Genomic DNA, 56,311 nt, shown 5'->3' with positions numbered 1-56,311 from the left:
TGACATGGACCGGCTGGGGGAGGCCGTCGAGCGGGCCTGCCGGCGGTTGGACCCGGCCTTTCGGCGGGTGAATCTGGAGATCCTCGGGAACACCGACGGATTTCTGCACGCGCACGTGTGGCCCCGGTACGAGTGGGAGCCCGCCGAGCTCGTGGGGTTGCCGGTCTGGCTCTATCCGCGGGAGCGGTGGAGCGATCCGGCGTATGCCTTCGGAGCGCGGCACACGGCCCTGCGGGAGGCGATCGGCGAGGAGTTGGACCGGCTGTGAGGCCCGGTCACAGCCGGAGGCCGGTCATGGCCGGGCTCCCGGTCACGGCCGGGAGCCCAATGACGACCAGGGACCCGACCACAGCCCGGAGCCCAATCACGGCCGGAGACCCAATCACGGCCGGGGACCCGATCCCGGCCGGAGACCCGACCACAGCCCGGAGCCCAATCACGACCAGAGACCCGACCACGCACGGAGACCCGACCACAGCCCGGAGCCCAATCACGACCGGAGACCCAATCACGACCGGGGGCCCGACCACAGCCGAGCGACCCGATCACGACCGGAGACCCAATCACGACCGGAGACCCGACCACAGCCGAGCGACCCGATCACGCCCAAGAACCCGGCTGAAAGTAAGGAATCCCCTCGTGGAAAGTGACCTGCAGGGCCATCCCGCCGTGCAGGTCCCCCTCAGTGCAGTGCAGTAGCTGCGTCATCAGGCGGGGCCCCTCCGCCAGGTCGACCACCGCGGCTGTGTAGGGCGTGCGGTCGTTGAACGGGGGGAGGTCGTTGCGGTGGACCACCGACCAGGTGTAGAGGGTTGCCCGGCCGGTGGCCTGTTCCCAGGTGACGTCCTCGCTCCAGCAGTGGGGGCAGAACTCCCGGGGGTAGTGGTGGGCCCGGGCACAGGCGGCGCAGCGGCGTATCAGCAGCCGTTCCTCCGCCGCCGCCTGCCAGTACGTTCCGGTGAAGGCGTCGGCCTCGGGGACGTCGTGGCGCGGGGCGGTCACTGGAACCATCCCAGTGCGTTGTCGAGGGACCAGGTCTGCCAGGACATGGCGAAGAGGGCGACGACCGAGATGAGCGCCATCATCGAGTTCTGCCCCTGCTCCGCCCAGTCGTGGATCATGAGCATGAAGTAGAGCAGGTTGAGGAGCAGGCCGCCCAGCAGGGCGATCGGGGTGAGGAAGCCGGCGATCAGGCCCACCCCCAGGGCCAGCTCCGCGTAGGCCACGACGTAGGCCATCAGCCGTGGCCGTGGGACCACCAGCGACTCGAACCCGGAACGTACCGCCTTCCAGCGGTGCTTGGCGGCCACGTCGACCGCCCATGCGATCCCGCTCCCCTGGAACCACGTCTTCTTGTCCTTGTGCCGCCAGCTCTCCAGCCACCACAGGCCGAGGCCTATGCGCAGCACCGCCAGCCATTCCGCCCCGCCGAGCCAGATCGTGTCCATGGACCACTTCCCCGGGTGCCTGTATCTGACGGTACGTCAGTTCAGCGGATGGCGGGCCGTTGCGCAAGACCGTTGTGCACGCACCGCGGAGCCACGCACGTCGACCACCTCCACCCCTCGCCCCAGCACCAGCCCCAGCACCCCCAGCCCTCTTCACCCCACCGCCCCCACCCCTCTTCGCCCCGGCGACACAACCAGACCGTCTACGCCACCGGTCCCCCGCACCCCTCCTACAGGCGTGATCAATCCGCAACCAATTCCGGTCTTGACCGAGACCCATCAACCTGCGATGTGATTACGCTCCCGCTCATGGCCAACTCCCGTATCCCCGCAGGACACCCCGCCGACCGCCCCGTCTACGTCATCGGCGGCGGCCCGGGCGGACTGGCCGTCGCGTACGCGCTGCGGGCTCGGGGCATACGGGCGGTCGTCCTGGAGAAGTCCGACGGGATCGGCGCCTCCTGGCGACGCCACTACGACCGGCTCCGCCTGCACACCACCCGCCGGCTGTCCGCCCTGCCGGGGCTGCCGATGCCGCGCCGGTTCGGGCGGTGGGTGGCCCGCGACGACGTGGTGCGCTACCTGGAGAAGTACGCCGAGCACCACGAACTGGAGATCGTCACCGGTGTCGAGGTGTCGCGCGTGGAGCGTACGGCCGACGGCACGGGCTGGCTGCTGCACGCCTCCGGCGGGCGCGAGCTGACCGGTGGCGCGGTCGTCGTCGCCACCGGCTTCAACCACACCCCTCGACTGCCCGACTGGCCGGGCCTGGACGGGTACGGCGGCGAGTTCCTGCACGCCGGCCGGTACCGGAACGCCGAGCCCTACGCCGGGCGGGACGTCCTCGTGGTCGGCGTCGGCAACACGGGCGCCGAGATCGCCGTGGACCTGGTGGAGGGGGGCGCGGCGCGGGTGCGGCTGAGCGTCCGTACGACTCCGCACATCGTGCGCCGGTCCACCGCGGGGTGGGCCTCGCAGTACTCCGCCGTGCTGATCCGGCGGCTGCCCGTGGGGCTCGTCGACCGGTTGTGCAGGGCGCAGGCCAGGATCAGTGTGCCGGACCTGTCGGCGCACGGGCTGCCGCGTCCGGACACCGGCCTGTACTCCCGCGCGAAGGCGGGGGCGGTCCCGGTCCTGGACGTCGGTCTGATCGACGCCGTGCGCAAGGGGCGGGTCGAGGTGGTCGCCGCCGTGGACTCCTTCGAGGACGGCAAGGTCGTCCTCGCCGACGGCACCCGCGTAGAACCGGACGCCGTCGTCGCGGCCACCGGCTACGTCCGCGGCCTGGAGGACCTCGTCGGCCACCTGGACGTGCTCGACGGCCGGGGCAGACCGGTCGTACACGGGGCGCGCAGCCCGCAGAACGCCCCCGGCCTGTACTTCACCGGCTTCACCAACCCCATCAGCGGCATGTTCCGCGAGCTGGCGATCGACGCGGAGAAGATCGCGAAGGCGCTGGCGAAGGGTGCCGGAGAGTCGCTGTCCCGGCTCCCGGTCTGACGTAAGAATCCTCAACTCGCCTACGTGCACATCTCGTTACTTCGGAGTCAGTTGTGGCGCGAGAGCTGTACGCCGCCCTCGTGCGGGGTCAGAATGTGAGCACCGCTCAACTTTCCGGCTCCACCCCCTCTCGCCCCGACGGAGGACGCACGTGGCACGCGAAAGACAGCTCCCCCGGTCCCCCCGGCTCTCCCGGCGCTCCCTGCTCGGCGGCGCGGCCGCCGCGGCCGGGGCCGCCGGCCTCTCCACCACCGCCGCCACCGCCGCCACCGCGGCGTCCGCGGCGTCCGCGGCGGCCACCCGCACCGCCGACGTCTGTGTCGTCGGGGGCGGGCTGGCCGGACTCACCGCGGCCCGTGACCTGGTGGCGGGCGGCCGGTCCGTGGTCGTCCTGGAGGCGCGGGACCGGGTCGGCGGGCGGGTGGTGAACCTGAAGCTCGCGAACGGCGGCGTCACCGAGGGCGGCGGCGAGTTCATCGGCCCCACCCAGGACCGCCTCAGGGCCCTCGCCGACTCGCTCGGCGTGGCGACCTTCCCGACGTACAACGCGGGCAAGAACCTGCTCTACAAGGACGGGAAGCGGACGCCGTACGCGACGGACGGCATCCTCGGTTCCGTGCCGCCCGTGGACGCGGCCGGGCTCGCGAACGCCGCGATCGTGCAGTCCCAGCTCGACGGCATGGCCAAGCAGGTGCCGGTCGACGCGCCCTGGACCGCCGCCAAGGCCGCCGAGTGGGACCGGCAGACCTTCGAGAGCTGGCTGAACGCCCACGCCGTCGTGCCTTCGGCCAAGTTCCTGCTCGACGTGGCCTGTACGTCGATCTTCTCGGCGCAGCCGCGCGAACTCTCCCTCCTGTACGTGCTGTACTACATCGCCGCTGCCGGCAACGAGTCCACGGCCGGCACCCTGGAGCGCCTCACCGACACCGCGAACGGCGCCCAGGACTCCCGCTTCGTCGGCGGCTCCCAGCAGGTGCCGATCAAGCTGGCGGCGACGCTCGGGGACCGGGTGGTGCTGGGCGCGCCGGTGCGGTCCGTCGCACGGTCGGGCGGCGCGTACCTGGTCACCGCGGACGGGATCACCGTGACGGCGAGCCGGGTGGTCGTCGCGGTGCCGCCGCCGCTGGCCGCGCGCATCTCCTACGACCCCCTGCTGCCCGCCACCCGCGACCAGCTGTGCCAGCGGTTGCCGATGGGGTCGGTCGGCAAGGCGATCGCCGTGTACGACGCCCCCTTCTGGCGGGCCGACGGCCTGAACGGGCAGGCGGTCAGCGACACCGGTGTCGTCCGGTCGACCTTCGACAACTCGCCGCCCGACGGGTCGTACGGCGCGCTGATGGGCTTCATCGAGGGCGACGAGATGCGGGCGTACGACGCGGCGAGCACGGACGACATCAGGGCCGCCGTGCTGAAGGACTACGCGAACTACTTCGGGGACCGGGCGAAGTCCCCCACCCACTTCGTCGTGCAGCGCTGGGACAACGAGGGCTTCTCGCGGGGCGGCCCGGTCGCGTACGCGCCGCCGGGTGTGCTGACCGGGTACGGGGCCGCGCTGCGCGAGCCGGTGGGCGGGATCCACTGGGCCGGTACGGAGACCTCCACGTACTGGAACGGGTACATGGACGGTGCGGTGCGCTCGGGCGAGCGGGTGGCGAAAGAGGTGCTCGCCGCGCTCTGATCCGGCCGCCCGCGCCACGGGCGTCCGGCCGCCCCCTTCGTGCCGGGTGCGAACTTTGCCCGCGCAGACCAGTTCCTGACATAGCGTCAGTTCAGTAATCTGACACTGTGTCAGTTAAATGAGCAGTCACACAGGAGCGGGCGGAAACGATGCTTGGATCAACCCACGGCACCCTCACCACCGACTCCCGCCGGGCCCGGGTCATCGCCTGCGGCGAGCAGCACCCCGGGCCCGCCGTCCACGGCCGGGCGGCCGACGTGGACGACCTGGACGTGAGCGGGCGGCCGCTCTACTCGGACGTCCCGGATCTGGAGCGCTTCTTCCGGCCCGAGTCCGTCGCCGTGATCGGCGCCTCGGACACGGAGGGCCGGCCGAACACCGGGATCACCCGGCAACTCCTCGACTGGGCCGCCCGGGTGGGGGCGCGGGTGCGCCCCGTGCATCCCACCCGGCCGTCCGTGTTCGGCATCCCCTGCTCCCGTTCGGTCGCCGAACTGCCCGAGCAGATCGACCTCGCCGTACTGCTGGTCGCCGACCCCCTCCCGGTGGTCGAGGAACTCGCCGAGGCCAAGGTGAGGTTCGCCGTCGCCTTCGCCTCCGGGTTCGCGGAGACGGGCGAGGAGGGGGCCGAGGCACAGGCGCGGCTCGCGGCCGCCGTCCGGCGGTCGGGGCTCCGGCTGCTCGGGCCGAACACCAACCTGAACGCCTTCGAGCGGTTCCGGGAGGACCTCCGGGGCCCGGCGATCGCGCTCATCACCCAGTCCGGGCACCAGGGGCGACCCGTGTTCGCCCTCCAGGAGCTCGGCATCCGGCTCTCCCACTGGGCCCCGACCGGCAACGAGGCCGACCTGGAGACCGCCGACTTCATCTCGTACTTCGCCGAGCGGCCCGAGGTCGGCGCCATCGCCTGCTACGTCGAGGGCCTCAAGGACGGCCGCTCCTTCCTGCTCGCCGCCGACCGCGCGGCCCGCCGCCAGGTGCCGGTCGTCGCCGTCAAGGTGGGCCGCACGGAGGTCGGCGCCCGGACCGCCGCCTCGCACACCGGCAAGCTGACCGGGGCCGACGACGTGGTGGACGCGGCGATGCGGCAGTTCGGCGTCGTCCGGGTCGACGGGCTCGACGAACTCCAGGACACCGCCGCCCTGTTGGCGCGGGCCCGGCCGCCGCGCGCCGAGGGCGTGGTCGTCTACTCGATCTCGGGCGGCACGGGCGCGCACGTCGCCGACCTGGCCACCGGGGCTGGCCTGCGGCTCCCGGTCCTGTCCGAGGCCCGGCAGGCCGAGCTGCACCAGTGGATACCCGAGTACCTGAGCGTGGCCAACCCCGTCGACAACGGGGGGCATCCGGTCGGGGACGAACGCGGGCGGAAGATCATCGACTCGATCCTCGACGACCCGGAGGTGGGGGTCCTGATCTGTCCGGTCACCGGCCCCTTCCCGCCGCTGAGCGACCGGCTCGTGCGGGACCTGGTCGACGCGGCGGAGCACACCGACAAGCTGGTGTGCGTGGTGTGGGGATCGCCGGTCGGCACCGAGCCGGCGTATCGCGAGGTGCTGCTCGGCTCCTCCCGCGTGGCCACCTTCCGCACGGTCGGCAACTGCCTCACCGCCGTCCGCGCCTACCTCGACCACCACCGCTTCGTCCGCTCCTACCGCTCCCCCTTCGACGAGGCGCCCCGCACCCCCTCCCCGTCGTTCCGCAAGGTCCGGGACCTGATGCGGCCGGGACAGCAGCTGAGCGAGCACGCGGCCAAGCAGCTGCTGCGCGCGTACGGCATCCGGGTGCCCCGCGAGCAGCTGGTCACCAGCGCGGCGGCGGCCGTCCGGGCGGCCGCGCAGGTCGGCTACCCCGTGGTGATGAAGGCGTCCGGCGCGCAGATCGCCCACAAGACCGAGCTTGGCCTGGTGAAGATCGGGCTGACCTCGGCCAGCCAGGTGCGGGACGCCTACCGCGAGCTGACCGACATCGCCCGCTACGAGGGCGTCTGTCTGGACGGCGTCCTGGTGTGCCAGATGGTCGAGCGGGGCGTGGAGATGGTCGTCGGCGCCACGCACGACGCGCTGTTCGGGCCGACCGTGACCGTCGGGCTGGGCGGGGTCCTCGTCGAGGTGCTGCGGGACGCCGCCGTCCGCGTGCCGCCGTTCGGCGAGGAGCAGGCCCGGGACATGCTCGCCGAACTGCGCGGGCGGGCGCTGCTGGACGGGGTGCGCGGGCGGCCGCCCGCCGACGTCGACGGGCTCGTGGAGGTCGTGCTGCGGGTGCAGCGCATGGCGCTGGAACTCGGGGACGACATCGCGGAGCTGGACATCAATCCGCTCATGGTGCTGCCGCGGGGGCAGGGCGCGGTGGCGCTGGACGCGCTGGTGGTGTGCCGGTGACCGCCCAGGTGGTACAGGTGCGGTTCGAGCGGGTCGCGCACCTCACCCTCAACCGCCCCGAAGCCCTCAACGCCCTCACGCCGGACCAGCGGGAGGAGGTCGTCCGGCTGCTGTCGGAGGCCTCCGCCGACCCGGACGTGGGAGCCGTGGTCCTCACGGGGACGGGACGCGGTTTCTGCGCGGGCGCGGATCTGCGGGGCGGCGGCGCCGGGGCCGGTGCCGGTGCCGGTGCCGGGGAGCGGATCCCCGGCGATGTGGCGCGCACGCTGCGACTGGGTGCCCAGCGGCTGATCGCGGCCGTGCTGGACTGCGAGAAACCGGTGATCGCGGCCGTCAACGGCACGGCTGCCGGGCTCGGCGCCCATCTCGCGTTCGCCTGCGATCTCGTACTGGCCGCCGAATCCGCCCGGTTCATCGAGGTGTTCGTACGACGCGGGCTCGTACCGGACGCCGGCGGCGCCTACCTCCTGCCCCGGCTGATCGGCCCACAGCGGGCCAAGGAGCTGATGTTCTTCGGGGACGCGCTGACCGCGCCGGACGCCGAGCGGCTGGGCCTCGTCAACCGGGTCGTGCCGGACGGGGAGTTGGACAAGACGGCCCGGGAGTGGGCGACCCGGCTGGCGGCAGGGCCGACCCGGGCGCTCGCCCTGACCAAGCAGCTCGTCAACGCGTCCCTCGACGGCGACCGGGCGTCCGCCTTCGCCGCCGAGGCCGCCGCGCAGGAGATCAACATGACGACCGAGGACGCCCGGGAAGGGCTGCGGGCGTTCGTGGAACGCAGGGAGGCTGAGTTCCGGGGGCGGTGAGCGAGGTGGCCGTGGACAGTACGGCTCAGCTCCGGGCCGGCCTGAGGATCGTGGGTTCGCCCCCGTCCAGCTCGCCGAAGATCACGAAGAGTTCGGGGGCGTCCACGCTGCCGCCGAAGGACCAGTGGGTCTCCTCACCGCAGTCCCCCTTCAGACGCAGGCCGATGCCCTCACGGCCGCCGTCGCTCTCGCCGTCCTCGCGCGCCCAGGTGCCGGTGCCGTCGCACCGGACGAACTCCTTTTCCGGCCAGTCGTCGCCGGAAGGCTCGGCCGGCAGCCCGGCAGCCTCGGCGTGCCCGTCCGGGCCCAGCCGCAGGACCGCCCCGTGCGGGCCGTGCCACTCCCCGACGAGCCGGGCGGTGCTGAGCTTCGGGGGCTCGTACTGCTTGATCAGGCCGCTCTCGGTGGCCAGCACCCCGCCGCCGAAGGCCAGGACGAACAGGCCGGCCGAGCCGAGCGCCGCGCGCCACCAGACACCCCACGGCCGCCAGGTGCGCCCGCGGACGTAGGCGACGCCGAGCGTGGGCAGGACGCCCAGCGCGGTCAGCACCCCGACCGTCGTGGTGAGCGGCCAGGAGAACAGCAGGGCGGTCACCGCGCCCCAGACGAGAGCCGGAGCCACCGGGGCCACCAGGTGCCAGAGCCAGGAGGGGCCGCCCAGGCGCCGGGCGGCGAGGCGGGCGAGCACCACCGAGGGCAGGGTCAGGACGAACGTCAGCGCCATGCCCAGCACGGGCAGCAGCAGCGGGACGCCGACCAGGAGGCAGAGCGCGCCGAGGGCACCGCCGTTCCCGGCGCCGTAGTCGTCGCGGCTGAAGCTCTCGATCCACACCAGCAGCACGGCCGCCGGAACCTGGGCCCCGCTCAGCGCGGCCGCCGCGCTCAGTTCGGCGGACGTCCACTTCAGCCCACTGTCACTGAGTCTTTCGCGTATGTTTCCCCACCCCATGGACGCACCCTACGAAGGTGCCCGCGCGGAGCCTGCCGCCACCCTTCCCATCTGACATACCGTCAGCTTCAATGGAGGGGTGATGGGACACGCAGGGGCGGCGGCCGCCGCCGTCCGGTACCTCAGGTCGGCCCCCGGGCCCGTGCAGACGCTGCCGCGCCCAACGTTGCGGTGCGTCGGCGAGGACGAGCGGGCGCCGGTCGCCGAGGGCGACTTCCGGCGCGTGCTCGGGAACTTCGCGACCGGGGTGACCGTGATCACCGCCCCGGCCGCCGAGGGCGAGGACTCCCCGGCCGGCTTCGCCTGCCAGTCCTTCGCCTCCCTCTCCCTCGACCCGCCCCTGGTCATCTTCATGGTGGGCCGTACGTCGACGACCTGGCCGCGCATCGCCCGCGCCGGCGTCTTCTGCGTCAACGTCCTGAACGCCGCCCAGGGCGAGCTGTGCCGCGCCTTCGCGGTGAGCGGCGCGGACAAGTTCGCCGGCGTCCCCTACGACGCCGCGCCGGTCTCCGGCTCCCCGCGCCTGACCGGGACCGCCGCCTGGATCGACTGCACGATCCAGGCCGTGCACACCGGCGGAGACCACCTCATCGTGGTCGGCCGGGTGGACGCCCTGGACACGGGCGAGACCCCCGACGGACCGCTGATGTTCCATCGGGGGAAGTTCAGGCGACTCGACGGGTGAACTCGGGCCTCAGGCCGGCACCACCGCCGCCGCGGCCGTCGGCCGGCGCCTGATCACCAGGGCCATCAGGGCCGCCGCCGCGCACAGGGCGCCGGAGGCGTACCAGACCATGTCGTAGGAGCCGAACGCGTCCCGTGCCACGCCGCCGAGGAAGGCGACGAGGGCCGCGCCCACCTGGTGGGAGGCGAGCACCCAGCCGAAGACGATGGCGCTGTCCTCGCCGTACTGCTCCCGGCACAGAGCCAGCGTGGGCGGGACGGTGGCGACCCAGTCGAGGCCGTAGAAGACGATGAAGAAGATCATCGGCGGGTGCACGCTCGGCGCCAGCAACATGGGCAGGAACAGCAGCGAGATGCCGCGCAGGGCGTAATAAACGGCGAGCAGGCGGCGCGGTTCGAAGCGGTCGGTGAACCAGCCGGAGGCGATCGTGCCGACCACGTCGAACACGCCGATGACCGCGAGCAGCGAGGCCGCCGCCGTGATGGGCATGCCGTGGTCGTGCGCCGCGGGCACGAAGTGGGTCTGGATCAGGCCGTTGGTGGAGGCGCCGCAGATCGCGAAGGTGCCGGCCAGCAGCCAGAAGGGGCCGGTGCGGACGGCGGAGGACAGAACCGTGAGGGCGCGGCGGGCGGCACCGGTGACCGGCTGCGGCTTCGGTACGAACGCGCTCGCGCCGTACGGCTTCACGCCCACGTCGGCCGGGTGGTCGCGCAGCAGCAGCCAGACGAACGGGACGACCGCGAGGGCCGCGAGGGCGACCGTCACGGCGGCCGGACGCCAGTCGTACGTCTCGACCATCCAGGACAGCAGCGGCAGGAAGATCAGCTGGCCGGAGGCGGAGCCGGCGGTGAGGATGCCGCTGACCAGGCCGCGCCGCTCGGTGAACCAGCGGTTGGTGACGGTCGCGGCGAAGGCGAGGGCCATCGAACCGGAGCCCAGTCCGACCAGCAGGCCCCAGCACAGCATCAGCTGCCAGGCCGCCGTCATCCAGACGGTCAGGCCCGAGCCGATCGAGATCACGGTCAGCGCGACCGCGACCACCCTGCGGATGCCGAAGCGGTCCATCAGCGCCGCCGCGAACGGCGCGGTGAGCCCGTACAGCGCGAGGTTGACGGAGACAGCGGCGCCGATGGTGCCGCGCGACCAGCCGAACTCCTGGTGCAGCGGGTCGATGAGCAGGCCGGGCAGCGAGCGGAAGGCCGCCGCGCCGACGATCGTGACGAAGGTGACGGCGGCGACGAACCACGCCCGGTGGATGCGGTTCCTCTTCCTGGCGGGCGGGGCCTGTACGGGGGCTGCGGCTTCGCTTGTCTGGGTCACGACATAAAGCTTCCGTTCCGCGTTCTCTTTCATCGAGTGGCCCGAAGGCCAGCATTGGTTAGGATCGGGCCATGGATCGGACCGCGTTCCACCCGCACCGCGTCGTCGTCCTCGCCCTCGACGGGCTGCTCCCCTTCGAGCTGGGCATCCCGCACCGCATCTTCGGCCGTCCGAAGGACGCCGAGGGACGCCACCTCTACGAGGTCCTCACCTGCTCGATCCGGCCGCCGGGCCCGGTCGAGACGGACGCCGACTTCCACATCCACGTGCCCCACGGCCCGGAGATCCTGGCCACCGCCGACACGGTCGTCGTACCGGCGTCGTACGAGCTCGGCCCGGTCTTCGACGAGGGCGTGCTGACCGACGAACTCGCCGCCGCGCTCGCCCACATCCGCCCCGGCACCCGGCTCGCCGCCATCTGCACCGGCGGCTACGTCCTGGCCGCCGCCGGCTACCTGGACGGCCGCCCGGCGGCCACGCACTGGGCCGACGCCGAACGCTTCCAGCAGGTGTTCCCGCGGATCAAGGTGGACGCGGACGTGCTGTTCGTGGACGACGGCGACGTGCTGACCTCGGCGGGCGTCGCCGCTGGGATCGACCTGTGCCTGCACATCGTGCGCCGCGACCACGGCACCGCGATCGCCAACGAGGTGGCCCGCCGCACGGTCGTGCCGCCGCACCGCGACGGCGGTCAGGCGCAGTACATCCACCGGCCCGTGCCGGACCCCCAGTTGGCCACCACGACCGCCGCCCGCGCCTGGGCGCTGGGCCGGCTGCACGAGCCGATCCAGCTGCGGGACATGGCCGAGCAGGAGTCCATGTCGGTGCGCACCTTCACCCGCCGTTTCCGCGAGGAGGTCGGCATCAGCCCCGGCCAGTGGCTCACCCAGCAGCGCGTCGAACGCGCCCGGCACCTGCTGGAGTCCACCGACCTCTCCGTCGACCAGGTGGCCCGGGACGCGGGCTTCGGCACGGCCCAGTCGATGCGCCAGCACCTACAGGCGGCGCTCGGGGTCACCCCCACCGCGTACCGGCGGACCTTCCGCTCCGGCGGCGCCGAGCGTTACTGCGGTGTCGGCGTCGCCCGCTGAACCGCCCGCGCGCGCCTCGGCACGCCTCTCGCCCCACCAGCCGATCGCCGTGAGCACCAGGGTCAGGGCCACGCCCGCCAGGATCGCCGTCGAGGGGGCGACGACGTCGAGCAGGGCTCCGGCCAGGGAACCGGTGGCGGCGTAACCCGCGCCGACGGCCGCGTACATGACCGAGTAGCCGGCGGCCAGGGCACCCGGCGGGAGGGCCTCGCGCAGGGACAGGTTGCGGGTGAGCATGGCGCCCGACTGGAGCAGGCCGGCCACGGCCAGCGCGGCGGCGACCCCGGGGGCGGCGGGTATCAGCGCGAGCAGGATCAGCGTCGCCGACATCCCGCACATCAGCACGAGGCTGCGCGTCCGCAGCCGTCCCGGCCAGGTCCGCAGCCCGTACAGGAACGCGCCGACGGCCGAGGTCACCGACATCACCGTGAGCAGCGGGCCGGACCAGCCGACGCCGATGCCGCGCTGCTCCAGCAGGGCGGGCAGGACGAGTTCGGCGAGGGCGAGCAGCGACAGGCTCGCCGCGCCCGTGACGTACACCGGCCAAGCGCGGGTCAGGACGCGCAGCCGGGAGCTGCCCTCCTCGTCCTCCCGCGCGTCCGACGCCCAGCCGGCGGGCAGCAGCCACAGGCCCGCCACCGAGGACGCCATCAGGGCGGCTTCGAGCAGCGGTGGGAGCCACGGGGCGACGCCGAGGGCGAGGCCGGTGACGGCGGCCGGGGACAGGGCCCACACCCCGAAGGTGAGCATCGACTCGAAGGACAGCGCCTGGGTCGCCGCGCGCCCCGGGACCAGCGAGGTGAGCAGGGTGCGCAGTCCGCCGGGGGCCGCGGAGGGGCCGGCGCCCGCGAGGAAGGCGAACGCCGCGAGTATGGCGGGGTGTGCGGCGGGCAGCAGGCCGAGGCCGGCGAAGCCGGCGGCTCCGGCGGCGAGGCCCGCGGCCAGGTGGGGGCGGGCGCGGTCGGGCTTCAGACGCATGCCGAGGACGGGGGCGCCGAGGATCTCCCCGATCACGTAGGCGGCGGCGAGGGCCGCGCCCAGGGAGTAGCCGCCGGGGCGTTCCCGGACCAGGAAGACCAGGGCCAGCGGGGCCATGGCCACCGGCATACGGGCACCAATGGCCACGCAGGCCCAGGTCAGGACCTGTTGGGAGGCGACGTCGCGGTAGCTCATGCGATGACGGTAGGGGTCGGCACCGACAGTGGCCGACCGAATTTCCCCCGCCTGTGGACAACTCGGGACGGCCGCCCTCCGCGGCGGCTCAGAACGTGAGCACCCCCCTGGCCACCCGGCCCGCCTCCGCGTCCGCCCGGGCCTTCTCGAAGTCCTCGACCGGGTAGGTTCCGGTCACCAACTCGTCCAGGAGCAGGCGGCCTTGGCGGTAGAGCTCGGCGTACAGGGCGATGTCGCGCTGGGGGCGGGAGGAGCCGTAGCGGCAGCCGAGGATGGACTTGTCCAGGTACATGGCGGAGACGAGGAAGGACGCCTCGGCCGTGGCGGGCGGCACCCCGAGCAGGACCGCCTGGCCGTGGCGGTCGAGGAGGTCGATCGCCTGCCGGATCAGCTCCACCCGGCCCACGCACTCGAAGGCGTGGTCCGCGCCGTTCGGCAGGATCTCCTTCACCCCCTCCGTCGAGGACAGGAAGTCCGTTGCGCCGAACTGCCGGGCCACCTCCTCCTTCGCCGGATTGGCGTCCACCGCCACGATCCGCAGCGCGCCCGCGATCCGCGCGCCCTGGATGACGTTCAGACCGATCCCGCCCGTGCCGATGACCAGCACGGTGTCCCCGCGGTCCACGCGGGCGCGGTTGAGCACGGCCCCCACCCCGGTCAGCACTCCGCAGCCCATCAGCGCGGCAGACGGCAGCGGGATGTCCTTCGGGATCCGCACGGCCTGCACGGCCTTGACGACCGTACGTTCCGCGAAGGCCGAGTTGGAGGCGAACTGGTGGACCGGCCGGCCCGCCCGGCTGAAGGGCCGGCCGGGGCGGCCGATGGCCTGCCGGCACATCGTCGGCCGGCCCCGGTCGCACTCCGCGCACGTTCCGCAGTTCGCGAGCGTGGACAGCGCCACATGGTCGCCGGGCGCGACATGGGTGACGCCCGCGCCGACCGCCGACACCACCCCGGCCCCCTCGTGCCCCAGCACCACGGGCACGGGGAAGGGGATGGTCCCGTCCACCACGGACAGGTCGCTGTGGCACAGCCCCGCCGCGGCGATCGCGACCAGCACCTCCCCGGGCCCCGGATCCCGTACCTCCAGATCGTCCACGACCTGGACCTGCTTGCCGTCGAACAGCACGCCGCGCATCACACGACCCCCTTCGGCTCCCTCGGCAGGCCGAGCACGCGCTCGGCGATGATCGTGCGCTGTACCTGGTCCGAGCCGCCGTAGATGGTGTCGGCCCGGGAGAAGAGGAACAGGTGCTGCGCGGTGTCGAGTCCGTACGGCGCGTCCGGCGACCAGTCGGCCGGCCCGACGCCCGCCGCCGCCCCGCGCACCAGCACCGCCAGCTCGCCGAGCCGCTGGTGCCAGCCCGCCCACAGCAACTTGGCCACACTGGGCGCACCCGGTCCGCCCGAACCGCCCAGGGTGCGCAGGGCGTTCCAGCGCATGGTGCGCAGCTCGGCCCACTGGCGCACGATCCGGTCCCGGACGACCGGGTCGCGGGCGGCACCGGTCGCCACGGCCGTCCGCACCACCGCCGCCAACTCCTCGGCGAAGCCGATCTGCTGGGCGAGCGTGGACACCCCCCGCTCGAAACCGAGCAGGCTCATCGCCACGCTCCAGCCCTGCCCCTCGCCGCCCACCACGTGCTCCACGTGCGCGCGTGCCCCGTCGAAGAAGACCTCGTTGAACTCGCTGGTCCCGGTCATCTGCCGAATCGGCCGGACCTCGACCCGCCCCGGCTGGTCCATGGGCACCAGCAGGAAGCTCAGACCGTGGTGCCGCCGCGATCCGGCGTCCGTCCGCGCCAGCACGAAGCACCAGTCGGCCTCGTGGGCGAGCGAGGTCCAGATCTTCTGCCCGGTGATCCGGAAGTACGGCTCCCCCGCCTCCCGCACGGCCACGGTCCGCACACCCGCCAGATCCGATCCCGCACCGGGTTCGCTGTACCCCTGACACCAGAGTTCGTCACCGGCGGCGATCGGCGGCAGGAACCGGGACTTCTGAGCGTCGGTGCCGTGGACGATCAGGGTGGGGGCGAGCAGGTTCTCCCCGATGTGCCCGGACCGCGGGGGCGCCGGCGAGCGGGCGTACTCCTCGGCCCAGGCGACCTGTTGGGTGAGGGACGCCGTGCGGTTCCCGTACCCGTCCTGGGCCCACCCGAGTCCGATCCAGCCCGCTTTCCCCAGCGCACGTTCCCAGGCACGCCGATCCCGCGCGCCCTGGGCATGCGCCGCCAGCCACGCCCGTACCTCGGCACGAAACGCGTCGTCCTCAGCGGTGAATCCAAAGTCCACGGACGTCTCCTCTCAGCGCCGGTGACATCAGCTACTGGGCGTTGGGCCGCGAGCCTTCCCGGGCCGCGCGTTCCATCGCCGCCAGCTGGGCCAGCATCGGCATCGGATCCACCCCCACCGTCCCCGGCAGGAAGTCCGCTATCCGTTCCGGCGTCCAGGACCCCTCGCAGTAGGCCGAGCGCAGCTCCCGCGGCTGGGCCCACACCGCGATCTTGGGCCCGGCGATCGTGTACACCTGCCCGGTGACCTCCGCCTCGCGGGCCCGCTCGGACAGCAGATAGACCACCAGCGCCGCCACGTCCTCCGGCTCGCCGATCTCCTTCAGCTCCATGGGCACGCCCGCCGACATCCGCGTACGCGCCACGGGGGCCACCGCGTTCGCGGTCACCCCGTACTTGTGCAGACCGAGCGCGGCGCTGCGCACGAGCGAGATGATCCCGCCCTTCGCGGCGCTGTAGTTGGCCTGCGACACCGAGCCCTGGTGGTTGCCGCTGGTGAAGCCGATGAGCGTGCCGGTGCGCTGCGTGCGCATGACCGCCGAGGCGGCCCGGAACACGGTGAAGGTGCCCTTGAGGTGGGTGGCGACGACGGGGTCCCACTCCTCCTCGCTCATGTTGAACAGCATCCGCTCCCGCAGGATCCCGGCCACGCAGACGACCCCGTCGAGGCGCCCGTACGACGACAGGGCGACGTCGACGACCCGCTGCCCGCCCGCCATCGTGGAGATGTCGTCGGCCACGGCGACCGCCTCGCCGCCCGCCGCCTCGATCTCCTTGACGACGGCCTCGGCGACCTCGCTGGTGGGTGAGGTGCCGTCGGTGGACACGCCGTAGTCGTTGACGACGACCCGTGCTCCCTCGGCGGCGGCCGCGAGCGCGACCGCCCGGCCGATGCCGCGACCGGCGCCCGTCACGGCGACGACCTTGCCTGCCAAGAAGTTCCCCACGCCCGGCCCCTTCCCGCGGTTTCTGACGGACCGTTAGATTTTATGGCGCGTCAGACTGCTCAGGACAAGCCCCGGGGAGGGTCCGATGTCACTGCCGGACGAGTTCCATGCCATCGCCAAGCGCGTGAACAACTGGGGCCGTTGGGGGGCGGACGACGAGATCGGCACCCTGAACCTGATCACCGACGAGGTGGTCCGCGAGGCCGTGGCCTGCGTCAGGACCGGCCGGCGCATGCCGCTCGCGCTGCCCCTGCGGCAGGACGGCGTGCAGACCGGGATGATCCCGGGACGGGTCAATCCGCTGCACACGATGGTGCAGATCAACCAGGAGCTCTTCGGTCCGGGGACGGTGGCGTGCAGCGACGACGCCGTGACCATGGGGCTGCAGGCGGCCACCCACTGGGACGCGCTGACCCACGTCTCGCACTCGGGCAGGCTCTACAACGGCCGCCCCGCGCACACCGTGACCGCGCACGGCGGCGCCGAGTTCAGCGGCATCGACAAGGCGCGGCACATCGTCTCGCGCGGGGTGCTGCTCGACGTGGCACGCGCGCGGGGCGTGGACCGGCTCGACGGCGGGCACGCGGTCACCCCGGAGGACCTGGAGGCGGCCGAGGAGCTCGCCGGTACGCGCGTGCGGGCCGGCGACATCGTGCTCGTACGGACCGGGCAGGTGCGGGTGTATCTGGCCGGGGACAAGGACGGGTACGGGTATCCGTCACCGGGTCTGTCGGTGCGTGCCCCGGAGTGGTTCCACGCGCGCGATGTCGCGGCCGTGGCGAACGACACGCTCACGTTTGAGATATTTCCGCCCGAGATCGAGAATCTGTGGCTGCCCGTGCACGCCCTCGACCTGGTGGAGATGGGGATGCTCCAGGGCCAGAACTGGAATCTCGAAGAGTTGTCCACAGCCTGTGGAGAAGTGGGACGGTACGCGTTCCTGCTGTCGGCGATGCCCGAACCGTTCGTGGGGGCGACGGGAACTCCGGTGGCACCGGTGGCCGTCCTCTGACTCCGTCGGGCGGCGGCTCCGGTTGGCGGCGCGGGCACGCTCCCGCGCGCCGCCACCGGTTCGACCCACGCTCGACAAGGACCCCGTCGCCCGGGCTCTCGTCGTCCCCTCGCGGCGAATCGCTGACCTCCAGCGTGATCAGACGGCCACGGGGCGTCAACACCGGTACGGCGATTTATGAATTACATCCCTTTTGCGGACGAAGCGCACGGGTGCACACCCGGCGCACCCCGCCGCATCGCCCTACACGGCTTCGAACGCCAGCCCGTCGAATGCGGAGATCCCGCCCCCGTACGCCGCCGCCGTGCTCTCGGCGCGCTGCGTACAACGGTCGAGCTCGCACCAGATGCGCTTGCCCCCGCCCTCGGGGCTCCAGCCCCAGCGGTCGGCGAGGCCGTCGACGAGGGCAAGTCCGCGGCCGCCGGTCGCGTTGCCGTCCACACAGCGCGGCACGGGGGCGCGGGTGCTGGTGTCGGTCACTTCGAGGCGCACGGTGGCCGCCTCGCCGTCCGACCCCGGCAGGCACAGCCGCAGCACGGCCGGGCGGCCGGTGTGCACCACGGCGTTGGTGACCAGTTCGGAGACGAGCAGGATCAGCGTCTCGGCCAGCGGCTCGTCGTCCGCTATCCCGGACCCGGCGAGACGCGAGCGGGCCCACCGCCTGGCCCGCCCCACCTCCGCGGGGTCGGGCCGGATCTCCAGCTGCACTTGAAGCACCTGCACCGCTCACACCATCCGAACCGGCGGACACATGACCCGACGCCGTGCGTACGTCACGACGGGAGTCGCGACGAGCAGCACGACGGGGGCCACGATCGTAGCCATTTTCTGCATGGCCAGAACAACGGCCAGAGCAAGGGTCACGGACCGTGATTCCCTTACGAGACAGCATGGTTGACGTACAGTCACCCCAACAAGCGCTTCGGGCATATTCCAGCGCGAAGGAGTACGCGTGCGGCATACTGTGCGACGCTCGTGTCGGGGAGTCGAACAGGTGGCGGCACAAGCCCTTACCGCCCTGCGAGCAGCGGCGCGCACCGCCGCACACGGGGCCGCCCCTGGGGCAACACCGGCATGGCTCGTGCTCGGAACCACTCGCATCTCACAGAAGGTACCGGAGCGAGTCGTCGACTCCAGGCCGTGACGAGTCACGCGTTGGACACAACCCGGTATCAACGCTCAGTGAATCCGGTATGCCACGATCCGCGACATCATGTACATCCGGACAAGAACTCCGCAGACCAGCGGGGGTTCGGGCGCGTCAGCCGACCAGATCGACGGCGAGCGACTCCTCACTCTCCGTGACACCCCCGCCACGTTGGGCGCGCACCCAGGCCCGTTTGAGGTGCAGATGCACCTCGACCTCCCAGGTGAAGCCCATGCCGCCGTGGACCTGGAGGCAGTCGCGGGCGCCGCGTACGGCGGCCTCGTCGGCGAGCAGCCGGGCCGCCGCGATGTCCGCCGGGTCGGCGGTGACGGCGGCCGCGTAGACCGCCGCACGGGCCGTCTCGGCCCGCACCAGCATGTCCGCGCACAGGTGTTTGACCGCCTGGAACGCCCCGATCGGCTGCCCGAACTGCTCACGCGTCCGCGCGTGTCCCACGGCGAGCTCGCACACGCGCGTGGCGGTACCGAGCTGTTCGGCGGCGGTCAGGAGTACGGCGACGGGATCGGGGGCCGCCACGGCGGCGCCGGGCGTGTCCGGGCCTACCCGGTGCAGCGGCGTCAGCGGATCCACCGATCGCAGGGGTACGGCCGCGGAGGCGTCCCCGCGCACGACGTCGGCCTGCGTCAGCCACTCCACCAGGGAGCCGTCCACGGCGGTGACGACCGCCTCTCCGGTGTCCGCTCCGGGGACGGTCCCGGCCGCGAGATGCGTGGCGATCAGGGGGCCCGGCAGCAGGGCCCGGCCGGTCTCCTCGAAGGCCAGCACCGCCTCGGGCAGTCCGAGCCCGACCCCGCCCTCCGCCTCCGGCAGCCGCAGCGCGAACAGGCCCGCCGCGCCGAGCTCGCGCCACAGCGCACGGTCCGGGCCCGGCGAGGCGACGGCGGCCCGCAGCGCGTCCGCGCCGAAGCGGCGCGCCAGCAGCTGCCGTACGCCGTCGCGCAACGCCCGCTGGTCCTCGGTCAGTTGGAAGCGCATGCGACAGGTCACCGGCCCTTCGGCAGTCCCAGGATCCGCTCGGCCACGATGTTGCGCTGGATCTGCGAGGTGCCGGCGGCGATGGTGTACGAGAGCGAGGAGAGCCGGTCGAGGACCCAGGTCCGGTCGAGGTCGAGCGAGTCCGCGCCCAGCACCTCGGCCGCCGTGTCGTACAACTCCTGGCGCGCGTGCGAGTACCTCAGCTTGAAGACCGAGCCCCCGACGCCCGGCACTCCGCCGCCCGCCTCCGCCTCGCTGACGTTCCACTGCGTCAGCCGCCACAGCGCGCGGAACTCGGCGTTCAGCCGCCCGAGCCGGCGGCGCAGCACCGGATCGTCCCAGCGGCCGTTCCTGCGGGCCTGACGGGCCAGTTCACCCAGGACGCGGCGGCAGGCGACGACCTCGCCGACGAAGGCCGTGCCACGCTCGAAGGACAGGGTCACCATGGTCACCCGCCAGCCGTCGTTCTCCGCGCCGACCCGGTTGGCCACGGGCACCCGCACCTCGTCCAGGAACACCTCGGCGAACTCCGCCGACCCGGCGAGGGTGCGCAGCGGCCGTACGGTGATGCCCGGCGCGTCCATGGGCATGGCCAGCCAGGTGATGCCCCGGTGTTTCGGCGCCGAGGGGTCGGTGCGCACCAGCAGTTCGCACCAGTCGGCGACCTCGGCGTGCGAGGTCCAGATCTTGGATCCGCTCACCACGTAGGCGTCGCCGTCGTGCCACGCGCGCGTGCGCAGCGAAGCGAGGTCGGATCCGGCGTCCGGTTCGCTGAAGCCCTGGCACCACACCTCGTCGCCGCGCAGGACGGGCGGCAGCCAGCGCGAGCGCTGCTGCGGCGTCCCCTCGGCGGCGATCGTCGGTCCGGCGTGCAGCAGCCCGACGAAGTTGGCCCCCACGTAGGGCGCGCCCGCCTTCTCGGTCTCCTCCAGGAAGATCAGGTGCTGGGTCGGGGTGGCCCCGCGGCCGCCCGCGTCGACGGGCCAGTGCAGGCCCGCGTACCCGGCGTCGTACAGCATCCGCTGCCAGCCGGCGTCGTAGGCGCGGCGGGCCGGCCAGTCGTCGGGGGAGGGTCTGGGCGGCAGGGTGGGCAGCGCCTTCGCCAGCCACTCCCGCAGCCGCGCCCGGAAGTCCTCCTCCTCGGGCGTGTACGACAGGTCCATGGCCGCCCCGCTGTCTGATGGAGTGTCAGATCTGCTTTCCGCCCAGCAGGCTAGCCCCGCACCTCTGGACCGACAAGGCGGCGGGCCCTACGCTCTGCGCACGATCTGACGAACCGTCAGCTGTAGGGGGCCCACGCAGATGAACGCCACCGCACACGAACTCGGCACCGCCCGCACCCTGTGGGAGCTGGTCGCCCGCCGCGCCGAACTCACCCCCCACCGCCCGGTGTTCCTCCAGGACGACCGCACCCTGAGCTTCGGCGAGCTGCACGACCGCGCCGAGCGCGTGGCGGCGGGCCTGTACGGCATGGGCGTACGCCCCGGCACGGTCGTCGCCTGGCAGCTGCCCACCCGCATCGAGACGGCCCTGCTGTCCTTCGCGCTGGCCCGCCTGGGCGCCGTACAGTCCCCGGTCATCCCCTTCTACCGGGACCGGGAGGTCGGCTTCGCGCTCAGTCAGTCGCAGGCCGCGTACTTCGCCGTACCGGGCACCTGGCGGGGCTTCGACCACACGCGGATGGCGCGGCGGCTGGGGGCCAAGGGGGTCTTCGAGGCGTACGACGACCTGCCCGACGGCGATCCGGGCGTGCTCCCCGACCCGCCCGCCGAGGGCACCTCCGTCCGCTGGATCTACTGGACCTCGGGGACCACCTCGGACCCCAAGGGCGTGCTGCACACCGACCGTTCGCTCATCGCGGGCGGCTCCTGCCTCGCGCACGCCCTGCACCTGTCGTCCGAGGACGTCGGCTCGATGGCCTTCCCGTACGCGCACATAGCGGGCCCCGACTACACGGTGATGCTCCTGCTGTACGGCTTCCCGGCGGTGCTGTTCGAGCAGTTCGCGATGCCGGACGCGCTGGAGGGGTACCGCCGGCACGGGGTGACCGTGGCGGGCGGCTCGACGGCGTTCTACTCGATGTTCCTCGCCGAGCAGCGCAAGCGGCCGGACCGGAAGGTGATCCCGACCCTGCGGCTGCTCGCGGGCGGCGGGGCGCCCAAGCCGCCGGAGGTCTATCACTCGGTCGTGCGCGACATGGGCGTGCAGCTCACCCACGGGTACGGCATGACGGAGGTGCCGATGATCACGATGGGATCGCCGGACGACTCGGCCGAGAACCTCGCGACGACCGAGGGGCGGCCGCCGAAGGGCATGGAGATCCGGATCGTGGACGGGGAGGTGCGGCTGCGCGGGGAGGCCGTCTGCCAGGGGTATCTCGATCCGGCGCAGACGAAGGAGGCCTTCGACGCGGAGGGCTTCCTGCGCACCGGGGACCTGGGGCGGCTGACCGCCGGCGGGCACCTGGTGCTCACCGGGCGGCTCAAGGACGTGATCATCCGCAAGGGCGAGAACGTCTCGGCGAAGGAGATCGAGGACCTGCTGCACCGGCACCCGGACGTCGGCGACGTGGCCGTGATCGGGCTGCCGGACGCCGAGCGCGGGGAGCGGGTGTGCGCGGTGGTGGAACAGCCGCCGGGGGCCGCCGTGCTGACCCTTGCGGCGGTGACCGCCCATCTGCGCGCGGAAGGGCTGTCGGTGCACAAGCTGCCGGAGCAGCTGGAGCTGGTCGACGCCCTCCCGCGCAACGAGACCCTGCGCAAGGTGCTGAAGTACAAGCTGCGCGAACGCTATTCGGGCACGGTGAAATAACGGGCGAAAGCGGGCACGATCTCCGCCTCCCCCACCTTGCCGTCACCGTCGGGGTCCAGTGTGGCGGCGACCGTCGCGGCGATGTCCTCGGGCACCCCGAGCGCCCTCAGCACGCGCTCGGTGTCCGTGACGGCGACCATGCCGTCCGGGCCCGCCATGAGGTCCAGGGTCGCGTGCAGGAAGGGGCGGGCGATCTCGCCGAACCGCTCGGGGTTGTCGCGCAGCCGCTTGACCGCGCCGGTGACGAACTCCTCGCGGGTGATGCGCTGGTCGCCGTCCCGGTCCGCTATGCCGGCCATGCCCTGCCAGAACGCCTCGGCGCCGGCGTACAGGGCCTGCCCCTTGGCGGACCGGGCCGCCGCGTTGAACTCGGCGAGCAGCGCCTTGGCCGCCGCGTTGAAGTCCTCCCGGTCGATCCAGCCGTTGCCGTCCTGGTCGAAGGTGGCGAACCGGGCGGCGATCCTGCGCTCGTACTCGGTGCTGACCATGTCTGTTCGGGCCGCCTTACCTCACGTGGGCGTACATCTGGCACGGAGCGTACGACGCCGAGGCCGGTCCGGGAGCGGGAAAACGACGCTTGTGCCAAGACCGGGGGAATTCCGGGACAACAGTGTCACGCGGAGAGCGGGTCGGGTTCGTCCGCCACCGCGCTGTCGATGTCGGGGTACACGTCGAACAGACGCCGTACGCCGAGCGCGCCGAGCACCCGGTTGACGTGCGAGCCCTCGCTGGCGCCGCGGGCCGGCAGGATCAGCCGCAGCCGGCCCTGGCAGGAGCGGATCAGCCGACGGGCCGCGATGAGCACGCCGACGCCGCTGGAGTCGCAGAAGAACACGTCGGACAGGTCGACGACCAGGTCGTGACTGCCCTCCGCGACCGCGTCGTGCACCCGCTGACGCAGTGCGGGCGAGGTCACGAGATCCAATTCCCCCGAGACCCGCAGCACGGCCCACTCGCCCTGTTCCACGCAGGTCACCTTGAATGCCACGGCCACGCCCTCCGCTCGCCACAATTGCGGAACCACCCGGAAACGGAGGCAGTTCCTACGCTTCTTTCCGCGCGGCTGCCCACCGGCCGTTCCCTGAAACACGAGACAAGAAACAAAAGCCGATCACCAAAGGTCTTGTTTCGGTCACTTCCGATCGTGTTCGATCGGGGGGAATCGGAGTGGGAGTGACCCGGATGGGTAGGCGCGGCGGCAGGCGAGACAGGGGTCACCGGCCTCTACCACCGGCCGACCGCCGGGGGGCGCACATTGCCACAAAGGGGCGTGCGTCATCGGAAGTGCCGACTACATTCGAGGAGACGGTGGATACACGCTGGACACGGGCACGGGGAGGGGGCCTCATGACGCAGAAGGACGCACCACCCCGCTGGGACCGCAAGATGCAGCAGCGGCTCGCCCGCGGCGAGGCGGCCGCCCTCGGCGAACTCTACGACCGGTTCGCCTCGCTCGTGCACGGCCTCGCCCATCGCGTCCTCGGCGACGAACGCGCCGCCGACGGCATCACCCGTGAGGTCTTCGCGCACGTGTGGGAACACCCGGACGCCTACGACCCCAAGCAGGGCCCCCTGCGCTCCTGGGTCGCCGCGCTCACCCACCGGCTCGCCGTGCAGCGGCTGCGCGCCACCGAGACCGCCGCGCTCTCCCTGGACGAGAGCGGCCCCGGCTCCGCCGAGGAACTGGAGCGCAAGGTGCGCCACGCCTCGGTCGCCGCCCGCGCCGACTACATCGTCCACTCCATGCCCACCCCGCTGCGCGCCGCCCTCGAACTGGCCTACTTCCAGCGCCGCGACTACCGCCAGACCGCCGCCGACCTCGGCGTCACCGAGGACGAGGCCCGCCGTCGGCTCCGCCTCGGCCTGCAACTCCTGTCCACCGCCCACGACACCGGGGCACCGCCCGGATACGGGGGTGCGGTGTGAACGGACCGGGAGGCTTCGAGGCGTACGACGGACACGCGGGGTTCGAGGGGCGGTACGTGAGCGGATTCGAGGGGCCGAAAGAGACCGCCGAATTCGACGGGCAGGACGGCACCGGCGGGTTCGGCGATTCCGGCGAGTTCGACGATTCCGAGGGCTTTGACAACTCCGGGGACTCCGGCGGCTTCGGGGACTCCGACGGGTTCGGCGACTCCGAGGGCTTTGACAACTCCCGTGACACCGGCGGCCATGGCGACTCCGGCCGGTTCGGCGACTCCGACGGCTTTGACAACTCCCGTGACACCGGCGGCCATGGCGACTCCGGCCGGTTCGGCGACTCCGATGACTTCGGCGAGTCCGCGGACTTCGGGGATTTCGGCGGGCCCGACGAGCCCGTGGCGGGGAACGGCCGTGGCGGGGACCGCGAGCGGCCGCCCCGCATACCGATGCCCCGGGCCTCCGTCGAGGACAGCGGGCTGCCGCTGCCCTCGCTCGACGACCTCCCGCCCGTCCCGCTGGTCCTGCCGCACGACGTCCTGAAGTCGCTCCTCGGGGCGTGGGCACTGGCCGCCTGCTCGGCCGCGGAGACGGCGGCCGTCGAGGAGCACCTCGGCACCTGCGGCGCCTGCGCAGAGGAGGCGCTGCGGCTGCGCGAGGCGGTCGGCCTGCTGCACCAGCCGGAGAGCCTCGACCTGGATCCGACGCTGCGCACCCGCGTCCTGGACGGCTGCCTTGACCGGCGGCCGCCACGCATCCCGGTGCCCGGGTGGGCTGCCCCGTACGACGCCGAGTCGGCGCGTCTGGACGCGCTGCTGCAGGACTTCGGGGACGCCGAGTGGCACGCCCCGGTGCGGCTGCGCTGGTTCGAGGGCAACGGCACGATGAGCCGCCGTACGACCGTCGCCGGGGTGATCGCGCACCTGCTGTCGGTCGACGGGCTGGTCGCGGTGGCGCTCGGCCTGGAGGACCCGCTCGGCGATCCGGAGGCCGAGGGCGCACGGGGACCGGCCGCGCGCACCGAGGCGTTCTGGCGGGCCTCGCGCTTCCCGCCGACGCGCTCCGTGCGGGTGCCGTGGCGGGAGCAGAGCCACCACCTCGTACGGACCGTGTCCTTCACCGGCGGCAGCACCGGCGCCCTGGCCGTCCCGTACGGCGACTTCACTCTGCCGCTGCACGACGCGATGCTGGACCGGGCCTTCGAGTGCTGGGTGCACGCGGAGGACATCGCGGAGGCGGTGGACTACCCGTACGAGCCGCCCGCGCCGCGCCATCTGAACCGCATGATCGACCTGGCCGCCCGGATGCTGCCGGCCGTGCTCGCGGCGCGGCGGCGCGCGGGACTCGCCGCGCCCGGTGCCGCCCGCCATCTCGTCCCGGCCGGCACTCCGGGCCGTACCCTGCGCCTGGAGATCGAGGGTTCGGGCGGCGGCGAGTGGCTCATCCCGCTCGACTCGCCCGGCGCGGCCGGCTCCGCCGACCACGAGGTCGCCCATGTGGCCCTGGACGGCGTGGAGTTCTGCCGCCTGGCCGCGGGCCACGTCTCCCCGCAGGAGGCCGCGGCCGGACAGGTGGGCGACCGGGAGGCGATCAGGGACGTCCTGTTCGCGGCGGCGTCACTGAGCCGGATGTAGTCACCCGAGCCGAAGAGCAGTCACCGCGGCGGACGCGGGGTCCGCCGCGCAGGACGGCTCTAGGCGAAGATCACCGTCCGGCGCCCGTTGAGCAGGATCCGGCGCTCCGCGTGCCACTTCACGGCCCGCGCCAGCGCCTGGCACTCCACGTCACGGCCGATGGCGACCAGTTGGTCCGGGGTCACGTCGTGGCCGACGCGCGCGACCTCCTGCTCGATGATCGGGCCCTCGTCGAGGTCGGCGGTCACGTAGTGGGCCGTGGCGCCGATCAGCTTCACACCACGGGCGTGCGCCTGGTGGTACGGCTTCGCGCCCTTGAAGCTCGGCAGGAACGAGTGGTGGATGTTGATGATCCGTCCGCTGAGCTCCTTGCACAGGTCGTCGGAGAGGACCTGCATGTAGCGGGCGAGGACGACCAACTCGACGCCCTCCGTGCGCACGATCTCCAAGAGCCGCGCCTCGGCCTCCGGCTTGTTGTCCCTCGTCACCGGAATGTGGTGGAAGGGGATGTTGTAGGAGCCCACCAGCTCGGCGAATTCGGTGTGGTTCGACACCACTGCCGCGATCTCGACCGGCAGCGCGCCGATACGGGCCCGGAACAGCAGGTCGTTCAGGCAGTGGCCGAACTTGCTGACCATCAGGACGATGCGCATCTTCTCGTCGGCCTCGTTGATCTGCCAGTCCATCTGGAAGGAGTCACCGATCGCCGCGAAGCTCGCCCGCAGCTTCTCCACCGTCACCGGCGCCTCCGCAGAGAAGTGGACGCGCATGAAGAACAGACCCGTGTCGTGATCGCCGAACTGCTGACTGTCCTCGATGTTGCAGCCGGTCATGAACAGATAGCTCGACACAGCGTGCACGATGCCCATCTTGTCCGGGCAGGACAGGGTGATGACGTACTGGTCGGCGAGGGTCGCCGTGGCTCGGCTGGGCTGCTCGTTCATGCAGCACAGGGTCCCACAAACGGGCCCTGTCCGGATTGTCGTCCCGTCACGCGGACCGGGTGAGTATCCGGAGCACCTCCAGCGTGCGCGGCGGCGCGTCCGGGTCCTCCCCGTCGGCCGCCGACAGCCGTACGTGCGCGTCCCGCGCCGCCCGCACCGCCTCCGGCCACGCGTGATGGTCGAGGTACGCCTGTACCGGCGCGTCGGGGCCGACCTGGTGCATGATCCGCAGCACCCGCAGCACGGCGGTGTCGACGAGCGCCGCTTCCTGCGAGTCGCGGAAGATCGTGCCGACGTACTTCTCGGCCGACCAGTTGTCCAGCCAGGTGTCCTCGACCAGGCGGTACACGGCGTCGGTGAAGTCGCCGTATCCCTCGACGCCGGCCAGCCAGACGTCTCTTTGGAACACCGGATCGGAGAGCATGTGCAGCGCGGAGCGCACATTGCTGCGCCAGCGCCACCACGGCATGTCGTTCAGTGGCATGCCGCCCATGGTGGACGAGCGACGGCCCCGACGGGAAGAGTTCTCCGAACCTTGCACGGTCACCGATCGTACGTTCTCCGCCCAGGGAGGAGCATCGGCCCCCGTAATTCACCTTGGAGTCACCATCCGTTGACCGAAGGTCACTCCAAGGTTGGCTGTGTGACGGAATCGTGCGTGTCCATGACTGGCAGGCGACGCTTCCCCAGCACCATCTTCTCCACCCTCACCCGTCCCGTCAGGCGAGCCACCGCGCTGTCCGCCGGGGCCCTGGTGGCATGTGCGTCGCTGACCACCGGATGCGGGGTCATCCCCGGTGCCACGGGGGGCTCCGGGGATGACCCGATCAAGGTCATGACCTGGGCGCCGGAGGACACCAGCGCCACCAACAAGCCGGGCATGCCCGCCATGGCCCTGGCCTACGCCCGCTGGATCAACGCCCACGGCGGCATCGCCGGACGCAAGCTCAAGGTCCTGACCTGCAACGACCACAACGACAGCGTGTACGCGGCGAAGTGCGCCCGGCGTGCGGTGGACGAGAACGTGGTCGCGGTCGTCGGCTCCTACAGCCAGTTCGGCGACTCCTACCTGGCCCCGCTGGAGAGCGAGGGCATCGCCTACATCGGCGGGTACGGCGTCACGAACTCCGAGTTCACCAGCATCGTGTCCTACCCGGTCAACGGCGGCCAGCCCTCGCTCCTGGCCGGCCTCGGCACGGCCCTCGCCGGCAGCTGCGGCCCCGTCTCGCTGATACGTCCCGACAGCATCGCCGGCGACGAGCTGGCCCCGCTGCTCGACTCGGGGCTGAAGGCGGGCGGCCACACGGTGGCCGACGACCAGCTCGCGGCCGAGGACGCCACCGAGTACACCACCCCGTCGGAGCAGGCCCTGTCGTCCGCCACCAAGGACCCGGCGCGCAAGGGCTGCGTGGTGCCCGCGCTCGGGGACCGCACGGACACGTTCATGGACTCCTTCCGGCGCGCCCGCGAGGGCTACCCCGCCGTGCGGACCGCGACCGTGCTGGGCAGCGTCGACCAGTCGGTGATCAACGCGACGGGCGGTGCGCACGGGCCGTACGAGGGCGCGTACATCACCGGCTGGTACCCGGTGAGCTCGGACCACCGCTGGGACCGGATGAAGAAGGTCATCAACGAGGAGGCCTTCGGCGACAACCGCATCGACCCCGCGGACGCCGGTGTGCAGACCACGTGGATCGCCTACACCGTCCTGAAGGCCGTCCTGGAGAAGATCGGCAGCGGTGAGGTGAGCGCGGCCAACGTGCGGCACACCCTCGACGACGGGCTCAAGGTCGGCACGGGCGGCCTCACGCCGACCCTCGAATGGCAGCCCTACCGGGGCAGGCTCTCCGCCGTCGGTTTCGCCCGGCTGGTCAACGCCGACGTGACCCTCCAGGTCGTACGGCAGGGCCAGCTGGTGGCGGCCAAGAACGGCGGCGTCATCAACGTGACCAAGACGCTGGCGAACGCCGACATCGGCTGACGACGGCCGAGGCCTGCCCGGCGTGATCCGCCGGACAGGCCTCGGGGTGCGTCTTCAGATCGCCTGGCTCACAGCTGGGTCGGCTGGCGCTGGGTCAGGCCGTACTTCTGCGCGATCACGTTCCACAGGCCGGCCGCCTTGGCCTTCTCGGCGCTGGCGACACCGCTCGCCCGGTTGCCGGCCTGGGTCTGGCCGGTGCCGCGGGCCTGGCCCTTGCGGCAACCGCGCTTGCCGCCGCCCACCTGGTCGGCCCAGGCCGCGTAGTGGTTGTCGGCCGACGCGGACGCCTGCCAGGCCTTGGTGAGCGCGGCGGTCAGCTCGGCGTTGCTCGGCAGTTTGTCGACCGACAGCTTCGACAGCTGGGTCACCAGGCCGCTGCGCTGCTTGGCCGCGTCCCGCAGGTTCGAGGCGGCGGTGTCCAGGTTGTCGCACGCCTTCACATCGGCCACGGCCTTGATCACCGACGCGCGGCTGCTGCCGCTGCTGGCGAGCAGCTTGTCCAGCGCGACGGCCTGCTCCTTGGCCGGGTCGGCCGCGGCGGAGGCGGAGCCCTCGGTCGCGGGGGCCGAGGCGGCGACGGTCTTGTTCTTGTCGCCGCCCTTGTCGCCGTCACCGCCGCCGAGCAGCGCGCCCGCGCACACACCGACGACGATGAGGCCGACGCCGATGGCCGCGATCACCGGGACGCGCGAGCCGGTGCGCCGGCCGCGACCGCTGCCGCCGCCGTCGTCGTACGAGTCGTGCGGGGAGTACGAGGGTCCGCCGTACGAGGGCGGCTGCTCCTGAACGCGGGGCAGCTGCTGGGTGGACCCGGCCGGGCCCTCGCCGGCGGCGCTGCGGAACAGGTTGTCGAACTCGGAGGGCGGCTGCCGGTCGCCGCCGTACGACGCCGCCACCGGGGCGATGTACTGCGTCGCGTCGGCATCGGAGTGGCCCCCGGGCTGCGGCTGCACGGGCTGCCCGAGGAACCGCGTCTCCTGGTCGGTGCCCTGGCCCGGGTACGCGCCGGGACCCACCGGGGGTATGTACTGCGTGGCGCCCTCGTCGACACCGCCGGGAGCGGGGCCGGCCGCGGGGACCGGCGGGATGTACTGGGTGGCGCCCTCGACGGCGGGAGCGGCCGGGATCGGGGCTATGTACTGGGTCGCGCCCTCGTCGGCAGGAGGCAGCGGAGCGCTCTGCACGCCCGGGCCGCCGTGCACCGCGGGCGGCAGGGGGGCGCTCACGGACCCATGACCGCTCTGCCCGTACTGCTGCTGGTGCGGGTCGGTGCCGTACTGCGGCTGCGGGGCGCCGGAGCCGTAGGCCGCGTTCTGCACGCCGTGGTCGGCCGAGCCGTAGGCCTGGCCGCCGTACGTGGCGGGCGCGCCCTCCGGGGGCAGCGGGCCGGGGCCGGACGCGGCGGGGGCGGACTGGGGGTTCCAGTCGCCGGGCTGCTGTTCCTGGGTGGCCCACTGCTGGGCCGCCGCCGGGGGCCAGCCCTGGTCGGGCTGGTGGGGCTGCGGCTGGTCGGGACCCCACGGCCGGCCCCAGGCCTGGCCACCGGTGGGGGCTGCCGCCGGGGTCTGGCCGGTCGGGGCGGCCGGCACCTGGGCGGGTCCGCCCGTCATGCCCGGCAGCACGGGCTCGCCGCCGTCGGAGGGCAGCACAATGCCTTCGCGCGGGGGCTCGCCCTGTCCACTCTGCGTCACCGGGACTCCTACGAATGGGGGACCTTCGGAATCGTCGGCTCACGCTACCGGGTCCCCCGAGCCGGGTGCCACGCAGCTCAGGGCGCGATCTTGGTGCCTGTGACCGCTGTAACACAACCGCCCCGCGGTGCGCTGTTAACGTCACCTCCCGCAGACCGACAGGCGGTTTGCCGCCCGTTCACGCATCCGCGGGGCATGTGTTCACGCGGCTTGCTGCAGGTCCAGCCGCGCCCCGAACTCCCTGACCACCGGCTCGTCGCGGAACGGCTCCAGCCGCTGCTGGAAGTCCTCCAGGTATTCGGCGCCCCGGTCGGACCGCAGCGTCTCCAGCAGCTCGACCGCCTTCATACCGGTGTGGCAGGCATGTTCGATCTCACGCTGCTGCACCTGGGCCGTGGCGAGCAGCACATAGCCGATCGCGCGCCGGCGCGCCCGCGTCTCGGGATGCCCGGCCAGGGACTGCTCCGCGCACCGCGCCGCCGCCTCCGCCTGCCCGAGGTCCCGGTGGCAGTGCGCCAGCTCGTCGGCGAGGTAGGCCTCGTCGAAGTGCGCGATCCAGGCCGGGTCGTCCCCGGAGGCCGCGTCGGCGGACTCCATGGCCGTGACCGCCCGGCCGGACGCCGCCTGGGCCGCCCGCGCGTCCCCCAGCAGCGCGTGGCCGCGGGCCTCCGCCGCGTGGAACATGGCCTCCGCGCGCGGGGTCACGCGCCCCCGCGCCCCCTCCTGCGCCGCACGGGCCAACTGCGCGATCTCCCGCGGGTTTCCGAGCTGTGCGGCGAGGTGGCTCATGGACGCGGCGAGCACATAGCCGCCGTACCCGCGATCGCCCGCCGCCTGCGCCAGGCGCAGGGACTGGATGTAGTAGCGCTGGGCGAGCCCCGGCTGGCCGGTGTCGACCGCCATGTACCCGGCCAGCTCGGTCAGCCGCGCCACCGCCGAGAACAGGTCCCGGCCGACCGCCTCCCGGTAGGAGCCGGCGAGCAGCCCGGAGACGACGCTGTTGAGGTAGTGCACGACGACCGGGCGCACATGCCCGCTGCCGTACTGGTGGTCGAGGTCGGTCAGCGCCTGCGTCATCGCGCGCACCGCCGCCACGTCGGACAGCCCCACACGCGGCCCTGCCTGGCGCGCCACCTGCTGGTCCGGCGCCGAGATCAGCCAGTCGCGGCTCGGTTCCACCAGCGCGGACGCGGCGACGGACGAGCCGGACAGGAAGTCCCGGCGGCCCACGTCGCTGCGCCACAGCTCGCAGACCTGCTCGATGGCCCCCAGTACAGTCGGCGAGAACTGGAGACCCACGCCCGAGGCGAGGTTCTTGCCGTTGGCCATCCCGATCTCGTCGATCGTGACCGTGCGGCCCAGCTTGCGGCCCAGTGCCTCGGCGATGATCGCCGGCGCCCGGCCCCGCGGCTGCTGGCCGCGCAGCCAGCGGGCCACGGACGTCTTGTCGTAGCGCAGGTCGAGACCGTGCTCGGCGCCGCACATGTTGACCCGGCGGGCGAGCCCGGCGTTCGAGCACCCCGCCTCCTGGATGAGCGCCTGCAGCCGTTCGTTCGGCTGCCGCGCCACGAGAGGCCTTGCGGCCATGGCATAACCCCCTGCGAACCCCTGGAGCGAAAAGTTCCGGCCGTGAAGATCACTGCCCCGCGGACGTACCGAAAATGCGAGGCATGCGAGGATTGCCGGGGTAAAGGCGGTTGCCAACCCCACTCCTGGCTACCCAGCACACGCCCCGGTTCCTCCTGCGCGCCCCCAGACGTGCACCCATGCGCCCCAGTTGAGGAACCGATGCTCCTCCCCCGCGCGCGTTACCCCCGTAACTCCAGGTGGGTGCGGGAGTTGTGTTGTGCGTGGAAGAGACGATCGTGGGTCCCGAGACCGCCCAGATTCCGAAGCAGCGCGGGGAATCGCTGCTGGAGACCGCCGTACGGTACGCCGAGGAACGCCACTGGGACGTGTTCCCGGGCACCTGGCTGGAAGCCCACGACGGGGTGCAGTACTGCTGCTGCGGTAACACCGGGTGCCCCGCGCCGGGCGCGCACCCCAGGCACGCGGACTGGGCGGCGCAGACCACCGGCAGTGCGACCGTCGCGCGCCGGTTGTGGCAGACGCAGCCCACGTCGTCGATCCTCCTGCCGACCGGACGCACCTTCGACAGCCTGTCGGTCCCGGAGAGCGCCGGGTTCCTCGCGCTGGCCCGGATGGAGCGCATGGAGCTGTCCCTGGGCCCGGTGACGCTCTCCCCGGACCGGCGCATGCACTTCTTCGTGCTGCCGGGCGGGTCGGTGAAGGTGCCCGACCTGGTGCGCAAGCTCGGCTGGGCGCTGGGGTCGCTGGATCTGCTCGCGCTCGGCGAGGGCAGCTACGTCGCCGCTCCCCCGACCCGCTTCGGCTCCAGCGGCGCCGTCCAGTGGGCCTGCCGCCCCACCCCGGCCAACCGATGGCTGCCCGACGCCGAGGAGTTGATCTCGTCGCTCGCCTACGCCTGCGGGCGGGACCGGTAGCGGACCGGCAGCCGTTCGCCTTCCTGTGCGCCCCCCGTGTCGCTGTGCGGCCGTGGGGCCGTCGCCGTTTGTCGAGGTTCCTCGCGCCCTTTCCGGTCGGCGGCGGCGCCGTAGGGTTTCACCATGACGGACGCAGCAGTGGTGGAAACGGCGGCAGCGGTTCGGGTGCGGGGGCTCTGGAAGCGGTTCGGGCAGCAGGTTGCCGTCGCCGGGATCGATCTGGACCTGCCGGCGGGGAAGTTCATCGGGCTGGTGGGACCCAACGGGGCCGGCAAGACCACCACCCTCTCCATGGTGACCGGGCTGCTCAGACCCGATCAGGGGTCCGTCGAGGTCGTGGGGCACGACGTGTGGCGGGACCCGGTGGCGGTCAAGGCGCGGATCGGTGTCCTGCCCGAGGGACTGCGGCTGTTCGAGCGGCTGTCGGGACGGGAACTGCTCGGCTACTGCGGCCGGTTGCGCGGGCTGCCCGGCGGCGAGGTGGACAAGCGGGCCACGCAACTGCTGGAGGTGCTGGATCTGGCCGGGGCCCAGCACAAGCTCGTCGTCGACTACTCGACCGGTATGCGCAAGAAGATCGGGCTCGCGGCCGCTCTCCTCCACAACCCCGAAGTCCTCTTCCTCGACGAGCCGTTCGAGGGCGTCGACCCGGTGTCCGCACAGACCATCCGGGGCGTCCTGGAGCGGTACACGGCCTCCGGCGCCACCGTGGTCTTCTCCTCCCACGTCATGGAACTCGTCGAGTCGCTGTGCGACTGGGTGGCCGTACTGGCCGCGGGACGCATCCGGGCGACCGGCACCCTGGCCGAGGTGCGCGGCGACCATCCCACCCTCCAGGGGGCGTTCCTGGAGCTCGTCGGCGCGCGGGGGCGCGACGCCGCGTCGAATCTGGACTGGCTGGGCGGCGGGGCCGCCCGATGACGGGCCTCACCTCCACCGTCGTACGGCTGAAGCTGTCGCTGCTGCGCAACGGGCTGCGGCAGTCGGGCGGCCGGCGGGCCGCGTTCGTGGCGTCGGCCGTCGTCGCGCTGCTGTTCGCCGCGCTGCAACTGCTCGGATTGCTGGCCCTGCGCGGACATGCGCACGCCGATGCCGTCGCCCTCCTCGGGACGACCGTGCTGGCGCTCGGCTGGGCGGTGATGCCGCTGTTCTTCCCGAGCGGTGACGAGACCCTCGACCCGACCCGCCTGGTGATGCTGCCGCTGCGGCCCCGGCCCCTGGTGGGGGCCCTGCTGGCGGCCTCGCTGGTCGGGATCGGGCCGCTGTTCACGCTGCTCCTGCTGGTGGGCTGCGTCCTGTCCGTGGCGCACGGGGCGGCGGCGTACGTCACCGGCGCCGTCGCCGTCGCCCTCGCGCTGCTGGTCTGCGTGGCCCTCGCGCGGGCCGTGGCCACCGCCAACGTGCGGCTGCTGACCAGCCGCAAGGGACGCGACCTGGCCGTGCTCAGCGGGCTGGTCATCGCGGTCGGGGCGCAGCTGGTCAACTTCGGCGCGCAGCGCCTGGGTTCGGCCGGGCTGGGTCAGCTCGCGCCGGTGGCGGACGTGCTGCGCTGGCTGCCGCCCGCGTCGGCGGTGGGCGCGGTGCGCTCGGTGAGCGAAGGGTCCTACGGCACGGCCACAGCCCAACTGCTTTTGTCCGTGGCCGCGTTGGCGCTGCTGGTCGGGGGGTGGGCGGGCAGCCTGACCCGGCTGATGACCTCGCCCGACGGTTCCACCTTGCAGGCGGCCGACCCCGGCGCCCGGGAACGCCCGTCGAGCGGGCTCGACCGGCTGCTGCCCACGGGTCGCACGGGTACGGTCATGGAGCGCAGCCTGCGCTACATCTGGCGCGATCCCAAGACCAAGGCCGCCTGGGTGACCTCGCTCGCCATCGGCCTGATCGTGCCGGTGTTCAACGCGCTGCAGGGCACCGGCTCGATCTACTTCGCGTGCTTCGCCGCCGGGATGCTCGGCATCCAGATGTACAACCAGTTCGGCCAGGACACCTCCGCCTTCTGGCTGGTGGCGACGTCGATCTCGTCGCCGCGGGACGCGTACGCCGAGTTGCGCGGCCGGGCGCTGGCCCTGCTGGTGATCACCCTGCCGTACGCCACGCTCGTGACCGTGCTGACCACGGCGATGCTGGGCGACTGGGCCCGGCTGCCCGAGGTCCTCGGGCTGTCCTTCGCGCTGCTCGGGGCGATGCTGGCGACCGGCGCGTGGACGTCGGCCCGCTTCCCGTACTCCATCCCGCAGGAGGGTCACAAGAACGTGGCGCCCGGCCAGGCGGGTCTCGCCTGGATCTCCATCTTCGGCGGCATGGTCGCGGCGGCCCTGGTCTGCGCCCCCGTCATAGCGCTGACCATCTGGCTGAACGTGAGCGCGGACGGGGACGCGTGGACGTGGCTGCTGCTGCCGGTGGGGGCGGTGTACGGGGCCGTGGTCACCGGGACCGGGCTACGACTGGCGGCTCCGCGCACGGCGCGGTACCTGCCGGAGATCCTGACGGCGGTGAGCAAGGGCTGACGGGCGGGGCCGACGCGCGGGGCCCGCAACGGCCTGAAGGGGCGCGGGGAACTGCGCGAACGCCCCCACACGACCCGCACCCGCCACTGAGCAGCACCCCCCGAGCTCATGGACGCCCGGCAATCACCCCGCCAGGACCCGATCGAGGAACGGCTCGATGGCCCCCCGCCAAGCCTCCGGCTGGTCGTAGTGCACCAGGTGGCCCGCGTCCGCGACCTCCGCGTACTCGCCGAGGGGCAGCACCCGGACCATCTCCTGGGCCTCGGCCCGCCCGAGCTCCCCGTCGAGGCCGCGCACGACCAGGGCGGGGCACCTCACCTGGGTGAGCTCCTCCCAGTGGGCGTCGTACACCCAGGTCTCGCGGGACTTGAGCATCTGCTCGGGTTCGAAGACGGGGCGCCAGCCGTCGGAGGACTCGTGCATGACCTCGGCGTAGAACTCGCCGCGGGCCGGGTTCGGGCGCTCCACCCAGGGGTCGTCCTCGCCGAACCACTTGCGCACGTCGGCGAGGGTGGCGAAGGGGACGGGCCAGGACTTGAACCAGTTGGCCCACTCGCGTTGCGAGGCCGCGCCGAGCGCGGAGGCCCGCATGTCGCAGATGATCAGACCGCACACCAGGTCCGGGCGCTTGGCGGCGAGCTGCCAGGCGGTCAGCGCGCCCATGGCGTGGCCGATGAGGACGGCCGGGGCGAGATTGAGCTGTTCGAGTGCCGCCTCGGCGTCCTCGACGTAGGCCTCGCGGGTGAACGCGGCCTGTGGGGGCTTCTCGCTCTGTCCGTGGCCCCGCTGGTCCAGTGCGACCGCGCGGTGGCGCTCGGAGAGCCGGCGGGCGGTGGACGCCCAGTGCGAGGCGCGGCCCATCAGGCCGTGCAGTAACAGCACGCCGGGCTCCCCCGGGCCCGGTCCGGCCTCCACCGGGTCCGTCTTGGGAGGGTCGGCGAATTCCCAGGCGGCGAGGCGTACGCCACCGGTTCCCCTCACGTCGATGCGCCGTGCCATGGGCCTGGCACCCCCCTAGCTCCGCTCGGACCGTACCGCTGCTGTGCCGTCGTACCGCTGCGTTGCCGTTGTTGGCGACCCCAGATTATCGAATACCCATTCGAAAAATCTGTCCGGGCCAACAACACCCCTCGTACGAGTGACCCTCCACGAGGCATGATCGCCGCCGCCGAGGGGAGTTCTTCAGCGGGAGGCGGACCGCTCGGGGAAATCGGTCCGAGGGGAATGACCCTGAGAGCTCGGGGCTCCGGGTCAGCACAGGGGAGGACTGGCCCCGGCGCTCATCGGCGCCGGGGCCATACCCATGCCTGCGGCACATCCTCCCCGCCCCCCTCAGGTCATATGCGCTCTCGCGACAGCCTTGCACGCGAAGCGTCGAAGCGCTGCGATTCGGTTCACTGAATCTTGGCATCGACGCGTTCGACAGCGCACCACAACTGCCCCTGCCGCAGCGGGAGTTGGCCCATTTTCCGGGGAGGGAGCTCCTTCCCCGAGGTGGCGTGCGCCGCGGCGGTCAGCGCTTGGCGACGAACACATGGGAGGCCACGTCCGCCTCCAGTTCGGCGGCCTCGCCGCCGCTGCCCACGAGCACACCGCCCGCCGACTCCGTCACGCTCACCACCGAACCGGGCTGCACACCCGCGCGGCGCAGCGTGTACATCAGCTGGGCGTCCGTCTGGATCGGCTCACCGATGCGGCGGACGACGACCGTCTTGCCGTCCGTGCCCGGGTCGAGGTCGGCCAGGGACACCATGCCCTCGTCGAGGAACGGGTCCGCCCCGTCCTTCTCGCCGAGCTCCTCCAGGCCGGGGATCGGGTTCCCGTACGGCGACTCGGTGGGGTGACGCAGGAGCTCCAGCACGCGCCGCTCCACGGCCTCGCTCATCACGTGCTCCCAGCGACACGCCTCGGCGTGCACCTGCTCCCACTCCAGGCCGATCACGTCGACGAGCAGGCACTCCGCGAGACGGTGCTTGCGCATCACCCGCGTGGCCAGCCGACGTCCCTCGTCGGTGAGCTCCAGATGCCGGTCGCTCGCCACGGACACCAACCCGTCGCGCTCCATCCGCGCCACCGTCTGGCTCACGGTCGGCCCGCTCTGGTCGAGCCGCTCCGCGATCCGGGCGCGCATCGGGACCACGCCTTCCTCTTCGAGTTCGAGGATGGTGCGGAGATACATCTCCGTGGTGTCGATCAGTCCGGACATACGTGCCCCTCGATTACCTCTGCCGGAAGCTCACCGCTAATCCGGCGCGTGCGCTGGCCCTGGCTTCAATTCTGACGCATACCACTGACAACCGTGCCGCGCCGCCGAAACCCCCGGTGACAAGCCGCCGAAACGCCCGGTGACAACTCGGTGCGGCAGCCCCGCGCCGGGCGCGGCCCCGGCCACGTACCGCCGTATTGACAGCACACTGGTCCAGACCGCACGGTGATCCGCGACACAGACGCTGCGAAGGGGCACCGCATGAGCGACGGCACGCTCGCCGACCAGTTCTTCGACGCCGCCATCGGCCTGCTGCGACGGGTCCGCGACGAGGAGTCGGAGGCGATCACGGCGGCCGGCACGCTCCTCGCCGACACCGTCGAGTCCGGCGGTCGCCTGTTCGCCTTCGGCGCCGGCCACTCCTCCCTCGCCGCGCAGGACGTCGTCTACCGGGCCGGCGGTCTCGCCCTGATGAACCTGCTCGTCGTCCCCGGAGCCCTGGGCGTCGACGTCGTCCCGGCCACCCTCGGCTCCGCCCTCGAACGCGTGGACGGGCTCGCGACGGCCGTCCTCGACACCTCGCCCCTCCGGGCCGGCGACGCCCTCGTGATCATCTCCCTCTCCGGCCGCAACGCCCTCCCCGTGGAGATGGCCATGACCGCCCGCGCCATGGGCGTCAAGGTCATCGGCGTCACGTCGGTGGCCTACGCCTCGCAGACGAAATCCCGGCACGGCTCGGGCACCTACCTGAAGGACCACTGCGACCTCGTCCTCGACTCGAAGATCGCGGTCGGCGACGCGGAACTCTCCCTGGACAGCATCCCGGCCCCCTTCGCCCCCGCCTCCACGGTCGTCACCAGCGCCCTGCTCCAGGCCGTCATGGCCACGGCCGCCGGCACCCTGGCCGACCGCGGCACCGAGCCCCCGCTCCTGCGCTCCGGCAATGTCGACGGCGGCCACGAGTGGAACCACCGGATCATGCGGGAGTACCGGGACCGGATCTTCTACCAGCGCTGAGGTGCGGTCGGCCGGGCGAGTCAGCCGAGGGGCGGTTCTTCGCCCACCTCGGAGGCCAGGTCCAGTGCCGACGCGATCCGGACCGCCACGTCCTCCGCGTACGTCGCGTCGGCCCGCTCGAACCGGTTGCGTCCGGCGCCGCGCAGGAACGTCACGACCCCCAGCGTCCGGCCCCGGCTGCGCAGCACCGCGCACAGGGCGTGCACGCAGTCGCCGGGCCACTGGCGGGCCAGCGCCCACTCGCGCGCCCGCTCGGCCGGCACGGAACCGGCGTCCGCCCGCACCGTCCCGGCCCGGTCGACGCACTGCAGGGCCGGATGCCCCTCCTCGTAGCGCAGGGGCAGCCCGGCGTGCCCGGTGAGCACGCTCGGCCCCGGCGCCCCGGCGGGCGTCGTGGCCACCCGCACCAGCCGCACCTCACCGGCGTCCCCGTCGGCCCGCGCCCCGCCCGCCACCCGGTCGATCAGCGCGTGGTCGGCGAAGCCGGCGAGCGCGAAGTCCAGGTGGACGGTCACCGCCTCCGTCGGGTCCTCGCACTCCGCCGCGGCCCGCGCCGCCCGGTGCAGCTGGTTGGCACGGAAGCGCAGCTGCGCCCCCTCCTGCTCGCCCTGCTTGGCCTCGGTCACGTCCTGGAACAGCCAGCCCACCCCGAGCGGCACCGGCTCCTCCGCGAGCGGCGAGGCCAGCCGCACGAACCCGCTGCGCCAGCACCGCCGCTTCTCCCCCTCCGGCGTCCGCACGCTCACCCACATCTCGGCCGGCGCGGGCGGCGCGCCCTCCGCCAGCACGTGCGTGAGCGCGGCCTCCAGCTCCTCGACGCCCTGCGCCAGCAGCTCGCCGAGCGGCCGCCCGAGCACGGACGTGCGCCCGGTGCCCAGCGCCCGGGCCGCGTGCGCGTTCACCACGGCGGGCCGCAGGTCCGCGTCGACCAGCACGACACCCCACGACGCGTCCTCGAACAGCGCCTCGCTCAGCGCGATGGACCGCTCCAGGTCGATCTGCGCGTGCACCTCGCTGAAGGCGCAGTACACGCCCGCGGGCTCGCCGTCCGGTCCGCGCACGGCGGCCGACTGCGTCCGGACGAGAACCCGTCCGCCGTCCTTGGTCAGCAGCGCGAACTCGTGCACCTGCCGGCCCGGGGCGTGCATGGCGGACAGCAGGCGCCCCTCGACCTCCTCGGCGTCCGCGCTGCGCACCGCCCAGCCGGCGAAGCCCTTGCGGCCCACGGCTTCGGCCGCGGTCCAGCCCAGGATGCGCTCCGCCTCGCGGTTCCAGTGCGTCACCACCCCGTCCGCGTCGAAGGCGCACAGGGCCGCGTCCATCCCGTCGAGCAGGGCGGCGAGCAGGTCGGATCCGCCCGGGTCACCCGGGTCACCCGGGCTGTCCGGACCGGCCGAGGCCGAGCCGCCGTCACGCTCGGGCTCGTCCGGCCCCAGCTCGTCGGTCGTCCCACTACGCCGGGAAGCACTCACCTGGACCCCCTGCAGGCTGCGTCCGCACGTACGGCGCGAAGGTTCGCTCACTCCCCTTCATTCAACTCGAACGTGACGCAGCACACACTTGGTTCCCACAAGATTGAGAAAATCGTTAAGCGCCGGGTCGCCGACGCCGACCGACTCCTAGGCCAGCCTGAGGTCCACCCATTGGTCGCTCTCGCCGTCGAGCACGTAGCGCTCAATCTCCACGAACCCCTGTCGCTCGGCGAAGCGCAGACCGTCCTCGTTGACCGCCAGGACGCACGTCTCGATCACCTTCGCGCCGAGCACGCGCGCGTGGGCGAGCGTGTGCGCGTACAGGGCCGCGCCGTACCCGCGCCGCCGGTACTCGGGCAGCACCCGGGCGATCACGGTCGCCACGCCGTCCTCCCCCGTCGGCGGGCGCACCGTGGAACTGCCGACGAGGACATCGCCGACGTACGCGTTCTCCAGCCGATTGCGCCCCGCCCGCTCCCGCACCTCGTCCAGGTCCATCGCGGCGGGCGGAACGATCGTGTTGTGGACGTGCCGCCACTGTTCGAGCATGGCCTCGCCGTCCACGATCTCTATTCGAAGATCGGTCACACCGGGAAGACTACGAGGACCTGGGCACGCTAGGCGGGCCGTCGCGCGTACACCTCGATCTCGATCTTCATCCGGGGGTCGGCGAGCCCGCACACCATCATCGTCGCCGCCGGCCACACCTCGCCGAACGCCCGCCGCAGCACCGGCCAGCACGGCTCGAAGTCCTCCCGCTCGGGCAGCAGATACCGCACCCGCACGACATCACCGAACCCGCAGCCCGACCGCTCCAGCGCGTCCCCGATGTTCCGCAGGCACTGCTCGGCCTGCTCCACGACGTCCTCGGAGATCGTCATCGTCGCGTAGTCGAAGCCCGTGGTCCCGGAGACGTGCACCCAGTCCCCGTCGACCACCGCCCGCGCGTATCCGATGCGCTCCTCGAACTCCGACCCGCTCAGCACAGCCCACCGCTCCACCATGCGCCGAACGCTAGGTGACCTGCGCGGATACGTCCATGGGGAAAAAGCTGTTGATCGGGGGCCGAAGGGTTCCTAGGGTATGGAGCACACGAGAAGGGAGGTGGTTCGGCAGATGTATGAATACCGGACGCGTGAGGTGACTGCGGGCTAGCGGCTCGCCACCACACTCAGTGCGGTGCCGGACCAGCACGTGAACGACGCGTGCAGCCGGCCCAATCCCAGAAGTCACCCGACCCGCGAGTTCGCCGGTACGTCCGGCCGGCTCTCCGCCGTCAGGCGGAGGACCCGAACTCGCGGGTCGTCTGCGTTCGGGCGGAGCGGCGGCCCGAGGGGCGGGTCAGGGACTGAGGCGCTCCACGCGCCAGGAGCCGTCCGTTTCGGAGACATAGCGCAGACGGTCGTGGAGCCGGTTCTCGCGGCCCTGCCAGAACTCGATCATCCGGGGTGCGACGCGGAAGCCGCCCCAGTGCGGGGGCACGGGGACCTGCTCGCCCTCGGGGTAGCGGTCGTGCAGTTCCTCGTACGAGGCTTCGAGCGCGGCGCGGGAGGCGACCACCGAGGACTGGGCACTGGCCCAGGCGCCGAGCTGCGAGCCGTGCGGGCGGGTGCGGAAGTACGCGGCCGTCTCGTCGCGGCCGGTACGGCGGGCGGTGCCGGCGACGACGACCTGGCGGGCGAGCGGGTGCCAGGGGAAGAGCAGCGAGACGTACGGGTTCACGGCGAGGTCGAGGGCCTTGCGGGACTCGTAGTTCGTGTAGAAGACGAAGCCCTGGGCGTCGTACTGCTTCAGCAGGACCGTGCGTGAGCTGGGGCGGCCCTCGGCGTCGGCCGTGGAGACGACCATGGCGTTGGGTTCGTAGATCGTGCCGTGTACGGCTGCCCGCGCCGCCTGTTCGAACCAGCGGGTGAACTGGTCCATGGGGTGTGCGGCCAGGTCGGTCTCGTCGAAGCCCTCGACGCGGTACTGCTTGCGCATGGCAGCCGGGTCGAGGATGGGGTCACGGTCGGTCACGCGGTCATCTTGCCGTATGCACGTACGACTTGCGTGGCACTGAGTGCCGTGCAGACTCCCCATTGATGGCACTCGGGGATATCGTGCAGATGCCGTTCCGGTTGGGGTGAGCACCGACCGCTCGGGGCATCACCGGGGTGACCGTGCCGGACCGCGAGTCCTCAGGGCGACCGCGGAGCCGTCTCGGCAGCCGCGGACGCCCGCTTTCCCGGCCATCCGCCGTACACATCGCGTACAGAGCACTAGGAGCCGCCTCATGTCCGATTTCGTACCCGGGCTCGAAGGAGTCATCGCGTTCGAGACGGAAATCGCCGAACCGGACAGGGAGGGCGGGGCCCTGCGGTACCGGGGCGTCGACATCGAGGAACTGGTCGGGCACGTCTCGTTCGGCAATGTGTGGGGGCTCCTGGTGGACGGCGCCTTCAATCCCGGCCTGCCGCCCGCCGAGCCGTTCCCGATCCCGGTCCACTCGGGTGACATCCGGGTGGACGTGCAGTCGGCGCTGGCGATGCTCGCCCCGGTGTGGGGCCTGAAACCGCTGCTCGACATCGGCGTGGAGCAGGCCCGTGAGGACCTCGCGCGGGCCGCGGTGATGGCCCTGTCGTACGTCGCCCAGTCCGCGCGCGGCCAGGGGCTGCCGATGGTGCCGCAGCGGGAGATCGACAAGGCGGGTTCGGTCGTCGAGCGGTTCATGATCCGCTGGCGGGGCGAGCCCGATCCGAAGCACGTCGCGGCCGTGGACGCCTACTGGACCTCCGCCGCCGAGCACGGCATGAACGCCTCCACCTTCACGGCGCGGGTCATCGCCTCCACGGGCGCCGATGTGGCCGCCGCCCTGTCCGGTGCCGTGGGCGCCATGTCCGGGCCGCTGCACGGCGGCGCTCCGTCCCGGGTGCTCGGCATGATCGAGGAGATCGAGCGGACGGGCGACGCGGAGGCGTACGTCAAGCGGGCGCTGGACAAGGGCGAGCGGCTGATGGGCTTCGGGCACCGGGTGTACCGGGCCGAGGACCCGCGCGCGCGGGTGCTGCGCCGTACCGCCCGTGAGCTGGGCGCGCCGCGGTTCGAGATCGCGGAGGCGCTGGAGAAGGCGGCCCTGGAGGAGCTGCACAACCGGCGTCCGGACCGGGTCCTGGCGACGAACGTGGAGTTCTGGGCGGCGATCATGCTGGACTTCGCGCAGGTCCCGGCGCACATGTTCACGTCGATGTTCACGTGCGCGCGGACGGCGGGCTGGTCGGCGCACATCCTGGAGCAGAAGCGGACCGGACGGCTGGTGCGGCCGTCCGCCCGGTACGTGGGACCGGGACCGCGCAGCCCGCGGGATGTCGAGGGGTTCTCCGACATCTCCCACTAGCTCACGGAGTCGCTTCGCGGAAGGGGCACGGGCGGGTGCGGCACCGCCCGCGCCTCTCGGGCGGCGCGATCAGGCCCGGCTGAGCAGGTCCGCGTGGTGGCGCTCCGCCACCAGCGGGTGGGCCCGCAGCTTGCCCTTGAGCTCGTTGTAGCCGTATTCGGCGTACAGCGGGTTGGCCGGGTCGTCCGTGACGCCGGGGGCGGTGGAGGCGTGCGGGAAGGGGAGCGGTTCCACGCGGGCGTCGAGGCGGGGGTTGTAGAAGAACGGCACGGAGAAGCGTTCGGTGGCACCGGGCGGGCTGACGACGCGGTGGTTGGTGGCGATCAGATAGCCGTTCGTCGCCACCTCCAGCAGCTCGCCGAGGTTGACCACGAAGGCGCCCTCCAGCGGCGGCACGTCGTGGAAGAGGCCGTCCTCGCGCTGCACCTGGAGTCCGCCGACGGTGTCCTGGAGCAGCAGGGTCAGGAAGCCGTAGTCCTTGTGCGCGCCGACGCCCTGGTCGGTGCCGTCGGTGGCGCTGCCGGGGTAGCGGACGAGCTTGAGGTGCGGGTGGGCGTGGTCGCCGAAGACCGGGTCGTAGAAGTCGGCGGGGGCGCCGATGGCGGCCAGCAGCTCGTGCAGCAGGCGGCCGGCGACGTCGCTGAGGGTGTCGATCCAGGCGAGGGCGGCCGTGCGCAGCTCGGGGAGGGCGGCGGGCCACTGGTTGGGGCCCTGCAGCCACCAGTACGGCGGCTCGTGCGGGCCGGGGACGTGGGCGGGCCGTTCGGCGCCTATGTCGAGCTGGTCGCGCCAGTCCCGGGCGCCCCGGGTGCGTTCGTCGCCGGTGCGGGTGTAGCCGCGGAAGTGGGGCGAGTGCACGTTGTCGAGGGCGAGGCGGTCGGCCTCGGGGAGGGCGAAGAAGGCGCGCATGGCCGTGAGCAGCGCGTCGGTCTCCGTCCGGGTGACGCCGTGTCCGACGAGCTGGAAGAAGCCCACGTCGTGGGCGGCGCTGTGCAGCTGGGCGTGGAGCTGGGCGCGAGCCTGGGAACCGCGGTCGGCGGCCGACAGGTCGATGATCGGGAGCTGGTCGTACGACGGGGTCGTCGCGGAGTGCGTCGTCATGGATGCGTCCACAGGGTGTGTGGGCCACGGGCAGGCCGCCGAGGGTAGGGCGGCGCCCAGGATGCCGTAAGAAAGAGGAGAATAAAGGGGCTGATTCAGGCCGAAAGGCGACAGCCCATGCTCGTGACGCGCACGTAGTCCACGTGGCGGCGTCGAACGAGCATCGGAAGCATGCGCCAAGAGTAACGCGCCCCTCGAACAAACCCCGGGGGCCCTCGACCCGGTCCCGTCACCGGCCCGGCGCGGCCCCGCGGCTGCCCGTCGTGCCTCTGTGCGCCTCTACGCGCCCCTCAAGCCCCGCCTGCAGTCCCCCGGGCCCCTCGACGCCCGATCAAGGCCCGCCCTCGACGCCCCGAACCCCGCCGGCGGCCACCGCGGCCGTGCGCCCGCCCCCCGGACCTCCCCGGGCTTCGCGCGGCCCCTCAGCCCAGCGTCTCCTCCATCAGCGCACCCCACTGAGCCACCACACGTTCGCGGCGGGCCGTGTCGTTGGTGAGGAGGTTGGCGAGGCCCAGGCCGCGGGCCATGTCCAGCAGGCCCTGGACCGTTTCCCGGACGCCGGGGCGGGATTCGTCGGCGCCGAGGAGTTCCACCGCGATGCGGTGGGTCTCACGGCCGACGCGGGCCTCCAGCTCGGTCACGCGCGGCCGCAGCTGGTCCTCGTCGGAGGCGGCGACCCACAGGTGCAGGGCGGCCCGGAAGAGCGGGCCGGTGTAGAGGTCGACGAGGGCGGCGACGACGACCCGGCGGTCGGCGGCACCCTCGGGGAACAGGGCGCGCAGCGCGGTGGAGCGTTCCTCGGCGACGTACTCGACGGCCGCCGTGAAGAGGTCCTCGCGGGTACGGAAGTGGTGCTGGGCGGCGCCACGGGACACGCCGGCGCGCTCGGCGACGACGGAGACCGTGGAGCCTGCCCAGCCGTGCTCGGCGAGGCAGGCCACGGCGGCTTCCAGGAGCCGCTGCCGGGTGGCCCTGCTGCGGTCCTGCTTGGGAAGGCGGTCGCCTTCGGCCGTGCTCACACTCATCTTGCGCTCACATCACCCATGAGGGATCCCGTCGTTCCAGGAAGGCCGTCATCCCCTCGCGGGCCTGCGCGGAGGAGAACAGCCGGGCCGAGAGCGCGGTGAGATCGGCCGCGTCCCGGTCGAAGACTTCCAGCACCCTAGCCGTGAGCAGCTGTTTCGTCTCGGCGAGGCCCTGGGGCGAGGAGCGGCGCAGGCCGTCGAGTACGGGTTCCAGGACGGCGTCGATGTCCTCGCCTGCGGCCCCGGCCACGGTCAGCAGGCCGATCCGGGCCGCCTCGGCGGCGTCGAACCGTTCGCCGGTGAGGTAGTACCGGGCCACGGCACGCGGGTCGGTGCGCGGGAGCACCGTCAGCGAGATGACCGCCGGCGCGACCCCGATGCGTACCTCGGTGAACGCGAAGCTGGACTCGGCGGAGGCGGCCGCGATGTCGCAGGCGCCGAGGAGTCCCAGGCCGCCCGCGCGGACGTGCCCCGTCACCCGGGCCACCACCGGCTTGCGCAGCTCGACGATCTGCCGCAGCAGCTGGACCAGGGCGTCGGGGTGATTGGGGCCTCCCCTGTTCGAGCGAGGCCGAGCACTTGGGGAAGGGTCGCGCAGGTCGGCTCCGGCGCAGAAGGTGTTGCCGGTGTGGGTGAGGACGACGGCCCGTACGTCGGTGTCCTTGGCGCAGTCGGTCAGCGCGTCGGCCAGTTCGCCGACGAGCGCGGCCGACAGCGCGTTGCGGGTGTCGACCGAGTCCAGGCTGAGGGTTTCGACGCCCCGCGCGCGCGTACGTCCGATCAACGTCATGACTTCTCCCTGAGTTCCCTGAGTTCCCGCAGTTCCCGGCGGAGGATCTTGCCGGAGGCGGCCCGGGGCACGCCGTCGACGAAGGTGACCTGCCGGACGCGTTTGTAGGGGGCGACGCGTTCGGCGACGTGCATCATGACCTCGGATTCGGTGAGGTCGGTGGCGGTGGGCTGACGGACCACATAGGCGTGCGGAACCTCGTTGTTGTCCTCGTTGTAGACGCCTATGACGGCCGCGTCGGCGATGCCCGGGTGGGTGAGCAGCAGGGCCTCCAGCTCGGCGGGTGCCACCTGGAAGCCCTTGTACTTGATGAGCTCCTTGACCCGGTCGACGACGAACAGCCAGCCGTCGGCGTCCACATGGCCTACGTCGCCGGTGTGCAGCCAGCCGTCCGTGTCGATCATGGCGGCGGTGGCCTCGGGGCGGCCCAGGTAGCCCTTCATGATCTGCGGTCCGCGGATGAGGATCTCGCCGGTCTCGCCGATGCCGAGATCCTTGCCGGGTTCGTCGAGGGAGACGATGCGCATCTCGGTGCCGGCGATGAGCCTGCCGACCGTGCCGGGGGGCGCCTGGTGCATGGCGTCGAGCGGCACGACGTGGGTGCCGGGCGAGAGTTCCGTCATGCCGTAGGCCTGGCCGACGGGGGGCAGGCCGAGGCGCCGGGCGCAGGCGGCGGCGAGCCGGGCGTCCAGGGGTGCGGCGGCGCTGATGACGTACTGCAGGGACGACAGGTCGTAGCGGGCGACGGCAGGGTGCTTGGCGAGGGCGAGGACGATCGGCGGGGCGACGTACAGGCCGGTGATGCGGTGGGTCTCGATGGCCGCGAGGAAGGTCTCCAGGTCGAAGCGGGGCAGGACGACGACCGTGGCGCCGTGCCTGAGCGGCGCGTTCATGAGCGCGGTGAGCCCGTAGATGTGGAAGAAGGGCAGGACGGCGAGGATGCGGTCGTCGGGTCCGGCGGTGACGGCGGGTTCGAGCTGGGCGAGGTTGGTGGCGATCTGCCGGTGGGTGAGCATCACGCCCTTGGGGATGCCGGTGGTGCCGGAGGAGTACGGCAGCGCGGCGACGTCCTCGGCCGGGTCGATGGCGACATCCGGTTCGGGCGCGGTGGAGCCGAGCAGGTCGATCAGGGAGCGGTGTCCGGGCGCGCTGTCGCAGACGAATATCTCCTGGACGCCGCCCGCGAGTTCGGCCGCCCGACGGGCCGACTCCAGCAGCGGTGAGACGGTGACGATCCAGCGGGCTGCCGAGTCCGTCAGCTGCTTGGCGAACTCCTCGGGCGTGGCGAGCGGGTGCACGGTGGTGACGGTGGCACCCGCGCGCGTGGCGGCGTAGAAGGCGGTCGGGAAGGCGACGGTGTTCGGGCTGTGCAGGGCGAGGACGTCGCCCTTGCGCACACCGGCGTCGGCGAGCGCGGCGGCGATCCGCCGGTGGAACCGGTCCACTTGTTCGTACGTGAGGGTGGTGCCGTCGGTGCCGTCGATCAGCGCGGGCCGGTCGCCGAATTCGGCGGCGTGGCCCAGGACGGCTTCGTGGATGGGCAGTTCGACGGCCGGAACGTCTGCGTACTCGCTGCGGAACACGGTTCCTCCTCGTACGGCGGTGGCTGCGACGGTGAGCGCTCAGTACGACTTGGGCAGTCCAAGGCTCTGATGGGAGACGTAGTTGAGAATCATCTCCCTGCTCACCGGAGCTATACGAGCCACACGCGCCGCCGTTATCAAGGTGGCGAGCCCGAATTCACGGGTGAGCCCGTTGCCGCCGAGGGTGTGCACGGCCTGGTCGACGGCCTTCACACAGGCCTCCCCGGCCGCGTACTTGGCCATGTTGGCGGCCTCACCGGCGCCGATGTCGTCCCCGGCGTCGTAGAGGTGGGCCGCCTTCTGCATCATCAGCCGGGCCAGCTCCAGGTCGATGTGCGCCTGCGCCAAGGGGTGCGCGATGGCTTGGTGGGCGCCGATCGGCGCCTTCCAGACGGTGCGGTCACGGGCGTACTCGATGGCCCGGGCGAGCGCGTAGCGGCCCATGCCGATCGCGAAGGCGGCCGTCATGATCCGCTCGGGGTTGAGGCCGGCGAACAGCTGCAGCAGGCCGGCGTCCTCGTCGCCGACGAGCGCGTCGGCGGGCAGCCGTACGTCGTCGAGGACCAGCTCGAACTGCTTCTCGGCGGCCTTGAGTTCCATGTCGATGGGCTGCTTCTGGAAGCCCTCGGCGTCCGTCGGGACGATGAACAGGCAGGGCTTGAGACGTCCGGTGCGGGCGTCCTCGGTGCGGCCGACGATCAGGACGGCGTCCGCCATGTCGACACCGGAGATGAAGACCTTGCGGCCGGTGAGCAGCCAGTCGGCGCCGTCCTTGCGGGCCGTGGTGGTGATGCGGTGGGAGTTGGAGCCGGCGTCGGGTTCGGTGATGCCGAAGGCCATCAGCCGCGATCCGTCGGCGAGTCCCGGCAGCCAGGCCCGCTTCTGCTCCTCGGTGCCGAAGCGGGAGATGACCGTGCCGCAGATGGCCGGCGACACGACGAGCATGAGCAGCGGGGAGCCCGCGGCGCCCAGTTCTTCGAGGACGATGGAGAGTTCGGCGATGCCGCCGCCTCCGCCGCCGTACTCCTCGGGAAGGTTGACGCCGAGGTAGCCGAGCTTGCCCGCCTCGGCCCAGAGTTCGGTGGGGTGGCGGCCCTCGGCGACGGTACGGGCGATGTACTCGCGACCGTAGCGCTTGCCGAGGGCGGCGACCGCGGCTCGCAGTGCCTGGTGCTCTTCGGGTTCGATGAGGGTGGTCATGCGATTCCTCCGCGTGCGGGTTGTGTGTGGTTGCTCGCGCTCGCGCGGCGGTGGCCGCCGATCGATCCAGCGGCCCCTCGCCTCTAGCCGGGTTCGACCACCGCCAGCAGCATGCCCGGCTCCACCTGCTGTCCCGGCTTGACGTGCAGGGCGCTGAGCGTGCCGGCGGCGGGCGCGGCGATCTGGTGCTGCATCTTCATCGCCTCCAGCCAGATCAGGGGCTGGCCGGCCGCCACGGAGACGCCCTCGGTCAGGTCCTCGGCGACGCGGACGACCGTGCCCGGCATCGGAGCGAGCAGGGAACCGGGGGCCAACTGGGCCGTCGGGTCGGGGAAGCGGGGCAGGGCGGTGAGGGCGGTGGCGTTGACGTGGATCCGGTCGCCGTAGCGCGCGATCTCGAAGCGCCGCTGTACGCCGTCCACTTCGAGTACGACCAGACGCGCGTCGGCGTGGACGACCCGGACGCCGTCGGCCGCGAGGCCCCGGCGGGTGTGCCGGTAGTGGACCTCGTGCTCCTCGCCGGCCATCTCGTACCGCTTGACCTGCGGCTGCGAGGTGAGGTTGCGCCAGCCGCCGAACCGGGAGCGGCCGTGCGCGTCGGCCAGGGCCGCGGCCAGGGGGGCGTGCGGGTCGGGCGCGCAGGCGGTCAGTTCGGTGAGGTGGCGGTCGTAGAAGCCGGTGTCCATGCGGCCGTCGGCGAACTCGGGGTGGCGCAGCGAGCGCACCAGCAGGTCGCGGTTGGTGACCGGGCCGTGCAGCGCCGCCCGCTCCAGGGCGCCCGCGAGCTTGCGGAGCGCCTCCGCGCGCGTGGGGGCGTGGGCGACGACCTTGGCGAGCATCGGGTCGTAGTGGACGCCGATCTCGTCGCCGTCGGTGTACCCCGTGTCGAGGCGGACGCCCGCGGGCACGGCGAGGCGGTGCAGGGTGCCGGTCTGCGGGGCCCAGTCGTGGGCCGGGTCCTCGGCGTAGAGGCGGGCCTCCACGGAGTGGCCCTCGGCGCGCGGCGGGTCGGCCGGCAGGGCGTGGCCCTCGGCGACGCGGATCTGCTCGGCGACCAAGTCGAGCCCGAAGACCGCCTCGGTGACGGGGTGTTCGACCTGGAGGCGGGTGTTCATCTCCAGGAAGTGGGCCCGGCCGTCGGCGACCAGGAACTCGACCGTGCCGGCGCCCACGTAGGACACGGAACGGGCCGCGCGTACGGCCAGCGTGTACAGCTCCTCGGTGAGTTTGGAGGTCAAACCCGGTGCGGGGGCCTCCTCGATCACCTTCTGGTGGCGGCGCTGGAGGGAGCAGTCGCGGGTGCCGAGCGGCCAGACGGTGCCGTGGCTGTCGGCGAGGATCTGCACCTCGACGTGGCGGCCCTGCTCGATGTACGGCTCGACGAAGACCTCGCCGTCCCCGAAGGCGCTCGCGGCCTCGGCGCGCGCCCCCTCCAGTGCGGCGCCCAGCTCCTCCAGGCGGCGCACGATGCGCATACCGCGCCCGCCGCCGCCCGCCGCCGCCTTCACCAGCACCGGCAGGTCGGCGTCGGTGACCTCGCCGAGCGGCGCGATCCCCATCAGCTCCTTGGCGCGCGTCTTGGACGCCATCGCCTCGATCGCCTCCGGCGGCGGGCCGATCCAGACCAGGCCGGCGTCCAGGACGGCACGGGCGAACTCCGGGTTCTCGGAGAGGAAGCCGTACCCGGGGTGCACGGCGTCCGCGCCGGCGGCCAGCGCCGCCTTCACGATCAGATCGCCGCGCAGATACGTGTCCGTGGGCGTCGCCCCCGGCAGCCGTACCGCCGTGTCGGCCACGCGCGCGTGGAGCGCGTTCTCGTCCACGTCCGAGTGCACCGCGACCGTCCGGATGCCCAGCTCACCGCAGGTGCGGAAGATCCGGCAGGCGATCTCGCCCCGGTTGGCGACCAGCAGAGTCGAAATCATGAGCCTCACATCCGGAAGACGCCGAAGCCACCGCGCGCGCCCTCGTAGGGAGCGGTGTGGATGGCGGACAGGCACAGGCCGAGGACGGTACGGGTGTCGCGCGGGTCGATGACGCCGTCGTCGTACAGCCGCCCGGACAGGAACTTCGGCAGCGACTCGGACTCGATCTGCTGCTCCACCATCGCGCGCAGGGCGGCGTCCGCGTCCTCGTCGTACGGCTGCCCCTTCGCCACCGCCGACTGCCGGGCGACGATCGACAGGACACCGGCCAGCTGCTGCGGGCCCATGACGGCCGACTTGGCGCTGGGCCAGGCGAACAGGAAGCGGGGGTCGTAGGCCCGCCCGCACATGCCGTAGTGCCCGGCGCCGTACGAGGCACCCATCAGCACCGACAGGTGCGGGACCCGACTGTTGCTGACCGCGTTGATCATCATCGCGCCGTGCTTGATGATCCCGCCCTGCTCGTACTCCTTGCCGACCATGTAGCCGGTGGTGTTGTGCAGGAACAGCAGCGGGATGTCGCGCTGGTTGGCGAGCTGGATGAACTGGGCGGCCTTCTGCGACTCCTCGCTGAACAGGACGCCCTGGGCGTTGGCCAGGATGCCGACGGGGTAGCCGTGCAGGCTCGCCCAGCCGGTGGCGAGGCTCGTGCCGTACAGCGGCTTGAACTCGTCGAAGTCGGAGGCGTCGACGATCCGGGCGATGACCTCGCGCGGGTCGAACGGGATCTTCAGGTCGCCCGGGACGATGCCGAGCAGCTCCTCCGGGTCGTACTTCGGCGGGGCCGCCGGGCGCGGATCCCGGTGCGCCTTGCGGTGGTTGAGGCGGGACACGACCCGCCGCGCCTGGCGCAGCGCGTCCTGCTCGTCCACGGCGAAGTAGTCGGCGAGGCCGGACACGCGCGCGTGCATCTCCGCGCCGCCCAGGGACTCGTCGTCGCTCTCCTCGCCGGTCGCCATCTTCACCAGCGGCGGCCCGCCGAGGAACACCTTCGCCCGCTCCTTGACCATGATCACGTGGTCGGACATGCCGGGGACGTAGGCGCCACCGGCGGTGGAGTTGCCGAAGACGACGGCGACGGTCGGGATGCCGGCGGCGGACAGCCGGGTCAGGTCCCGGAAGATGGCCCCACCGGGGATGAAGATCTCCTTCTGGGACGGCAGATCGGCGCCACCGGACTCCACCAGGCTGATGCAGGGCAGCCGGTTGGCGAGCGCGATGTCGTTGGCGCGCAGGGCCTTCTTCAGGCTCCACGGGTTGCTCGCGCCGCCGCGCACGGTCGGGTCGTTGGCGGTGATCAGGCACTCGACGCCCTCGACCACGCCGATCCCGGTCACCAGGGAGGCGCCGACGGCGTAGTCACTGCCCCAGGCGGCCAGCGGGGACAGCTCCAGGAACGGGGTGTCCGGGTCGAGGAGCAGCTCGATGCGCTCGCGGGCGAGCAGCTTGCCGCGCCCCCGGTGCCGCTGGACGTACTTCTCGCCGCCGCCCGCGAGGGCCTTGGCGTGCTCGGTCTCCAGGTCGTCGAGCCTTGCGAGCATGGCCTCACGATGGGCCTGGTAGTCGGCGCCCGTGGGGTCCAGGGAGGTGTTCAGAACGGTCACAGCAGGGCCTCCGGGATGTCCAGGTGGCGGGAGCGCAGCCACTCGCCGAGGGCCTTGGCCTGCGGATCGAAGCGGTGCTGGGCGGCGACGCCCTCGCCGAGGATTCCCTCGACGACGAAGTTCAGGGCGTGCAGATTCGGCAGCGGGTGCCGGACGACGGTCAGCTCGCGGCTCTCGGGCAGCAGCTGCCGGAACCGGTCCGCCGTCAGCTCGTGCGCGAGCCAGCGCCAGGCCTCGTCCGTGCGCGCCCAGACCCCCACGTTGGCGTTCCCACCCTTGTCACCGCTGCGGGCACCGGCGATCAGGCCCAGGGGCGCGCGACGCGTCGGGCCCGAGGGCAGGGGCTGCGGCAGGGACGGCTGGGGTACGTCCGTGAGGTCGGCGGTCTCCTGGGGCGCGGCCACATGGATGCGCCGCCCATCGTCTACGACCGCCACCTGGTCGACGGCACCATGGGGGACGTACACATCCTCGAAGACCCCATAGGGCGCCCCCTTCCCCGGTGGCGCCACCACATGGAAGCCGGGGTAGCTGGCCAGCGCCAGCTCGATGGCCGCCCCGCTCAGCGCGCGTCCGACGACGGCCTGGTCCTGGTCCCGTACGACGAGCCGCAGCAGCGCGCTCGCCGTCTCCTCGGTGTCCGCGTCGGCCCGGTCGGTACGGGCGAGCTCCCACCGCACGTCACCGGGCGGCGACTTGGCCAGGGCGTCGTCCATCTGCTCCCGTACGAGCGCGGCCTTGGCCTCGATGTCGAGCCCGGTCAGCACGAAGACGACCTCGTTGCGGAAGCCGCCGAGCCGGTTGAGCCCGACCTTGAGCGTGGGCGGCGGGGCCTCTCCCCGCACCCCCTCGATGCGCACCCGGTCGGGACCGTCCTGGGTGAGCCGCACGCTGTCGAGGCGGGCGGTCACATCGGGCCCGGCGTACCGGGCACCGCCGGTCTCGTACAGCAGCTGAGCGGTGACGGTGCCGACGTCCACGAACCCGCCGGTGCCGGGGTGCTTGGTGATGACGCAGCTGCCGTCCTCATGGAGCTCGGCGAGCGGGAAACCGGGCCGGCGCACGTCGCCCTCGCCGAAGAACGCGTAGTTCCCGCCGGTGGCCTGCGTCCCGCACTCCAGCACATGCCCGGCGACGACGGCGCCCGCGAGCCGGTCGTACTCCCCCGGCCGCCAGCCGAAGTGCGCGGCGGCCGGCCCGGTGACGAGGGCCGCGTCGGTCACCCGCCCGGTGACCACGATGTCGGCGCCCGCGCGCAGGCACTCCGCGATCCCGAAGCCGCCGAGGTAGGCATGGGCGGCGAGGCTGCCCGGGTGCGCCGCGGTGAGATCGTCGCCCTCGACATGGGCGACGCGCACCGGGATGCCGAGCCGGTCGGCCAATTGCCGTACGGCGTCGGCGAGTCCGGCGGGATTGAGGCCACCCGCATTGGTCACGATCTTGACCGACCGCTCGTGCGCCAGGCCGAGGCACTCCTCCAACTGCCGCAGGAAGGTGCGGGCGTAACCGGCGGCCGGGTCCTTCAGCCGGTCCCGGCCCAGAATCAGCATCGTGAGCTCGGCGAGGTAGTCGCCGGTCAGGACGTCCAGTTCGCCGCCGGTGAGCATGTCGCGCATGGCGTCGAAGCGGTCGCCGTAGAAGCCCGACGCGTTGCCGATGCGCAGGGTCACTCCGCGTCCCCCTTCGGGGAACGTCCACCGCCGGGCGGGCCCGCGAAGGCCTGCGCGATGTCGAGCCAGCGGTCGGCGTCGGGCCCCTCGGCACGTACGGCGAGGTCGGCGCGGTGGGCGCGCTGGGTGACCAGGAGACAGAAGTCGAGGGCGGGACCGGTGACGCGCTGCGGGGCGTCCTCGGGGCCGTAGGTCCAGGTGTCGCCGGAGGGGCCGAGGATCTCCACCCGGAACTCCTCCGCGGGAGCGGGCAGCCCATGCGCGCCGAAGGCGAAGTCCCGTGCCCGCACACCGATGCGGACCACATGCTTCAGCCGGTCGGTGGGGGCACGGACCACACCCAGGGTGTCGGCGACGTCCTGACCGTGGGCCCAGGTCTCCATGATCCGGCCGGTGGCCATGGAGGCGGCGGACATGGGCGGGCCGTACCAGGGGAAGCGGGCGCCGGGCTGCGACGCGCGCAGCGCCCGGTCGAGCTCGGCCCGCCCCTGCCGCCACCGCGCCAGCAGTTCGGCGGACGGGAGTCGGGCCCCGGCCTCGGCGCCCTCGTCCACGAACGTCTCCGCCGCGGCGAGGGCCTTCTCGACGAGGCCACGGAACGCGTCCGCGTCGGTGACGGCGAGCAGGGCCGAGTGGTCGGTCCAGGCGAGGTGGGCGATCTGGTGGGCGACGGTCCAGTTTGGCGCGGGGGTCGGGAGCGCCCACTGTCCCGGGCTCAACTCGGCCACGAGCCGGTCGAGTTCATCGCTTTCGTCACGCAGGTCGTCGAACACGGGGGTCGGATCGGACATGGGGCGAGCATGGCAGCGCCCCCGGAAACAATCAAGCACGCTTGCATGAATTTGTTTTTCCACAACCAGTCACCTGGTTGCGCACGCCTCACTACTCTCAGTGACCGGAGGTGGTCACCATGCGAAGCCGCGAACTCGACCCGAGCGCGTCGCCCTTGGACTACTACGGCTATGAGCTACGGCGGGCTCGGGAGGGGGCGGGGCTCACGCTGGCGCAGCTGGGGTCGGTCGTCTTCTGCACCGGATCGTTGATCGGACAGATCGAGACGGCGGCGAAGGTTCCACAGCGGGACTTTTCGGAGCGGTTGGATGCGGCGCTGGGGACGGACGGGTTGTTCTCGCGGCTGGTGGGGCTGGTTTTGCGGAGCCAGTTGCCTGGGTGGTTTCAGGCATTCGCCGAACTGGAGGCGAACGCGACGTACATCTCGGCATACCAGTGCCAGCTGGTGTACGACCTGCTCCAGACGGAGGCGTACGCGCGAGCGGTGCTCAGTGTCGAGCAGGCGGAGCGGCTCGACGAGATGGTCGCGGCACGACTGGAACGCCAGCGCGTCCTCAAGCGGGAGCAACCACCTGTGCTGTGGGTGGTGCTGGACGAGGCGGTGCTGTACCGGGAGATCGGCGGCCGTGAGGTGATGCGTGACCAACTCGCCAACCTGTTGGGGCTCTCCGAAAAGCCGTGGGTGGAACTCCAGGTGCTGCCGTTCTCGGCGGGCCAACACACGGGATTAATGGGCTCGTTCACTCTCCTGCGCTTCGACGATCATCCCGACCTGCACTACAGCGAGAGCTACGACGCGGGCCATATGACGGCCAATCCACAGCTGATCAGGGGGCGTTCTGTCGGTTACGCTCGCTTACAGGCCGAAGCCCTCTCCCCGAGGGAGTCGGCTGCCCTGATCGCTCGCGTGATGGAGGAACGCTATGGGGAGCAATCCGGACCTGACGCGCGCGCAGTGGCGTAAGTCGTCGTACAGCGGTAGCAACGGCGGCGAATGCCTCGAAGTCGCCTCCCTCACCCCCCACATAGCGGTCCGCGACTCCAAGAACCCCACTGCCTCCTACGTGACTTTCTCCGCCCCCGCCTGGGCCGACTTCCTCACGCACGCCGCGAAGTGACCGTGGGGGCCGCCCGCTTCTTGGC

51 protein-coding genes (1 of these 51 cut by a window edge) are annotated in these 56,311 nt (G+C 72.3%); 19 read left to right on the top strand and 32 right to left on the bottom strand.

Annotated elements, in window-relative coordinates:
* Positions 1-268, top strand: the 3' portion of a protein-coding gene (locus tag ACWGKT_RS41940; RefSeq protein ID WP_356151300.1) for a diadenosine tetraphosphate hydrolase. 200 nt of this gene lie to the left of the window's left edge; the window shows 268 of its 468 coding nt (coding positions 201-468); the start codon falls outside the window, past its left edge; the stop codon is at positions 266-268.
* A gap of 332 nt (positions 269-600) precedes the next feature.
* On the opposite strand, the gene ACWGKT_RS41935 is transcribed toward ACWGKT_RS41940, so the two are convergent.
* Together ACWGKT_RS41935 and ACWGKT_RS41930 are read right to left on the bottom strand one after the other, a co-directional pair.
* Positions 601-1,011 carry a Zn-ribbon domain-containing OB-fold protein gene (locus ACWGKT_RS41935; protein WP_453277821.1) on the bottom strand — a complete coding sequence of 137 codons (411 nt, stop codon included), beginning with the start codon at positions 1,009-1,011 and terminating at the stop codon, positions 601-603.
* Positions 999-1,448, bottom strand: a complete 450-nt coding sequence (locus ACWGKT_RS41930) for a DoxX family membrane protein (RefSeq protein ID WP_453277820.1) — start codon at positions 1,446-1,448, stop codon at positions 999-1,001. Before ACWGKT_RS41930 ends, ACWGKT_RS41935 begins: the two co-directional genes overlap by 13 nt.
* Positions 1,449-1,757: 309 nt before the next feature.
* Here ACWGKT_RS41930 and ACWGKT_RS41925 point away from each other — a divergent pair, with 309 nt between their 5' ends.
* From ACWGKT_RS41925 to ACWGKT_RS41910, 4 genes are all read left to right on the top strand, one after another.
* A complete protein-coding gene (locus ACWGKT_RS41925) occupies positions 1,758-2,948 on the top strand; it encodes a flavin-containing monooxygenase (RefSeq protein WP_453277819.1) in 1,191 nt (396 codons plus the stop codon).
* A 151-nt stretch (positions 2,949-3,099) separates the two neighbouring features.
* Positions 3,100-4,626 carry a flavin monoamine oxidase family protein gene (locus tag ACWGKT_RS41920; RefSeq protein WP_453277818.1) on the top strand — a complete coding sequence of 509 codons (1,527 nt, stop codon included), beginning with the start codon at positions 3,100-3,102 and terminating at the stop codon, positions 4,624-4,626.
* Between the two features lie 149 nt (positions 4,627-4,775).
* Entirely contained in the window at positions 4,776-7,004 is a 2,229-nt protein-coding gene (locus tag ACWGKT_RS41915) for an acetate--CoA ligase family protein (RefSeq protein ID WP_453277817.1), read from the top strand.
* Positions 7,001-7,810, top strand: coding sequence for an enoyl-CoA hydratase/isomerase family protein (locus ACWGKT_RS41910; protein ID WP_453277816.1), 810 nt, complete (start codon positions 7,001-7,003; stop codon positions 7,808-7,810). Before ACWGKT_RS41915 ends, ACWGKT_RS41910 begins: the two co-directional genes overlap by 4 nt.
* 25 nt (positions 7,811-7,835) lie before the next feature.
* On the opposite strand, the gene ACWGKT_RS41905 is transcribed toward ACWGKT_RS41910, so the two are convergent.
* Entirely contained in the window at positions 7,836-8,759 is a 924-nt protein-coding gene (locus ACWGKT_RS41905) for a hypothetical protein (protein WP_453277815.1), read from the bottom strand.
* An 82-nt stretch (positions 8,760-8,841) separates the two neighbouring features.
* On the opposite strand from ACWGKT_RS41905, the gene ACWGKT_RS41900 reads away from it, so the two are divergent.
* Positions 8,842-9,444, top strand: a complete 603-nt coding sequence (locus tag ACWGKT_RS41900) for a flavin reductase family protein (protein WP_453277814.1) — start codon at positions 8,842-8,844, stop codon at positions 9,442-9,444.
* Between the two features lie 9 nt (positions 9,445-9,453).
* Here ACWGKT_RS41900 and ACWGKT_RS41895 read toward each other — a convergent pair whose 3' ends face one another.
* The gene (locus ACWGKT_RS41895) at positions 9,454-10,764 is read right to left on the bottom strand and encodes an MFS transporter (RefSeq protein ID WP_453277813.1); all 1,311 of its coding nucleotides are present in this window, start codon (positions 10,762-10,764) and stop codon (positions 9,454-9,456) included.
* 71 nt (positions 10,765-10,835) lie between these two features.
* Here ACWGKT_RS41895 and ACWGKT_RS41890 point away from each other — a divergent pair, with 71 nt between their 5' ends.
* Positions 10,836-11,855, top strand: coding sequence for a GlxA family transcriptional regulator (locus ACWGKT_RS41890; RefSeq protein WP_453277812.1), 1,020 nt, complete (start codon positions 10,836-10,838; stop codon positions 11,853-11,855).
* Here the strand turns inward: ACWGKT_RS41890 and ACWGKT_RS41885 are convergent.
* The 4 genes from ACWGKT_RS41885 to ACWGKT_RS41870 all read right to left on the bottom strand — a co-directional run bounded on the left by ACWGKT_RS41885 (position 11,760) and on the right by ACWGKT_RS41870 (position 16,266).
* Positions 11,760-13,028 (bottom strand): MFS transporter, encoded by a 1,269-nt coding sequence (locus tag ACWGKT_RS41885; RefSeq protein ID WP_453277811.1) that lies wholly within the window; start codon positions 13,026-13,028, stop codon positions 11,760-11,762. The two genes, ACWGKT_RS41890 and ACWGKT_RS41885, sit on opposite strands and share 96 nt — an antisense overlap.
* Before the next feature lie 88 nt (positions 13,029-13,116).
* Positions 13,117-14,166, bottom strand: a complete 1,050-nt coding sequence (locus tag ACWGKT_RS41880) for a Zn-dependent alcohol dehydrogenase (protein ID WP_453277810.1) — start codon at positions 14,164-14,166, stop codon at positions 13,117-13,119.
* Positions 14,166-15,320, bottom strand: a complete 1,155-nt coding sequence (locus ACWGKT_RS41875; RefSeq protein ID WP_453277809.1) for an acyl-CoA dehydrogenase family protein — start codon at positions 15,318-15,320, stop codon at positions 14,166-14,168. Before ACWGKT_RS41875 ends, ACWGKT_RS41880 begins: the two co-directional genes overlap by 1 nt.
* A gap of 31 nt (positions 15,321-15,351) precedes the next feature.
* Complete coding sequence (locus ACWGKT_RS41870; RefSeq protein WP_356151329.1) at positions 15,352-16,266, bottom strand: SDR family NAD(P)-dependent oxidoreductase; 915 nt, start codon at positions 16,264-16,266, stop codon at positions 15,352-15,354.
* A gap of 85 nt (positions 16,267-16,351) precedes the next feature.
* Between ACWGKT_RS41870 and ACWGKT_RS41865 the strand changes: the two genes are divergently transcribed.
* On the top strand, positions 16,352-17,278 hold the full coding sequence (locus ACWGKT_RS41865; RefSeq protein WP_453277808.1) for a cyclase family protein: 927 nt from the start codon (positions 16,352-16,354) through the stop codon (positions 17,276-17,278).
* Positions 17,279-17,521: 243 nt separating this feature from the next.
* Here ACWGKT_RS41865 and ACWGKT_RS41860 read toward each other — a convergent pair whose 3' ends face one another.
* The 3 genes from ACWGKT_RS41860 to ACWGKT_RS41850 form a co-directional block, all read right to left on the bottom strand.
* The gene (locus tag ACWGKT_RS41860; RefSeq protein ID WP_235457698.1) at positions 17,522-17,986 is read right to left on the bottom strand and encodes an ATP-binding protein; all 465 of its coding nucleotides are present in this window, start codon (positions 17,984-17,986) and stop codon (positions 17,522-17,524) included.
* A gap of 553 nt (positions 17,987-18,539) precedes the next feature.
* Complete coding sequence (locus ACWGKT_RS41855) at positions 18,540-19,421, bottom strand: acyl-CoA dehydrogenase family protein (RefSeq protein WP_453277807.1); 882 nt, start codon at positions 19,419-19,421, stop codon at positions 18,540-18,542.
* 8 nt (positions 19,422-19,429) lie between these two features.
* On the bottom strand, positions 19,430-20,584 hold the full coding sequence (locus ACWGKT_RS41850) for an acyl-CoA dehydrogenase (RefSeq protein WP_453277806.1): 1,155 nt from the start codon (positions 20,582-20,584) through the stop codon (positions 19,430-19,432).
* A gap of 139 nt (positions 20,585-20,723) precedes the next feature.
* Between ACWGKT_RS41850 and ACWGKT_RS41845 the strand changes: the two genes are divergently transcribed.
* Positions 20,724-22,232: a class I adenylate-forming enzyme family protein gene (locus tag ACWGKT_RS41845; RefSeq protein WP_453277805.1), complete on the top strand. Its 1,509-nt coding sequence runs from the start codon at positions 20,724-20,726 to the stop codon at positions 22,230-22,232.
* Here the strand turns inward: ACWGKT_RS41845 and ACWGKT_RS41840 are convergent.
* Together ACWGKT_RS41840 and ACWGKT_RS41835 are read right to left on the bottom strand one after the other, a co-directional pair.
* Positions 22,211-22,720: an EF-hand domain-containing protein gene (locus ACWGKT_RS41840; RefSeq protein WP_453277804.1), complete on the bottom strand. Its 510-nt coding sequence runs from the start codon at positions 22,718-22,720 to the stop codon at positions 22,211-22,213. The two genes, ACWGKT_RS41845 and ACWGKT_RS41840, sit on opposite strands and share 22 nt — an antisense overlap.
* Positions 22,721-22,845: 125 nt before the next feature.
* The gene (locus ACWGKT_RS41835; RefSeq protein WP_235457672.1) at positions 22,846-23,226 is read right to left on the bottom strand and encodes an STAS domain-containing protein; all 381 of its coding nucleotides are present in this window, start codon (positions 23,224-23,226) and stop codon (positions 22,846-22,848) included.
* A 353-nt stretch (positions 23,227-23,579) separates the two neighbouring features.
* On the opposite strand from ACWGKT_RS41835, the gene ACWGKT_RS41830 reads away from it, so the two are divergent.
* Together ACWGKT_RS41830 and ACWGKT_RS41825 are read left to right on the top strand one after the other, a co-directional pair.
* On the top strand, positions 23,580-24,158 hold the full coding sequence (locus ACWGKT_RS41830) for a sigma-70 family RNA polymerase sigma factor (RefSeq protein WP_356151341.1): 579 nt from the start codon (positions 23,580-23,582) through the stop codon (positions 24,156-24,158).
* Positions 24,155-25,786, top strand: coding sequence for a zf-HC2 domain-containing protein (locus ACWGKT_RS41825; protein WP_453277803.1), 1,632 nt, complete (start codon positions 24,155-24,157; stop codon positions 25,784-25,786). The genes ACWGKT_RS41830 and ACWGKT_RS41825 overlap by 4 nt, the downstream gene beginning before the upstream one ends.
* 59 nt (positions 25,787-25,845) lie before the next feature.
* Here the strand turns inward: ACWGKT_RS41825 and purU are convergent, their stop codons facing one another.
* Both purU and ACWGKT_RS41815 read right to left on the bottom strand, forming a co-directional pair.
* Positions 25,846-26,730: a formyltetrahydrofolate deformylase gene (gene purU, locus ACWGKT_RS41820; RefSeq protein ID WP_453277802.1), complete on the bottom strand. Its 885-nt coding sequence runs from the start codon at positions 26,728-26,730 to the stop codon at positions 25,846-25,848.
* Between the two features lie 46 nt (positions 26,731-26,776).
* Positions 26,777-27,277: an SCO4402 family protein gene (locus ACWGKT_RS41815; protein ID WP_453277801.1), complete on the bottom strand. Its 501-nt coding sequence runs from the start codon at positions 27,275-27,277 to the stop codon at positions 26,777-26,779.
* 117 nt (positions 27,278-27,394) lie between these two features.
* Between ACWGKT_RS41815 and ACWGKT_RS41810 the strand changes: the two genes are divergently transcribed.
* Complete coding sequence (locus ACWGKT_RS41810) at positions 27,395-28,711, top strand: ABC transporter substrate-binding protein (RefSeq protein WP_453277800.1); 1,317 nt, start codon at positions 27,395-27,397, stop codon at positions 28,709-28,711.
* Positions 28,712-28,779: 68 nt separating this feature from the next.
* Here ACWGKT_RS41810 and ACWGKT_RS41805 read toward each other — a convergent pair whose 3' ends face one another.
* Positions 28,780-30,402: a hypothetical protein gene (locus ACWGKT_RS41805; protein WP_453277799.1), complete on the bottom strand. Its 1,623-nt coding sequence runs from the start codon at positions 30,400-30,402 to the stop codon at positions 28,780-28,782.
* A gap of 201 nt (positions 30,403-30,603) precedes the next feature.
* Positions 30,604-31,989 (bottom strand): transcriptional regulator, encoded by a 1,386-nt coding sequence (locus tag ACWGKT_RS41800; protein WP_453277798.1) that lies wholly within the window; start codon positions 31,987-31,989, stop codon positions 30,604-30,606.
* A 254-nt stretch (positions 31,990-32,243) separates the two neighbouring features.
* Between ACWGKT_RS41800 and ACWGKT_RS41795 the strand changes: the two genes are divergently transcribed.
* The 3 genes from ACWGKT_RS41795 to ACWGKT_RS41785 all read left to right on the top strand — a co-directional run bounded on the left by ACWGKT_RS41795 (position 32,244) and on the right by ACWGKT_RS41785 (position 35,410).
* Complete coding sequence (locus tag ACWGKT_RS41795; RefSeq protein WP_453277797.1) at positions 32,244-32,906, top strand: bifunctional DNA primase/polymerase; 663 nt, start codon at positions 32,244-32,246, stop codon at positions 32,904-32,906.
* Between the two features lie 123 nt (positions 32,907-33,029).
* Positions 33,030-33,827 carry an ABC transporter ATP-binding protein gene (locus ACWGKT_RS41790; protein WP_356151353.1) on the top strand — a complete coding sequence of 266 codons (798 nt, stop codon included), beginning with the start codon at positions 33,030-33,032 and terminating at the stop codon, positions 33,825-33,827.
* Positions 33,824-35,410 (top strand): transporter, encoded by a 1,587-nt coding sequence (locus ACWGKT_RS41785; RefSeq protein ID WP_453277796.1) that lies wholly within the window; start codon positions 33,824-33,826, stop codon positions 35,408-35,410. Before ACWGKT_RS41790 ends, ACWGKT_RS41785 begins: the two co-directional genes overlap by 4 nt.
* Before the next feature lie 123 nt (positions 35,411-35,533).
* Here the strand turns inward: ACWGKT_RS41785 and ACWGKT_RS41780 are convergent, their stop codons facing one another.
* Together ACWGKT_RS41780 and ACWGKT_RS41775 are read right to left on the bottom strand one after the other, a co-directional pair.
* Positions 35,534-36,409 carry an alpha/beta fold hydrolase gene (locus ACWGKT_RS41780; protein ID WP_356151357.1) on the bottom strand — a complete coding sequence of 292 codons (876 nt, stop codon included), beginning with the start codon at positions 36,407-36,409 and terminating at the stop codon, positions 35,534-35,536.
* Between the two features lie 514 nt (positions 36,410-36,923).
* Positions 36,924-37,616: a metal-dependent transcriptional regulator gene (locus tag ACWGKT_RS41775; RefSeq protein WP_116150442.1), complete on the bottom strand. Its 693-nt coding sequence runs from the start codon at positions 37,614-37,616 to the stop codon at positions 36,924-36,926.
* Positions 37,617-37,877: 261 nt separating this feature from the next.
* Here ACWGKT_RS41775 and ACWGKT_RS41770 point away from each other — a divergent pair, with 261 nt between their 5' ends.
* Positions 37,878-38,633: an SIS domain-containing protein gene (locus tag ACWGKT_RS41770; protein WP_356151359.1), complete on the top strand. Its 756-nt coding sequence runs from the start codon at positions 37,878-37,880 to the stop codon at positions 38,631-38,633.
* A gap of 20 nt (positions 38,634-38,653) precedes the next feature.
* Here ACWGKT_RS41770 and ACWGKT_RS41765 read toward each other — a convergent pair whose 3' ends face one another.
* The 4 genes from ACWGKT_RS41765 to pdxH form a co-directional block, all read right to left on the bottom strand.
* On the bottom strand, positions 38,654-40,105 hold the full coding sequence (locus tag ACWGKT_RS41765; protein WP_356151361.1) for a PAS domain-containing protein: 1,452 nt from the start codon (positions 40,103-40,105) through the stop codon (positions 38,654-38,656).
* 147 nt (positions 40,106-40,252) lie between these two features.
* A complete protein-coding gene (locus tag ACWGKT_RS41760) occupies positions 40,253-40,693 on the bottom strand; it encodes an N-acetyltransferase family protein (RefSeq protein ID WP_453277795.1) in 441 nt (146 codons plus the stop codon).
* A 29-nt stretch (positions 40,694-40,722) separates the two neighbouring features.
* Positions 40,723-41,109: a RidA family protein gene (locus ACWGKT_RS41755; protein WP_453277794.1), complete on the bottom strand. Its 387-nt coding sequence runs from the start codon at positions 41,107-41,109 to the stop codon at positions 40,723-40,725.
* A gap of 337 nt (positions 41,110-41,446) precedes the next feature.
* Entirely contained in the window at positions 41,447-42,121 is a 675-nt protein-coding gene (pdxH, locus tag ACWGKT_RS41750; protein WP_453277793.1) for a pyridoxamine 5'-phosphate oxidase, read from the bottom strand.
* 256 nt (positions 42,122-42,377) lie between these two features.
* Here pdxH and ACWGKT_RS41745 point away from each other — a divergent pair, with 256 nt between their 5' ends.
* Positions 42,378-43,478: a citrate synthase 2 gene (locus ACWGKT_RS41745; RefSeq protein WP_356151367.1), complete on the top strand. Its 1,101-nt coding sequence runs from the start codon at positions 42,378-42,380 to the stop codon at positions 43,476-43,478.
* A gap of 69 nt (positions 43,479-43,547) precedes the next feature.
* Here ACWGKT_RS41745 and ACWGKT_RS41740 read toward each other — a convergent pair whose 3' ends face one another.
* The 9 genes from ACWGKT_RS41740 to ACWGKT_RS41700 all read right to left on the bottom strand — a co-directional run bounded on the left by ACWGKT_RS41740 (position 43,548) and on the right by ACWGKT_RS41700 (position 55,167).
* On the bottom strand, positions 43,548-44,579 hold the full coding sequence (locus ACWGKT_RS41740) for an isopenicillin N synthase family dioxygenase (protein WP_356151369.1): 1,032 nt from the start codon (positions 44,577-44,579) through the stop codon (positions 43,548-43,550).
* A 422-nt stretch (positions 44,580-45,001) separates the two neighbouring features.
* On the bottom strand, positions 45,002-45,604 hold the full coding sequence (locus ACWGKT_RS41735; RefSeq protein WP_235457651.1) for a TetR/AcrR family transcriptional regulator: 603 nt from the start codon (positions 45,602-45,604) through the stop codon (positions 45,002-45,004).
* 7 nt (positions 45,605-45,611) lie between these two features.
* On the bottom strand, positions 45,612-46,394 hold the full coding sequence (locus tag ACWGKT_RS41730) for an enoyl-CoA hydratase family protein (RefSeq protein ID WP_453277792.1): 783 nt from the start codon (positions 46,392-46,394) through the stop codon (positions 45,612-45,614).
* Positions 46,391-47,977, bottom strand: coding sequence for a 4-coumarate--CoA ligase family protein (locus ACWGKT_RS41725; protein WP_453277791.1), 1,587 nt, complete (start codon positions 47,975-47,977; stop codon positions 46,391-46,393). Before ACWGKT_RS41725 ends, ACWGKT_RS41730 begins: the two co-directional genes overlap by 4 nt.
* Before the next feature lie 39 nt (positions 47,978-48,016).
* Positions 48,017-49,177 (bottom strand): acyl-CoA dehydrogenase family protein, encoded by a 1,161-nt coding sequence (locus ACWGKT_RS41720; protein ID WP_453277790.1) that lies wholly within the window; start codon positions 49,175-49,177, stop codon positions 48,017-48,019.
* A gap of 83 nt (positions 49,178-49,260) precedes the next feature.
* Positions 49,261-51,102: an ATP-binding protein gene (locus ACWGKT_RS41715; RefSeq protein WP_453277789.1), complete on the bottom strand. Its 1,842-nt coding sequence runs from the start codon at positions 51,100-51,102 to the stop codon at positions 49,261-49,263.
* A gap of 5 nt (positions 51,103-51,107) precedes the next feature.
* Positions 51,108-52,706 carry an acyl-CoA carboxylase subunit beta gene (locus tag ACWGKT_RS41710; RefSeq protein WP_356151380.1) on the bottom strand — a complete coding sequence of 533 codons (1,599 nt, stop codon included), beginning with the start codon at positions 52,704-52,706 and terminating at the stop codon, positions 51,108-51,110.
* Complete coding sequence (locus tag ACWGKT_RS41705) at positions 52,703-54,376, bottom strand: acyclic terpene utilization AtuA family protein (RefSeq protein ID WP_453277788.1); 1,674 nt, start codon at positions 54,374-54,376, stop codon at positions 52,703-52,705. The genes ACWGKT_RS41710 and ACWGKT_RS41705 overlap by 4 nt, the downstream gene beginning before the upstream one ends.
* Positions 54,373-55,167 (bottom strand): TIGR03084 family metal-binding protein, encoded by a 795-nt coding sequence (locus ACWGKT_RS41700; RefSeq protein ID WP_453277787.1) that lies wholly within the window; start codon positions 55,165-55,167, stop codon positions 54,373-54,375. The genes ACWGKT_RS41705 and ACWGKT_RS41700 overlap by 4 nt, the downstream gene beginning before the upstream one ends.
* A 119-nt stretch (positions 55,168-55,286) precedes the next feature.
* Here ACWGKT_RS41700 and ACWGKT_RS41695 point away from each other — a divergent pair, with 119 nt between their 5' ends.
* Positions 55,287-56,132 carry a helix-turn-helix domain-containing protein gene (locus ACWGKT_RS41695; RefSeq protein ID WP_453277786.1) on the top strand — a complete coding sequence of 282 codons (846 nt, stop codon included), beginning with the start codon at positions 55,287-55,289 and terminating at the stop codon, positions 56,130-56,132.
* Positions 56,092-56,286, top strand: a complete 195-nt coding sequence (locus ACWGKT_RS41690; protein ID WP_453277785.1) for a DUF397 domain-containing protein — start codon at positions 56,092-56,094, stop codon at positions 56,284-56,286. The genes ACWGKT_RS41695 and ACWGKT_RS41690 overlap by 41 nt, the downstream gene beginning before the upstream one ends.
* Positions 56,287-56,311 lie beyond the last annotated feature (25 nt).

The sequence above is a fragment of the Streptomyces sp. NPDC054794 genome, from assembly GCF_053611585.1.
The sequence above is the reverse complement of the archived record's forward strand: the minus strand, read 5'-3'. Positions and strand labels throughout refer to the sequence as shown.

Bases quoted from the DNA above. Each gene is read 5' to 3' on its own strand.
- ACWGKT_RS41925 (WP_453277819.1), top strand. From the start codon at position 1,758: ATGGCCAACTCCCGTATCCCCGCAGGACACCCCGCCGACCGCCCCGTC.
- ACWGKT_RS41690 (WP_453277785.1), top strand. From the start codon at position 56,092: ATGGGGAGCAATCCGGACCTGACGCGCGCGCAGTGGCGTAAGTCGTCG.
- ACWGKT_RS41830 (WP_356151341.1), top strand. From the start codon at position 23,580: ATGACGCAGAAGGACGCACCACCCCGCTGGGACCGCAAGATGCAGCAG.
- ACWGKT_RS41845 (WP_453277805.1), top strand. From the start codon at position 20,724: ATGAACGCCACCGCACACGAACTCGGCACCGCCCGCACCCTGTGGGAG.
- ACWGKT_RS41730 (WP_453277792.1), bottom strand. From the start codon at position 46,394: ATGACGTTGATCGGACGTACGCGCGCGCGGGGCGTCGAAACCCTCAGC.
- ACWGKT_RS41785 (WP_453277796.1), top strand. From the start codon at position 33,824: ATGACGGGCCTCACCTCCACCGTCGTACGGCTGAAGCTGTCGCTGCTG.
- ACWGKT_RS41855 (WP_453277807.1), bottom strand. From the start codon at position 19,421: ATGCGCTTCCAACTGACCGAGGACCAGCGGGCGTTGCGCGACGGCGTA.
- purU (WP_453277802.1), bottom strand. From the start codon at position 26,730: ATGAACGAGCAGCCCAGCCGAGCCACGGCGACCCTCGCCGACCAGTAC.
- ACWGKT_RS41715 (WP_453277789.1), bottom strand. From the start codon at position 51,102: ATGATTTCGACTCTGCTGGTCGCCAACCGGGGCGAGATCGCCTGCCGG.
- ACWGKT_RS41695 (WP_453277786.1), top strand. From the start codon at position 55,287: ATGCGAAGCCGCGAACTCGACCCGAGCGCGTCGCCCTTGGACTACTAC.
- ACWGKT_RS41700 (WP_453277787.1), bottom strand. From the start codon at position 55,167: ATGTCCGATCCGACCCCCGTGTTCGACGACCTGCGTGACGAAAGCGAT.
- ACWGKT_RS41775 (WP_116150442.1), bottom strand. From the start codon at position 37,616: ATGTCCGGACTGATCGACACCACGGAGATGTATCTCCGCACCATCCTC.
- ACWGKT_RS41810 (WP_453277800.1), top strand. From the start codon at position 27,395: ATGACTGGCAGGCGACGCTTCCCCAGCACCATCTTCTCCACCCTCACC.
- ACWGKT_RS41740 (WP_356151369.1), bottom strand. From the start codon at position 44,579: ATGACGACGCACTCCGCGACGACCCCGTCGTACGACCAGCTCCCGATC.
- ACWGKT_RS41885 (WP_453277811.1), bottom strand. From the start codon at position 13,028: ATGAGCTACCGCGACGTCGCCTCCCAACAGGTCCTGACCTGGGCCTGC.
- ACWGKT_RS41915 (WP_453277817.1), top strand. From the start codon at position 4,776: ATGCTTGGATCAACCCACGGCACCCTCACCACCGACTCCCGCCGGGCC.
- ACWGKT_RS41735 (WP_235457651.1), bottom strand. From the start codon at position 45,604: ATGAGTGTGAGCACGGCCGAAGGCGACCGCCTTCCCAAGCAGGACCGC.
- ACWGKT_RS41745 (WP_356151367.1), top strand. From the start codon at position 42,378: ATGTCCGATTTCGTACCCGGGCTCGAAGGAGTCATCGCGTTCGAGACG.
- ACWGKT_RS41930 (WP_453277820.1), bottom strand. From the start codon at position 1,448: ATGGACACGATCTGGCTCGGCGGGGCGGAATGGCTGGCGGTGCTGCGC.
- ACWGKT_RS41790 (WP_356151353.1), top strand. From the start codon at position 33,030: ATGACGGACGCAGCAGTGGTGGAAACGGCGGCAGCGGTTCGGGTGCGG.
- ACWGKT_RS41720 (WP_453277790.1), bottom strand. From the start codon at position 49,177: ATGACCACCCTCATCGAACCCGAAGAGCACCAGGCACTGCGAGCCGCG.
- ACWGKT_RS41880 (WP_453277810.1), bottom strand. From the start codon at position 14,166: ATGCGCGGCGTGCTGTTCGACGGCAAGCAGGTCCAGGTCGTGGACGAT.
- ACWGKT_RS41890 (WP_453277812.1), top strand. From the start codon at position 10,836: ATGGATCGGACCGCGTTCCACCCGCACCGCGTCGTCGTCCTCGCCCTC.
- ACWGKT_RS41755 (WP_453277794.1), bottom strand. From the start codon at position 41,109: ATGGTGGAGCGGTGGGCTGTGCTGAGCGGGTCGGAGTTCGAGGAGCGC.
- ACWGKT_RS41865 (WP_453277808.1), top strand. From the start codon at position 16,352: ATGTCACTGCCGGACGAGTTCCATGCCATCGCCAAGCGCGTGAACAAC.
- ACWGKT_RS41800 (WP_453277798.1), bottom strand. From the start codon at position 31,989: ATGGCCGCAAGGCCTCTCGTGGCGCGGCAGCCGAACGAACGGCTGCAG.
- ACWGKT_RS41850 (WP_453277806.1), bottom strand. From the start codon at position 20,584: ATGGACCTGTCGTACACGCCCGAGGAGGAGGACTTCCGGGCGCGGCTG.
- ACWGKT_RS41935 (WP_453277821.1), bottom strand. From the start codon at position 1,011: ATGGTTCCAGTGACCGCCCCGCGCCACGACGTCCCCGAGGCCGACGCC.
- ACWGKT_RS41780 (WP_356151357.1), bottom strand. From the start codon at position 36,409: ATGGCACGGCGCATCGACGTGAGGGGAACCGGTGGCGTACGCCTCGCC.
- ACWGKT_RS41905 (WP_453277815.1), bottom strand. From the start codon at position 8,759: ATGGGGTGGGGAAACATACGCGAAAGACTCAGTGACAGTGGGCTGAAG.
- ACWGKT_RS41770 (WP_356151359.1), top strand. From the start codon at position 37,878: ATGAGCGACGGCACGCTCGCCGACCAGTTCTTCGACGCCGCCATCGGC.
- ACWGKT_RS41900 (WP_453277814.1), top strand. From the start codon at position 8,842: ATGGGACACGCAGGGGCGGCGGCCGCCGCCGTCCGGTACCTCAGGTCG.
- ACWGKT_RS41840 (WP_453277804.1), bottom strand. From the start codon at position 22,720: ATGGTCAGCACCGAGTACGAGCGCAGGATCGCCGCCCGGTTCGCCACC.